The organism is Lentilactobacillus parafarraginis DSM 18390 = JCM 14109, assembly GCF_001435895.1.
In the GTDB taxonomy this organism is placed as follows: Bacteria; Bacillota; Bacilli; order Lactobacillales; family Lactobacillaceae; genus Lentilactobacillus; species Lentilactobacillus parafarraginis.
Genome location: NZ_AZFZ01000014.1, coordinates 1 through 55,424 on the forward strand (window position 1 = coordinate 1; position 55,424 = coordinate 55,424).

Below are 55,424 nucleotides of genomic sequence, written 5' to 3' on the forward strand. Positions count from 1 at the left end.
AAATAAAGTTTTCAGACGGACCCTAATTTATCCGGATATCGGCGAAAAGGCCGCCCGGTTTTAAAATCATCCATTGCCTGGTCGTATCCCATTTGAAAGTCGGTTTTAGAAGTCGTCGATGCCCCTTCTTGGCCGTAGTCATGACTCTGTGACCAATTCTGATAGTCTTTTTTAACGTCGTCATAATGGCCCTGTTCGTAATTCTTTTTAACATAATCATGAAGTTCGCTCAGTTTCTTAAGTGTATCCATCGGTCTGCCTCTCTTAATTTGTCTGCGTGTCAACCAACTGTCAATTCTCACCCACATGGTTCCCAGGAAGGATGCAGGGCCCCGGTCCATAAGTTGGCCCTAACATCATTTTATGAGTTGATTATACACCATACGCCCAACGAACCAAGGACCGGTTATGACGGATTTTTAACCACTTAGGTAGTGGCATGTTGTTGGCCACTTTCAAATCATTCACTAAGCTAAAAAAGGCAAAAATATCAATACATCTTGACATTTTTCGCTGAAGGCGTATTCTAAGAGCGAAAAATATGTCAAGACAATTTGACATTTTATCAAACACCATCACGTCCATTATTGAATCGAGGGATCTCAACATGATCATTTTAACGATACTATTTATCTGTCTTGTGCTCATCATTGAATTTGCGATGCTCATGCGTGGGAAAAAGCAGGATGAAATGGGCAAGTTCTACCTCTCCCACGCCTTAGTCGAAGTTGGTTTTGTCACGATTGTGATTAGTCTCTTCTCAGTCGCCTTTGACGTCGTTGGCCTGCTGATGAGGCCCAAAACGGTTAACCTTGACAACGCGCAAATTGCGAGCCTGATTACCAACGTCAAATACTTAGTCATCAGTGTCGGCACCTACCTGCTCTTCTACATCAGGTACCGCTACTTAGTTCATCAAGCTAATAAGGACGGCGATTAACGATGAAAGTCATCTGGCTCTTCCAAGGCCTCTGTATCGCCGCGGGCTTCGTTGCTTTCTTTTCATTTTGGGAATATGTCTACCAACGCAGTGTCCAGAAGCGAACCGGTAAAACAACAAAAAAAGCGTTGTTGGTCTCGTTTGCAACCTATGTCATTTCATATTTGGTTTGGATGGTGATTGAATGAAAAATAAAATTAGGGTGCTCCGAAAGGAAAAGAAGATGACCCAGGCAGAGCTGGCCAAACAGTGTCACGTCAGTCGCCAAACAATCAATATGATTGAAAACAACCATTATGATCCCACGTTAAAATTAGCTCTGGATTTATCGGAAAGCCTGGGAATTACCGTCAATGATCTGTTTCAAAGGGAGTAAGTGATAGCCATGCTTAAAATTAAAGATTTAAATCTCACCGTCCACCATCAACCAATTCTTCAAAAAATGACCATCGATTTTCAACCAGGTAATGTTTATGGCATTATCGGCCCAAACGGGGTTGGGAAAACCACACTGTTCAAATCAATTCTTGGCATCACTCGATACGCCGGCACGATAACCGTCAACGGCCAGCCAGTCAGTGATGCAAAGGTTGGCAAATTAATCGAATATCCCAATTTTTATCAAAAATTAACCGTTCAGCAGAATCTCAATCTGTACGCCCAGTATATCGGTGTTCAGCAATCGGCAATCACGGAAATCTTGAAGAAGGTTTCACTGAATAACGCGAGAAACATGCCGTTTCAATCGTTATCTCTCGGCATGAAACAACGGTTAGGCATCGCCCGCGCTTTGATGGGCAACAAGCAGGTCCTGCTACTCGATGAACCACAAAATGGTCTTGACCCACTGGGGATCAGAGCAGTGAGAAACTTGCTCAATGATCCTGAAATTCGTCGCAACAAAATAATCTTGCTAGCCAGTCATAATCTAAACGAAATTAGCCGGATTGTCGATAAGATTGTTTTCGTCAATAAGGGTGAAATTATCTGTTGTATCAACAATCTTCCCCATGCCAATTATGATGTTTATCAAAAATTAGCCCGCGGGACCACCCTTTCTGACAGTCAATGGCAGGTAAGTCAAATTCTTGGGACTGACTATTGGCTGTCAACTCAATCAAGTTTACGTTTCCAGGCCCCACTAATTGGAACGGTCACCAGTTTGGAGAACTTATTTGATTTTGTTATCACCGGGGAGGTCGCCCACAATGTCAACTTTAATTAAATGCGAATTGATTAAACTACGCCACAGTTTGAGTATCGGGATGCTCTTTTTATTAGCCCTATTACCAATTGTGATCAACATGGCGCGGCCACTGTTAATCAAGCAACAATATCAATTATTCGACCTTTATTTTCCGTTATACAATCAATACGCCTTATTTTTCCCGTTAGTGGTGATGATGGTTGCCACTGCGGTCTTCTACATGGAATATAGCAACGGGACATACGTTGATTGGATTACCTATGGTTACTCAAAGCAGAAACTGATTATCTCAAAGCTGACCGTAGCGGGACTCGTTCTATTAGCGATGTGCCTTCTCAACTATTTCATTATGGCACTGGGGCTTCTGCTCATGGTTCACGCCACAATTGTTGAAGTCCTTCAAATGACCGCCTCATTTTGGGGTTATTCACTAATCGTCATCCTTTTAAATTTGCCCTTTGGTGCCCTACTTATCAACATCTCTCGAAACGCGATCATTACCACTGTTGTCGGGATCGTCTGCATGGTGATCAACGCTATTTTAATGGCTGCACCCTTTGGCTATTACATCCCCACCATATTTGCGTACCGCTTCGGGCTGTTGCCAATCAGCCAGTCGGATTTCTTCTCGAACGCAAATTTTGCCGCATCCGTGGGGTCGACAGTCACCATTGTGGTAATCTGCTGCCTGGTCACCCTTTCAATTTGGCAGTTCAGCCGAAAAAAGCCAATCGAAAATTAAGCTCGTAACCCAACCCAAAAAGCGATAACTTCCCCAATTTCAAGAAGTTATCGCTTTTGAATTTTAAAAATCAGTGTTAAATTAATAATCTAGCGCCAATCAATTATTTTCTTCTCAAGACACTAACGCCTTCTGGCACGTGGACATCCTTTTGAACCATTGTTAACTTGCCGGTTTGGGCATCGCGCGTGTACAACGTGCCGTTATCGGAATTTTGGTTGACACAAATCACAAATGATTCATCATCACTGAGGTTGAAGTCCCGTGGGAAATCACCTTCCGTTGAGATGCGTTGAACTAATTTGAGATTACCCTTCTCGTCTGAACTAAAGACTGCCAATGAATTGTGACCCCGGTTGGAGACGTAAACGAATTTGCCGTCCTTCGTTACCCGGATGGCAGCGGCACCGTTATGCTCGGTCCAGTCATCGGGAATGGTCGACATAATATTGCGCAGGCTTAACTTACCCTGCTTTTCGTCATAATCCAATACGGCAATGTTACTGCTTAGTTCGCCGACCAGATAGGCGACCCCCTTCTTCTCGTCAAAGGCGATATGCCGCGGCCCATAGCCGTCCTCCATTTGCAGCTCACTGACCGGCGTTAACTTGCCATCAGTGCTCAAATCATATATAAATACCTTATCAACGCCTAAATCAACGGCTACCACCCGGTTATCGGGTGTCAAATTGATATAATGGGGATGCGGGCCGTCCTGCTGTTCCTTACGAAAGCCGAGGGTTCCCTTATCCATAATCCGATCGGCGCGATTGATGGCACCGTCATCGCCAATCTTGTAAGTGCAAATTGTGCCCGCATGGTAGTTGGCAGTGAACACGAGATGTCTGGTTTCATCAACGGCAATGTAGGCCGGGGAAGTTTCCTGGTCGTGGATCGCCGCAATATCAGCGAGTGGGAATTGGTCTGAACTGCCATCCCACTCTTTAAATCCCCCAGTGACGTTACCAGCAGCGTCCTTCACCTTGGTAATGGCGTAGATTCGCTTTTGATTTGATTCCGCAACGTAGGTTGGGTCAATGGCTTCGCCAACCAATTGTAAATTCTGCAATTTTTGCGCGTCGGTGTCTAACTCAATCTGATAGACGCCCTTACTGACACGTCTGGTATAGGTCCCAATCAAGTACTTTTCTATCACAATATTGCCTCCAGAATTTATTTATATCTCCATTATGCCACACATTAACCGTCACCAAAATAGATTATGTAAGCTTTTTCACGAAAGGATTGTTATTCATGGCCTCATTTGAAAAGTTCCACCCCGTTCTCACCGCCCACTATACACTTGACTGGTTGACCCAGACGCCCGTCAAACACGTCGATGAGCTGTTATCCAAGCCATACTTCTCCACCGTTGCTGCCGAAAAGATGCCCGCTGAAATTCTCGAAACGGTTCGCGACATCAATCACATTATGCAAAAGGTCATGAACGGCCATGAGCTGACCTGGGGGGTCACCGATTCAGCAACCGGGGACTTTAAGGGCATTATTACCATTTCCGGCTTCGAGTCCAATCAAACAACTGGCAGCCTAGACTTCACCCTGCCCCAAGAAAACATCGGCTCATTTAGCGAGGTTATCGACCGGGCGGTGAAATTTGCCGCTGATCATTTTAATTTCTCCAAATTGGCCGTGCGCCTGCCACAACCGTCAACGGCAATCGCCAAAATTCTCGAAGATACCCGTTTCCAGCAGGTCAACGCAACCACCTTTGAAGTCCAGTTGATCCCGGACTAAACGCCCCCGAAGAAATCCCCCGATAAATCCCAAACCCCCCCGCAAATTTGGCGGAAAACAATTGATTTATGTCCCGTTTTCGTTTAGAATGATTCTAAGATGATAATTAGATTAATACAGGTTATTTTTTACAAGTAATAACTCGTCAACAAGCGAGCACAGGAGGAATGCATGTTATGGCTACTAATACACGGTTGGATCAGTCTTTAAAGCAACTTAAAAAACGGGGCGTTCGGATCACACCACAACGTGAAATTATTCTGACCTACTTAATTGGCCACCATAACCATCCTTCAGTTGAAACAATTCGCGATGGCATCGATGATAAGCTGCCAAATCTCAGTGTCGCAACCATTTACAATACGTTAAAGCTGTTCGTCGATAACGGATTGGTCATTGAACTGCCGAATAAGGATGGCGGTTTGCGCTACGACTTCTTCGGGGTGCCCCACTACCACGCCATTTGTGAAAATTGCGGGAAAATTTTCGATGTGTTTGACGATGAGTATCCGGACATTGTGAAGCACGTTCAGGAAGTTGCCCACGAAAAAGCCGGGATGACCGTGACCGGCGCCCAATTAGAAGTCACCGGAATTTGTCCTGACTGCGCTAAAAAAATGCATTTGAAAAAGTAACGGTTAAACTTATATTACAGCGGAGACAGCCCAGCATGACAAGGTTGAATCCGCTTTTTTATTTTTTTGTCAACAACTCTTAATATGATTGACAATAAGTCGCTAAAAGCCCCTGATTGCGCGTTAATTCGCCAGTTAGGGGCTTTTTAACGGCTTGAAACAACCGGGTTAAATCGTTTATATTACTAATCGTAATCAAGTTAACATGTAAATTTTTGATACATTGCACCACTAAAAGAAAATTAAGAACCACTAAAACCGATTTATGAAACTGTCAACTTCTGAAGGGAAAAATGATTTTGAAAAAAACAACGATCATCAAGTTTGCTGCGGCAGCGATTGCTGCAATGGGGATTTTTTCGTTCAGCAGCACAACGCACGCAGAGAGCGTTAACTCATACATTGCCAACAATAATATTTCACACGCCAATATCACCTCATCAATTTGGGGCGGGTTTCCGAAAAACGCGTACCGCAAAGGAACCGGTAAGCCAGAAGGGGTCGTGGTTCACGAAACCGCAAACCCGAACTCGACCATTTACAATGAAATTGCCTATATGAAGAAGAACTACCAGGCAGCGTTTGTTCATTCATTTGTAGATGCCAGCCGGATTATTAATATCGCGAACACCAACTATCTGGCTTGGGGTGCCGGATACCCGGCTAACGCGCGGTTTGTCCAGTTCGAGCAGGTTCGCGTTCACAGTAAGTCCGCGTTTGCCCATGAAATCGCCAACGCGGCTTATTACACCGCCTACATTCTGGACAAATACGGCCTGACACCGAACGATGCCGCGTACGATGGCAAGGGAACCGTCTGGTCTCACGGCGGCGTTTCCAAGTTCCTCGGGGGGACCGATCACACCGATCCAACCGCTTACTATGCTTCAATGGGCAAAACCTACTTTGGTGCCAGCTATACATTTGCCCAGTTCTATCAGCTCGTCAAAACAACTTACGAGAATCTTCAGGGCTCTCACGAAAAGAAGGCCTTCGATAAGGTGACCTACAAGTCAGTGGATGATCAAGCGTTATTAGGAGATAAATACAAATCATACAGACTGTATAATCACGTGAAGAATTCCCGGGCCAACGTTAAGACGTACTCATGGTCATCAGTGAGCGCTTCAGTTGGTAAGAAGGTTTACATTGACGATATCGGTAAGAAATCATCAGGCAGTACCTGGTATCGAATTACCTTCTCCGATAGTTCAAACGCTCAGAAATATTGGGTTTACAGTAAAGCTCTGAATTTCGATTAGGAACTTTATTTCCTGAAGACGGCTTAAAACGTGCGGCGTGACGCGTTAGAGCACCGACTAGTCTCTTTGATTGGCAACGGATTTCGCGGCATGCACCTTTCAGTTGACTTTTGGAACCCAACTCTATATGATAAGGGTTACTTAAAGAAGACCAAGTAGTGTGATTAAAGAGAAAGCGACAACCGCTGAAAGCCGCTTAAGAGCACGAATCCTATCTTCATCGACTTTGTCTTAATCAGACACGGTATTTCCCGTTATGAAATAAAAAGTGTGAAGCCTTGCTTTGAATGAGAATGGTACCGCCCTATTGGGGTGTCTCAATCAAAGTAAGGCTTTTTTTGTCTAAAATATGGAGAAATTTAGGTGAGTGAAATGGTAAAACGTGATATTCATGCAAATCGAATCGTGGTCAAGGTCGGCACCAGCAGCCTGATCCATCCAAATGGCGCGGTGAATCTGGAAACTTTCGACCAGTTGGCCTATACGTTAAGTGCGCTGAACAATCAGGGTAAGCAGCTCATTTTGGTTTCTTCGGGTGCCATGGGTGTGGGCTTGAATAAGATGCATTTAAAAAAGCGGCCGGAAGAAATCGGTGCCCAACAAGCTTTGTCAGCCATCGGCCAATCCGAACTCATGACATTATTCACGCAGCGATTTAATCACTACCTCACCGATATCGCTCAGGTGCTGTTAACCCACGACATTTTCGATTATCCCAAAAGCAACCGTTCGGTTATGGACACCTTCAACTGTCTCCTCAAAGATAACGTCATTCCGATTGTCAACGAGAACGACACGGTTGCCACCGATGAGTTGGACCACAAGACGACCTTTGGCGATAACGACCAATTGTCCGCGATTGTGGCCAGTCATATGAACGCCGACCTGTTGATTGTCCTGTCCGATATTGACGGCTTCTATAACCACAATCCCCACAAGTTTGCTGACGCCAAGATGATTCCCACCGTTTCCAACATCACCAATGACACCTTCACGGTTGCCGGCGGCACTGGCAGTCGGTTTGGCACCGGCGGCATGCAGACCAAGTTGTTGGCGGCTAAACGGATGCTGGATGAGAATCGGCAGATGGTTCTAGCTAACGGCAAGGACCCGCGCATTATTTTGGATATTCTTGCCGGCCGCCAAGTGGGAACCTGGTTTTCAAAGGTGTGCGCGACAAGTTAGCTGAAATGTTGAACCCATTCGTTACCCAGTCCCGTCGCAAATCCCCTAAGGAGGGCATTTACCATGAATGAAGAACTTATCAAAATTGGCAAGCAGGCGAAAGCCGCTTCCTACAAAATGGCGCAGCTTGATACCGTCTCTAAAAATCAGATTTTGAATCAATTTGCCGACGAACTCGTAAATCATATTGCCGAAGTTTTAACGGCTAACCAAAAAGATTTGGCAAACGCCGTGGATATGCCGGCCAAGTTCACGGATCGGCTAAAACTCACTGACCAGCGGATTAAGGATATGGCCGAAGGATTACGCCAGGTGGCCGCCCTCGCCGATCCAATTGGTAATATTGACAAGGGCTGGACTAACGAAGCCGGTTTGTTAATTGAACAGAAGCGGGTGCCACTGGGCGTTATTGCGATGATCTTTGAGGCCCGCCCCAACGTCACCGTTGACGCGTCGGCTCTCACCTTTAAGAGCGGCAACGTCGTCATTCTGCGTGGCGGCAAGGAAGCTTTCAACAGTAATCTCGCGCTGGCTGAAGTATTACGCGGTGTCCTTCGTGACAACAACCTCGATGAGAACATGATTCAGATTCTCCACGATACCAGCCACGAAACGGCCGATGAACTGATGCATTTAAACGACTACGTGGATGTCCTGATTCCCCGCGGCGGGGCCGGTTTGATTCAAGCCGTGCTGAAGAATTCAACCGTGCCGGTGATCGAAACCGGCGCTGGGAACTGTCACATATACGTGGACAAAGACGCCGAACTTCAGATGGCCGTTGATATTGTCGTGAACGCCAAGGTTCAGCGCCCGTCAGTCTGCAATGCTGCCGAAAAGCTGTTGATTCACCAAGACGTTGCGGAGAAGATGCTGCCAACGATTGCCGAGGCTTTGCAGGATCACGGCGTTGAGCTGCGGGGAGACGAACGGAGCCGCGAGATTGTGCCATCCATGAAAGCCGCAACTGATGTCGATTGGTCAACTGAATACAATGATTTGATCATGGCCGTGAAGGTCGTAGCGGATGAAGATGCGGCCATCGACCACATTAACCACTACTCAACCGGCCATTCGGAAGTCATCATTTCGGACAATTACCAGAGCGGTCAAAAATTCTTGGACCGCATTGATTCGGCCTGCGTTTATGTCAACGCGTCAACCAGGTTCACGGACGGTTTCCAATTTGGATTCGGGGCCGAAATCGGCATCAGCACCCAAAAGCTCCATGCTCGCGGCCCAATGGGATTGAATGAATTGACCACCACGAAGTACGTGATCCGGGGGAATGGGCAGGTTCGGGATTAGAGTGCGCCAAAGCCCGGGAGGCACGGTGTCTAAGGGCAAAGAAGTGAAAACCCCGGGCTTGGATTTTTAGTTTCTCGCCCTTAGATGTTAGCATCAGGGGCGTCGCCCTAAAGGACTAGCCAGCACGTTCCGTGCGGGCGTCGAAGCACGTTTCCACTATATAAATTCAATAATTTCCACCCCAAAGAGAAGGGATCCAATATGACATTTAAGAAGCACCTCATTCTACTCACCCTAGGATTATCTGCAGTGGCCGCTTTTGGCCTCTCGCAACCGGTCAACGCAGCGGTAACCATAAAGAAAATTACGCCTTCACAAATGGCTAAAATTGCCAACTCAAATGACTACTACCGGGTCAATAAAAGTACCAAGGTTGGCCCCTATAAGAGTCAGAAAGTTACATTGCCTAAGGGCACCATTTTGAGCATGACAGCTGGAACTGACAGTGCCAGCCGCGCCCCAGGTGGTAAGGTTCTGGTCGCCAATTATGATAACAATGTCGACCTCAGTTATGCTTTAAAGAAGCGTCTCGGCGTCAAGCATCCTTCGAAAAGATTTCAAATCTGGGCACCAGCTTACCCAGGACGATTTACCAAGGTCAAGCGACCAGCTTACACATTGCCATATGGTCAAAACGTCCTCTATTCGGGCGGCCTTACAGCGTTTAAGAATTTGGTGACGGCAGGCTATCATCATGGTCATCCCTTTAACAGTAACGCCTTAAAGATTACGTCCGACGGCTACTTGGAATTTTACAAATACGCCGGCACGACATTAGCAGGTTTTGACGGTCGTTGGCGATATACGCAAAAGCCGACCTCTTACGTCAAAATCAGCCATACCTTAAACAAAGGTGCGACCAAATATCTCTACTTCCAGCAACCTTTAAAGGGCGTCAAAACCGTTCACCTACATCACCAAAAGTATCGTTACCGCCTTGCCATCAAGAATCGTCACACGCCCTATATTGACGGTAATAATCAATTTTCTGCCAGCATCTATTCCGCTGGCGGTCATCGTTACTTTACTAGTCCACGGTCATATAACGTTTATGGCGACTAATTGACCATCAAATAATGGAAATTCTTAATATGCGGCGAACAATGTAAATTTGCTCGCCGCATTTTTTATTAATTTTTTCAATAAGCGCTTTGATTGATACCTTGATTAATAACCCTTACAATTTTAATGTACTAAGAACAATATACTTCAATAGCATTTCAATTAGATGGGAGCGAATTCACCATGAAAGCATTTGGATACGATCACAATGGCGCCGCGGACGTCTTCGAAGAATACGACGTGCCAACGCCGGACATTTCTGACCAACAGATTTTAATCGAAACGAAGGCCTTTAATCTCAATAATTTTGAAAAGTCGATGCGGGCCGGCGACTATAAACAAACCACTCACCGGGTCATTCCGGGGCGGGATGTTGCCGGCGTCGTCGCCAAACTCGGCGCCAACGTCACCGGATTTAACGTGGGTGACCGCGTGGTAGCCCACGGGCACGGATCCTACGCAGAATACGCGTATGCGGACGCATCCCGAACGGTTAAAATTCCCGCCAATGTTTCATTCGCTGAAGCTGCCGGGATCGTAACGCCGGGCATCACTGCTTACAAGGCCGTCTACTACTTTGGCGCGGTTAAATCCGGCCAGACGGTAGTCGTTCGGGGCGCCTCTGGTGGCGTTGGCTCGCTGGCAGCCCAATTAGCCGTGAACTTAGGGGCAACCGTCATTGGCATTGGGTCAAGTCGTAACGAATCCTACGTCCGGTCACTGGGCGTCAACGATTACGTTTCCTACAACAAGCAGGATCCCGCGATGGTTCTGACCAACCGGGCTGATGTGGTCATTAATTCCGCCCTTAACGGCGCAGATATCGACGCCGACGCTCAAATTGTGAAGGACAACGGTATCATCACCAGCGTGGGCGGTGACAAGCCGCTTTCCAACAAGCCGTTCGAGTTTAAACCCATCAGTCCAACGAGGGCGGTTTCGGATGCCGAAGCCCTCAACACGCTGCTTAAATTGATGGCGGAAAAGAAACTTACCATCAAGATCGGCTACCAGTTACCATTTACAATCGACGGCATTATTGAAGGCCATCAATTACTCGGCAAACAGCATGACGGGCGGATTGTGGTGACGGTGGATCCATCATAAATAACGGCTTCCCGCTTGCTTCTTAATTTTTTAAATCACCGAAAAATAAGCTGAGACGTATTTCCCCGTTTTGGGTTCTAACTATCTGTTGTTGGTAATAGATTTAATCTATTGCTAATGACAGTTTTTTGTTTCTCGCTAAAAAAAGCCCTAATCACAAAGTAATTAGAACCTTTAACGCTAGATTCACCAACAACAGTTGCCGGCGAACCTTAACTAGTTTTGTATTTTCAAATCGATGTTTATTTGAGTGTCGCCGCAATTAGCAGCATCATCGGCCGCCTCAATTCATCACGCATTTCCTGGCTCTCCGCCAACATTTTAGGGGTGGGAGTCGGTTCAACGATTTGATCTAAGTTGAAGCCTTGGTTCAACAGGGTGTTCAAATAGGTGGTTAACGTCCGGTGATATTTTTCAACTGGATAGCCCAGAAAATCCGTGGTTCGTTTGGATTCATCAAAGTAGCGATCTACCGGCCAATACTTTGGTCGGCCATCATCTCCAAGGACCCATTCTTCGTGACCTTCTGCCGTGAAGATCGGATGTTCAACACTGATGATTAAGTTGCCGCCGGAAGTCATTTTCGCCCTAATCAAGTTAATCAACCCGGCATAATCCTTGATATAGTGAATCGCCAGCGAACTGATGACCACGTCAAAGCTGCCGGCAAGCTGATCAATCGCCATCATATCCAATACTTGATAATGAATTTGCGCTTGATCCGTCATTGATTTGGCCTTTTCAATCATTTTGGTGGATGCATCGATTCCAACGACTTGGCTGGCGCCATGATCAGCCGCGTACCGACAGTGCCAGCCGTAACCACAGCCCAAGTCGAGCACCCGTTTGCCATGAAAATCCGGAAATAGTTTTCTAAGTTCATGCCACTCCCCGGCCGCATTCAGGCCATCCTTGGAGCGGTTCATCTGGCTGTACGCTTGAAAGAATGCTGCATCATCATAAATATCTGACATCGTTAATCCCTACCTATCGCTAAATTGATTACCAAACCGAGCCATAAAATCCTTGCATGAACAGACAGATAACAAGGCTCTGAATTCCAACCCCAATCAATACCCACCTTCGATTTCGTGATTGCCAAAATTGATAGTTGATTCCAATTAATAAGGGCAAGGCGGTTACCACGGCAATATCATTCACAGCGAGGGTCACAAATGACGATGCTTCGGCCGCGAGCCGCAGAACATTTCCGATCGCAAGCAAAACGATCTCCAGAACCCCTAACTTTTTAGTAACAATGCTAACGCGATTATTAAGGATCGGTTGGCTTACAAATTTAAGTCGGGTTAAGATGCCAATCCAAATGTCGCTGGCAATTAAAATCCAGATAAAAGTCACGAGCGTCAGCCAGGGCATGAGTTCCGGCTTAACAAACGGCAACGTTCCCGAATCAAATAACTGAAAAAAGATCATCCCATTCATCATGTAGGCAAAAATGGGGCTAACCAAAAAGTTCAACCAAAATATAATTGTGACCCCCAAAGATTTAGTCATTAGTGATCACTTTCAGTCTTTTGCCCCTGGCGTTGTTTACGCCGCAACTTATAGCTCATAATCAGCGTCGTTCCCGGAATCGTCAGGACCACGCCAATCAGAGAAATCACGATGGCGATCAGTTCCGCGGCAAATATCTTATCATTTAAAATATCACCCAACGAATAGTTGAGACCATAAAACCAAATGAACAGCCCCATTGAACTCCCAAAGAAACCAAAGAACAGCGTATTGACCGCCGTCCCGATAATCTGCTTACCAATAAAAATGCCATCCGCAAACAGTTGATCAGCCGGAATTTTTGGGTGTTGGGTGGTAATTTCATCCAGTCCGGAGGCAATCGCAATCGACGCTTCGGCAATCGCCCCCAGCGAACTGAGAATTGCCGTACAAATGGCTAATTTGGTAAAGTTAATGCCAACGTAAAGCGACAGGCCTTCCAGTTCCTCGCTGTCTTCAAGCCCAAAGCCGCCAACCCGGGCCCAGTATTCGATTGGAATAATAATGGCAATCAGCAAAATCAAAATCAGAACGGAAGCCTGAAAAGCCGTGGTTGACGCGTTATCACTCGCACTGCTCCAGAAAATGGTGATTGACAGCAGAATCACACTTGCCACCACCGTCACGATAATTGGCGGCATATGAAAGGCAATCAAAACGATACTAAAGAAGAGAATTCCGAAGTTAACCACCATACTGAGAAACGACGAAATCCCCTGCTTGCCGCCAACGATGATCATCAAGATCAACAAAACAAGTCCAAGTGCGGTCAATGATCCCATCAGCGTTCATCTCCTTTGATCCAAAGTCCGGCAAACAGGCTCGACAAAATCACCGTGAGGACGATCCCAATCCCACTAATCAGACTGGACGTCATCCCAAGCGACATGTTCATCGAAAACGAATAGTGCCACGTATTGCCATTCTTCAGATACAGCAGGGTCATCGGCAAGGTTTCAGCCATGAAAATGAAGAACAAAACGTTAATCAGCGGCCCCATGATGGACTTACCAATTTGGCGGCCGGACGTAAAGATCTGCATTTTGCTCAGTTCAGGACGCTCCTGCTTCAAGGTTGCCAACGACGCCACAATATCGGTGGCCTCGTCCATGACCGCCCCCAAGACGCCAATCAGCACCTCTGCCAAGAATAACGGTTTCGGCAGCTGAGTGACATACTGCATCGACTCGTAGTACATCCCGCGTTCATGGGTCACGCCGAAGACCAGCAGCGTCAGCAATACAGTGATTGCGGTGGCGGAAAGCACAGCCGACAGCGTAACCAGCATTTTCTTATTCCAGCCCATGACCAAAAACAACGTGATAAAACAAAAGATCACCGCTAGAATGCTAAAAATTGGGATAACTGCCGCGCCATTATTTGCGTGGTCGAGCTTAACGGCCCCCCAGAACAGCAGCGTGTTAATCGCAATGCTGCCGATGACGGTTACCCCGTGAACCTTCAAAACGATCATCAACAAGCTCACCGCCAGTGCCAGCAGCAGGACAATCGGCACGTCACGCTTTAAATCTTTAACGGTGGCGTGCAGCTTCGGCTTTGTATGTAAGATAATAAATAATTTTTGATTTGGCTTGTACTCATGATCCATCGCCCCAGAATTTGAAAAGCTATTTTGAATCGTGAGGGCCTCGCCGGCATGCTTGCCGTTTGTAATGTGCCCATAGAGCGTTTGTTGATGATAGTAGTCGGTGTTGTGAAATTCGTCCGACATCTTGGTCACCTTACCGTTTTGTACCCGGGTAACCTGAAAAATCGGTTTGGTGTACAGACTATCGTCATGGGCGGTCAAGAATACGGCCACCAAACAAAAGAGCAGCACCCCAATAATTTGGACCCAAGTCATTTTACTGGTTAATTTAGCTTTCATTGTGCCCGCCTTTTTCTCAAAATTTAGGGCTATTGTAACATTGAAGCGCCGAGGTTGGGACGTACTGGGGTAAAAATTACCAAAAATAAAGGGTTGAAGCGCATGATTTGATGCTTTCCATGGTTCAAGTAAGTTATTAATCCCAATTAATGATTGATTTGAGCTGTGGAAGGTAAATGCGGTTCTGAATGACGCTTAAAATTGGTCTCAAATATTGACTACAATCCACAGTCACAATTGGCCTTTATTGACACAATATGATTTACTTTATCAGTATCATCTATACATTTTCGGTATCAAAGGATGTACAATGATACCGAAAGGAGTGAGATGATCCTGAAAAAATTTGATTATAAAACTTTAAACCATTTAGAAATAACTGCTTCGATGAATGACAAATTGAACCAAATTTATGAACTTAAAGGGCGTTTATCAGCTACGTCAATCACCTATAAAGAAGCCTTAGATCACTTGGTTAATGTGGCGAAGGTTCAGAGTACTGATGCTTCTAATCGGATTGAAGGAATTTATACCAGTAACACGCGGTTAAACCAATTGGTTCATCAAAAAACGAGTCCGCGCAATCGCAGTGAGGCGGAAATTGCGGGTTATCGGGACGTCTTGGCTTTAATTCACGAACAGTACGCCTACATTCCGATTAACAATAGTTCGATTTTAACGCTCCATAAGCGCTTATTTAGCTATACCAACAGTACCTGGGGTGGTCAGTTCAAAAATTCTGATAACCAAATCATTACTGAATATGCAAATGGTAAGCAAGAAGTCCGTTTTCAACCACCAGCAGCCTATTTAACCCCACAATTGGTTCAGGAACTTTGTACTAATTATAACTTGGCAGTCAATCAACAAACCTTTTCGCCACTCATTTTATTGGGTGCTTTTATCTTTGATTTTGTTTCGATTCACCCATTTCGTGATGGTAACGGCCGTATGTCGAGACTGTTAATGCTGTTAACTATGTATCAAGCACAACTTGATGTCGGAAAGTACATTAGCCTGGAAAAACTAATTGAAAAAACTAAGCAGTCTTATTATGAAGTGCTTAAGCAGAGCTCCTTAAATTGGCAAAACAACCAGAATGACTATGCGCCCTTTTTAGATTATTTTTTGGGTGTTATTTTACAAGCATACCGCAACCTTAATGATCGGCTCAGCCTAGTACAAAACAAATCAGTATCTGCAGCGGACTTAATTCTTAAGACATTGGGACAAGAATTAAAGCCAATGTCCAGAAGCGAGCTGACGGCCTTGATTCCACAATACAGCGATATAACCATCAAGCGAGCGCTTAGTGAATTGAAGAAAAGTCAGCAAATACAACTTATTGGCAAGGGCAGATCTTCAAAATATATTTTGAACAATTAGTGACCGATTGCTTATTTCAATCAGTGTTATTGTGCTACTATTTACTTTTCTGATTTTATCGGGGCTTATATTAAGTTATCGCCCCTCGGGAATACCTGTCAACCACTCCTGAATAAATTCAGGAGCTTGCGAGAATAACACCTCACGGTGTCATGACCGCAATTAGCTTAGATACAGCGATTGCCTGTCAGCAGGTCTTACGTGCTAATTACCAAAGCCCTTAGCGTCCGTAGGTTGCCAGACGGACATGGTGATTATCGGGGTATGATGCCTTTTGCTAAGATATTCTGGGCGGCATTATGGTCACGAACGTGCTGCATCCGGCATGCAGGGCAAGTCCATGCACGATCAGCCAGCGTCAGTTTATGAGTGTCACGGCTCCCCATAATGAAACCACAGTCGTGGCAAGTTTGAGTGGTATTCCGAGGGTTCACGGTTTCGAACTTTTTTCCATATAAGGTCGCCTTATATGTCAGCATACCTAAGAATGTTCGCCAGCCAACATCACTGATGCTCATTGCTAATGCGTGATTCCGCAACAGATTTTTACTACGCAACTCCTCCGCAACAACCAAATCGTGGTTCTTGATAAGTGTCGTTGAGACAAGATGCAGAAAATTGCTGCGGCGATTGGCGACCTTGCGCTGAATATCGGCCACTATCCGACGTTGTTTTTGATAATTTTTGGCATTACGTAATTGTCGGTGTTCTTTCTTAGCCCGTAATGCTCGGCGCGATAACTTGCGTTGGGCTTTGGCTAATTTTCCTTTGACAGAACGATAGTACCTAGGATTGGCAACGACGTTGCCATTGGAATCAGTGAGGAAATTAGCCGTATTCAAATCAATTCCAATGGCCGTCTGCGACTTACTAACCGTTTGAATCACGAAAGAATGTTCCGAAGCCAATTGCAGGGAAACGTAATACCGTTCTGTCGCGTCCATCGAAATTGTAACGGTCCCAATCCGAATCCCCTGTTTCCGAGCCAATAATTTTGCCGGCATTCCACGAAAGCGTAGCCGACCAAGCTTGGGAACCTGAATATATTGGTGATCAAGGAGCCGGACACTCCCATTAATCATGTTAGGAGCCTTCACTTTTCCTGGATACAAACAGGAAGTTTGATATTTTTGCTCAGTTCGTTTTCGATGGAACACTGGGGTGCCCGACTGATGAACCTTGCGAAACATTTTCCAAGCGGCACGATAGTTTTTGATTGCATTGGCTTTCATCAAACTATCTAACACGTTGTCATTCAACCAGCCATGGATATTAGAGATTCCAGTTGCCGGATTTTTAAGGCGCTGTTCGAGGGTTTGAATGCGTTGTTGGACAATCCCAATTGGGATTTTAACCCGCTTTAACTGATATAGTTCGCGATTCATGCCGTTCATTTCGTTATAAATAAAGCGACTCGCGTCGCTGTTGCGTTTGATTAACCGCTTTTGCTCATTCGATGGGAAAATGCGGACTTTAACCCCATAATGGTACGGTAACTGCGCCATTGTCTGACCCATATAGATTTCACCTCCTAAACATGTTACTCTAATGATAACATATGAGAAGATAGTTAGAGATAACATTGGCGATAAGTAGCCAGGAAGAAGGTTGTCATATGAGTAATAAAAAGCCGCATTTAGATGAAGCCATTTCCGAACGTAACTATGTTTACAATTTCCATTTTCATTTAATCTGGGTCACTAAATATCGGCACCCGGTATTCACAGATCCCCAATTGATAAAAGACATGCAAGTGATCCTCCAGCGGATTGCTAATTTGAATGAGGTCATCATAGAACGCATGGAGGTGATGCCGGATCATGTTCACCTCCTCATCAGTTTTAAGCCTAAATACGCGCCAACCAATATTGTCAAAGCGTTTAAGGGTGGCTCTGCGCGTCTATTCTTCGAAAAGCATCCAGAAATAAAAGCCCAAAAATTTTGGGGTGGCCATTTATGGTCACATAGCTACTACATGAGTACGCTTGGCAATATGAGCAAAGAAGTTGTCGAACACTATATTGATGATCAACGTAACCAACGATGACAACGCCTTTCGGCGTTGAATTTGGGCATTCATCTACCTGGTTAAAACCGGGAGATTTCTGCCAACCTTTTAATTAAACTCACCACTTGTCCGCACCCCCAAACCTACATTTTACGAGTGCCGTTTACAAGCGGTTAATAACTTTGCAAACAGTTCTCGGCTATTGGATAATACGGTTATTGAAGGGAGATTTAAAATGAATAAGAAGAGAATCAACGTACCAAAGCAAATAAAATTTTTAATGCTATTAATTCCTAGTCTGATCATTGGATTTATTGCTCAATCTTATCCCTCATACGCGAAGGAAGCATACACTCCTATTAAAACTAAGACTTATAAGAATGTTCCGTATCATTGGAACGGTCAGAGTAGTCATGCGTACCTATGGAATGCGAACCTCACAAAACGACAACATCGTCTGGCTCACTGGCCAGTAACAACTTGGTACGTTTCAAAGTCGTTAAAAATGACTAATGGTCATAAAACCGGAATCTTTTATAAAGCAACTAACTCAAGAAAAACCATGAGCGGCTACATTTGGAAAGGTTACCTCACCAAGGGCGCCTTGACTAAGGGAACCTATCCAGCAGGCTTAATTGATTCAAAATTAAATCAATCATTAATCAGTTTGTTTCCAGGGACCATTCCGGATAAGCAGTTACAACAAGTAGCGGAATACTATATTCATGCTGTCAATACTTACGAGCCGGGTGATACTTACTACGAATATGAAGGAAAAATCTTAGGCGCTGAGAAGCAAAAGAAAGCTAGTGGATTCTCCACGTACTCAGCAGTACCTGGTGCGTATAATCAGCTTCGACAGAATAAGGTCAGTTTTTTACAGTTTGAAAAAAATTGGCTTCAAAAGTATTTGAAGGCTGATCATAAAACATTTTCTGATTTTTCCGGTTGGTCGATTGGCGCATATGCATTTCCAAAGAATAGCATTTTTTATGGGATCATTATGATTGCACTATTGCCACCAACGACTAAATAGCAAAAAGAAGGGTAGGCTCATTTTATGAAAAAGCCACTATTAAAAATAGTTTTAGCGGGATTAGTGTTTTGTGGAGTACTAGCCGCTACATCAACTGTTCAAGCAAAGAAGCCTTACAGCTGGTCGGTAATGGACGGTCCACTAATGTACTATACCAAGCCAAACGTTAAGGGGTATGTCTGGAATTATAGCCATACCAGAAAATTACATAACGTTAAAAACTATCGTTATACGAGTTGGCTGGTTACTAACGCTTCCACCAAAAGGATTAAAGGTAAAAGATCAATTTACTATCGGGTCTATTCTGCTAATAAGAAAGTTAAAGGGCTCGTTTGGAGCGGTTATCTTACAAAAGCAATTGCCACGCCATTAGATAAGATTTCGAGTAATCAGCAGTATTTGAATTACATCAATTCCAACCCTAGCCAACGCTTAACTAAAGCCTTAATTAAACTATTTCCCAATAGCCCCGTTGACATCAGCTTATCGCGTTCAATTGATAATATCACGGCAACCGCGCCCATTAAAAATCAGAATTTTACCGACTTTATTGCAATTAGTGATCTTAAGGATCCTAACAATCCAAATCCGCATCAAGATGGTCGTATTGACAGTTATCTCTACTACAGTTATGGCCAGGCGATTACCCCACGGATTAAACGGATAACTGAAATTCTTAACGCGAATGGCTATAATGCCAGCAAACGTGCATCGATGATGAACTATTCCCTTGGCGTTGACGTTGTGGATGGCGCCTTATATGGGACGCCAACTAATTCGCCATATCCGCAACATGATGATCAGACAACCCGATTAGTTTATGAAATATATCTTGCGAAAAATAAAGGATGAAAAAGTACCGGCAACGGCAGTGAAGAGCCCTACAATTGTTAGACAAGTAAGTCTAATGATTGTAGGGCTCTTCAAACATCAGTTGGTTGCTCAGTGTCCTTACCTATCGTTGGTCAACTGTCGATATCGGAAAGTGATGGTCGATGTGAAAGTGTCGTCTTGGCTTGTGACGTGCAATTGCCCGCCTAATGTGGTGACCAATGAACGGACAATGTCTAACCCCAGACCAGTGCTGCGACGATCTGATTGGGTGTCCTGGGTGTAAAATCGGTCAGTTAATTGGGCCGTTTCGTTGGCTGCTTGTAAGGTGTGGTTACGAAAAATAATTTCAAAGTGTTCAACATCCTTATCCCGCAATGTAATTTCGGCATCTGTGTGCCCATATTTAAGTAAATTACTAATCAGATTTTGAAAGGCCCTCTCAAGTAAGGTCTTGTCCGTTCGAATCTCGACTCCCGGTTGAATATGGATCGCCATGTGCAGTCCCTTGGCGGTTAATTCGTCGTAATAATTGAACAATGTTTTTTCTAAGACTTTCGACACGTCAACCTTTGAGATTGATAACTGAGAATTCTTTTCTTGCAACAGATTAAAGTCCATCAGGTAATGCAGATAGTAGTTTATTTCTAATAGATTATTCTCAATCCGTTGGTACCGCGCCTGATTCTGATCACCATCGTGGTTTTTTGATAACAACTGAATGTAGCCAATTGCCACGGTCAAAGGCGTCTTGATGTCATGCGTCAAATTCGTCAGCATCTGCTTAATTTGACGTTCCTGTTCAATTCTTTTAATGCGGGCCTGGTGCGTTTTAGACAGGCTTTCATTGATTGACTTGGCCAATTTGTTAAAGGGCGGCCAGTTCGTGTTGGTCGTTACTTCAATGTTTGTTTCGTGCGTGTTGATGTATGCCAATTCACGATTAATCCGCCTGATTTCGAGGCCCATCAAGCCGATAATCATCACCAATACGATACATAAAACTGTTAATCCAATTACCATCTCGTCACTCCTCACTAGGCAAACCGCACGCCAATGCCCCAAATTGAAATAATATATTTATTCGTCGTTCCAGCAAGATCATTAATCTTATTTCGGAGGTTACTAATATGAACGTTTAATGTGTTTTCCGCATTCAGATACGGTTCACCCCAGACCGTTTCGTATAGACTTTCCTTGGTAAAGACCTGCTTAGGATGGGCAATCAGGATTTGAAGAATTGCAAATTCTTTTTTGGGTAAACTTAATTGATTTCCGTCAACGATTACTTGGTGAGTCGCCGAATCCAATGAAATATGTTCGTATGTTAATTGAGCGGACCGTTCAACGGTGGGCGTTCGCTGACGGAGTTGAACCGCCACTCTGGCAAGCAGCTCGTCAATGTCGAACGGTTTAGTAAGATAGTCATTGGCGCCATCCTTCAATAACGCCACCACCCGTTGCTTATCTTGGATTGCGGTTAACACCAAGACGGGCACATTCGCTGTTTTGCGAATTGTCTTCAGGACACTCTCACCAGTCACTTTAGGTAACATCAAATCCAGAATAACCAAATCCGGTTGTTCCGAGTGAAATTTGGCAAGCGCACTCACGCCATCAACAGCCTCAACCACCTGATAGTTATCTGATAAAACGTCGTGCAGCAAATCCCGAACATCTTGATGATCTTCAACCACTAAGATTTTTGCGGTTACCATGTCGTCATTCCCTTCGTGTCATGATTAATTTTAACCTTAATCTACTCACAGAACAATTTAGGATTAATTAAGGTTTTGTTATGCTAGGAATTAAGAAGTCCCCTTTATGATTGAGTTATCAACCAAGGAGGCATTTATCATGACCGAAACAATTTTGGATTTTAACAACGTCAGCAAAAAATTCGGCAGGTTCCAAGCCCTTGATTCAGTCTCATTTGAAATTAAGCGCGGTGACGTCTACGGCTTAATCGGTGAAAATGGCGCCGGCAAAACCACCATTATGAAATTAATTACAAAGCTATCACCCCTTCGCCACGGATCCATTTCTCTTTTTGGCGAAACCACTGGCCATTACCAACAAGCTCTAAAACGCACCGGAGCAATGATCGAATCACCAGCGGCATTTGGCAATTTGACGGTCGATCAGAATCTCAAAGTCATCGCCAAACAGAATGGGATTCAATCAAAAAATGCAATTGACGACGCCATTTCCTTTGTGGGCTTGGAGAAAAAGCGAAAGACAAAGGCAAAACATCTATCACTTGGCCAGCGGCAACGGTTAGGATTAGCATTTGCCATCCTTCCCCACCCCGACTTCTTAATTCTTGACGAACCCATTAACGGACTGGACCCATCGGGAATCATTGAAATTCGAAAGCTTCTCTATAAGCTCAATCATGAGCGCCAAACCACGATCCTTATTTCCAGCCATATTTTAAGTGAACTCTACCAAGTTTCAACAAAGTTCGGCTTCATTCACCACGGCAAATTTATTAAGCAGCTGACCAAGGCCGAGCTGGATAAAGAAAAGCAGTCCGGCATTCGCTTGGAAGTTAACGACGTTGCCAAAGCAGCAGAGGTGTTGGATAACGCGAAAATCAAACCATTTTCGGTATCAAATAACCACAGCATCTTTGTCCAAACCAATCAGTTGGATACCGGTAAGCTCAGCCAACTTTTGATTATGAATGGCGTTGAGTTAAACGGCATGACCAAGCAGGAAGGCTCATTAGAGCAATATTACACGACGTTGCTTAAACAAACAGATGAGGGTGAAAAATAATGATTAATCAAATAAGAGCAGACATGTACCGTTTAACACACTCATGGGGCTTCTATATCACATTAGGGTTGGTCGTCGCTTATAGTTTCCTCATTACCAAGTCAAAGTCGGTTGGCGGGATCATGGTCAACGGAAACCAAGACGCGTTGACCCGGTTATCACGAGAAAATTGGACGGCCCTTGATGGAATTCGGGGAACAACAATGTCCTCAAGCGTGCTTATGTACGTGTTAATCGGTTTATTTGTGATCATCATTGGTTACGAATTCAGCCAGCAAACTTACAAAAATACCCTCATCTCCGGAATTTCCAGATTCCAATTTATCACCGCCAAGTACGTGATGCTGCTAATCAGTATTTTAATCACGATTGCCGCTTACTTCGCTACGGTGATCGCCGTTAGCTTGATACTCGGTCGCCATGTCGGGACATCTTGGGCGCACTTAATGAGCACAACAGGCATTACCACTATCGCCGTTGCCTTCTTCATCAGCATTGTTTTTAGCATTGCCATTTTAACGTTGATCGTAACCAATTCGGTCGTCATCAGTTCAATTCTGATTGTCATTTTTCCACTCGCAGTGGCAACAATCCATATCTTCGCCGACTGGAATTGGTTAAAGTACATTGATTTCTTCGGCGTTAGCAACGATGTGAGTTTAGGAAAACTAACAATTTCACAATTTGGCCCCTATTTATTAACTTGCGCCATTATTTTGGTTGTTTGTATTGGCGTGTCGTTGTTAACGATTCGGGAAAAAGAGTTGTAATCGGAAACGAAGGACTTTCATTATGAAGAAAATTAGTATTATGCTAGCAATCATACTGTGGATAATCACTGCTGCGATATTTATTGAACGCTTTACTGAACGTCGGTTACTAACGTTAATTCCAATTATTGCCCATAATCAAATTCACGGCGTCTTTGGTTGGGTCTTAGTGCTTTCAATCATCTTTACAATTATTCCCATTATGATGCCGCAGAAAAAATAATTCCGATCATCGAATCCGATATTACAATCAAGTTTAAAAATGGGATTGGCGTATTAAATGCGTCAATCCCATTTTGTTTTGCGTATGATATTAGGAAGCTAAGATTGCGGTTTCCCGGTGACTTTCCTGCTACATTGTGGAAACGTGCTCCGAAGTCCGCGTTGAAAACGCTGGCGAGTCCCTTTAGGGGCGACGCAACTGACACTAACGTCTAAGAAAAAGCTAGCAAAAATCCATACCCGGGATTTCCGCTAGCTTTCCTGCTACATTGTGGAAACGTGCTCCGACGACCCAGGCACTAACGTCTAAGGGCAAAGAAGCAAAAACCCAAAACCGGGGTTTCCACTTCTTTGCCCTTAGACACCGTGCCTACCGGGTCTCGTCGCACTCTACTTTGGATCATCAATCACCATCACATTCACAGTCGAATGCCGCACAACATACGCGGTCGTCGATCCCAAAATAGCTCTCGACAATCCGTTGACGCCTGACTTGCCCATGACGATCAGAGAAACGCCGTACTTTTCCGGCAGCTCTCTGGCAATTTGAATTTTTGGCACACCCACTACAAAATGAGTTTCCGCCTTCACGCCCAACTTTTCAGCATCGGCCGCCGCATCCTCCAAGATTTCCTCGCCCCGTTGTTGGAACGATGCCATGACATCTTGGCCAAGGGTCACCCCATACTGAACATAGCGTTGATCACTTGCAATCGACACGATAATCAGCGTCGAATCAAACTTTTTAGCCAGCTTGGCCGCTTCGGACACAGCCTTCTTTGAATTTTCACTGCCATCAATTGGAACCAGAATTTTTTCGTACATCCCCAGCACCTCCAGATTAGTTCTTCACAAATCAAGTTTACCATTTTAACGCCATTACAGCATTTCTAATGCTTATTTTCCAAGTATTCTGTGAATAATTGTTCATAGATATCAACGAAGTTCAGATACATCTGCTTATCAACGTATTCATTCACCTGATGAACCGACTGGCTGCCGGGACCAAAGATGATGAACGGGAAATCCTTTGGCTTATCAGCCAGCATATTCGACGCGTCGGTGACCGCTGGGATGGCGCCCGCCTCAATGTCATGGCCGGCGTAGGGTTTCGCAATTGACTGCGCTAATGAAATCAAATCAGGATCCCCCAGCGTCTCAACCGATGGCTGTGACATGTACGTTTCTTTACTGAGCTTGGCACCACGCTTGTTCCACTTCTCAACCAGTTGATCCAGAAGCTGTTCAGCCACATCGTTATCAAATTCGGGAATCGTCCGGGCGTTAATTTCAGCAACCGCCCTCTCCGGAATGGAATTAACCTGATTGCCGCCTTGAAAGATCGTGGTATTAAATGACAAATCGCCCAATAGCTGATTATGTTTATCAGCGCCGCGGAATTGATGATTTGCATCGTGCAGCAGCTCAATGAGCGGATCAATGGCGTTGTACCCTTGCCCAGGCATCGAACTATGGGCCGCCTTGCCGGTTGATGTCAGCCGAATATCCATTGAGCCTTTGTGGGCATACGCAATCCGGTAGCCGGAAGGTTCGCCGATAATCAGCGCGTCAACGTCCGTCATCGCGCCATTTTTGGCAAACGTCCGTGATCCCAACTCGCCAACTTCTTCGCCCATCGTCGCCATCAACCGAATGGTGCCGGTCTTTAACAAGTCCTGGTCATGGATGTCAATCATGGCGATCACCATGGCTGCCAGACCGGATTTCATATCGGCGGCGCCACGCCCATAAAGCTTGCCGTCACGTTCTGTCAAGGTAAACGGATCACTGGTCCACTGCGATTCATCCCCCGCGGAAACCACGTCCATATGCCCAGAAATTCCCAGTACCGGCTTGCCGCTGCCAATTTCGGCCTGAAGATCGGTCCGATGCTCACTCACCGGAATGATCGTCGCCTCAATGCCGTGTTTGGCCAACAGGTCCTTTAAATACTCACTAACCGTTTCTTCGTCGGTATTCACCGATTTAATGGCGACCAGATCTTTAAAAATCTGCAGCCGTTCTGCTTCTGAAATTTTTGCCATTTAGATTCCTCCGCTTCGTTAAAATTTCGGGCGATCAACCGATCTCCTATTTTCTATGATAAATGACTAATCAAGTCCTTATTATCAGCCAGGGCGTGCTTGCGTTCCGCCAAACGATCAGGGTACGTCTGGACGAGGTATTTCTCCTCAGGGGTTTCAGCGACCAACTGCGGGAAGTCGATCTCGTCCAGCGGATTGGTGACCACCAACGTGCAAAAGGCCACAAAAGCGACCTTGCTGGTTTTGGTTTTCTTATCAAACGCGTTGAATTTTGAAAACACCTCAACGGCCTTGTGATCCGCACCGGTCACGTACGAGGTGCAAGTACTGATGTCATCCGGGGTAATCGGCGCTAAAAACTGAACGTGATCGTACCCCGCGGTGACAAATGCCAGATGACTCGGCAGAAATTTCACCGCCGAAAGGCCAGCGTTGGCATCCAATATTTCCAGGGTTTTACCGCCAAACTGAATCCGATTATTGTTCAGATCCTGTGGGAACACGTAACTTTCATGAACGGCGTATGTTTGCGCGCAGGTTATTTTTTCGACGATGGTTATCTCCTCCAGTTCAAATGCAATCAAATCATCGTTTCCATGATACCCTTTTCATCAGCATTGCCGCAATGACGACGGCTTTTTAGTTTGTAACAAGCCGGCCTGATAAATCCTTGCACTTTTTAATAAACCGCTTACAATGAGGGTAATCAAACAATTAGCGGCCACGCGAATTTTCTAATTTAGTGGCAGCCATCCCTTCCGCCTAACCCACTTCCTGGTTCCGTTTAGCGAAAGGGACTGGATACTATCTCCTTGAGATCCATCGGTGAGACTTTCCCACTGGCGGATCTTTTTTGGTTGTCAAAGGGGCTTTTCCAAATTAATATCGGTAATCTCAAAGCCACTTTTTTGATACACGTGAAGGGCGCGCTCGTTATGCCCGAAAACGTGAAGGGCAATGCGCTTAAAGCCCAATTGGCGGGCCTCATCGTCAGCCAACTGTAATGCCTCAGTGCCAATACCCTGATTTTGATAGTCCTTAAAAATATAGAGGTCGTAAATAAAAGCTGCCTCCGGATTATCGTGACTTTTGGCAAGCCACAGAACGCCAACCTTGGTCTTATCCTGATCAATTCGATAAAAGTAGTTATCGGGCGTCTTAATCCCGTTGGGCAGCAGCCGCTGATAGGTTTCGCTGGCCCGTTGAAACGCCAACTGTTCGTTCCAGGTGCCAGCCTTAACCTTTTCGCTGGCAAAAGTTGTCGCCGCCGTGGCCAAATAATCATCATAATCCGCTTGTGTCATTGGTGTTAGTGAAAGCATGTGAATCCCTCCCAAACAAAATTTGCGTTGCTTAACGGTTCTATTATACGCCAGCTAAAAAGCGCCAACTCTTAAATGTCTACATCCTGACATTTGGGAGTTGGCGCTTAGATTTAGGTCATTCATCCGCGGTGCTAGGTTCCGTTGAGAGGGGCTTAGCGGATGACAATCCTCAAATCCTGAATTAAATCCGTTTCTTGATGAAGCCGGCACCACCCAGGGTAACCAGAAGTAACAGGATGCCGAGAAGGACTGGCATGGTGGCTTGCTGATCACCGGTCTGTGGGAGGGTCTGCTGTGGGTCATTCTTGCTTGGTTCATTGCTTGGTTCCGCGATTTTCGCAACTTTTCCGGTTTGACCCGGCCGGACATTTTTACCTGCCGGTTGGTTGGTCTTGCTGAGGGTCACCGGCCCATCAATCTTCTGATCGGTGGTTGGGATCTCAGCGTCTTCATCCCGGGTTGGCGTGGTTGGATTTTCCGTCCGCTTATCCGTTTCAGGAGTTGCCGGATTTTCCGGTTTCACGTCTGGTTCCGGTGTGTTGGGTTGGTCAATCCGTGGGGTCAACGGCGTTACTGGAACTGGGGTGGTTGGCACGTCGACGACGACCACAGGCGTGGTTGGTGTCGGCGTTGGGTCAACCGGGTTAACCGGTGGTGTTGGCTTGTCCGGTATTGGCTGAACTGGATCTGTTGGCGTCACTGGTTTGTCCGGTGTCTTTTCGTCAACCGTCTTATTGGTAAAGGTGATTTCGAAGATGCCATTTCCCAAGTCCTTCAAATCCGTATTGCTTGCGGTAAAGCCAGTCACGGGTGTTTCTGCGACCTTGTAAGCAATGTTGGTTGGTAACCCTTCAAACGCGCCGGTCCAGTTATCAGCCGCGGTTAACTCGATTGAATCAACCACTTGGCCATTTTGAGGACTGGTTGGGTCATCCAACACAAGATTGAGGGTGACCTTATCAGGCTGTTTGACCTTACTGTCAGTCAACTGCCATTCCTTGTTGACCTTGATTGTTTTGTCATAATCCAATTTGGTTCCAAAAATCACTGAGCCGTTGGCACCAATCCCACCACCGCGAGGGGCTTTATTGCCGGTGATGATGACGGTTGCCAATCCCGCCGCAATGGCCTTGGCGGCGTCCGTTGCGTCATTTTTCAAACCAATAAATTCAGTGACGTTTTGAACGGTGACCGGGTCCGTTTCCTGCTGGCCGTCCCGATCGTGATACCATTTCACGCCGCCGCCACCGAGCATCCGGTTGGCAAGGCTCGTGTACTGATCAATCGATTTTGCTTCACTCAGCACTTCGTCACCGTGGGTCAGGGCCTTGTTATCATAAATCGCTGTCCCGTCCGTGACGAAAATTTCGGCTGAGCCGGTCGGACAGAACCAGATACCGCCGCCCGATCCGGCTAACAGGACCGTTCCGTTTGAGTATGAATCCTGACCGGCAATCGCTTCGTTTTTGGTAATCAAGCTATTGCCAAGGTGGAGCGTGAAATCAGCAATGCTGACATAGATACCGCCGCCGTGCTTGTCAGCCAGGTTGTTGGTAATTTTGGCCTTGTTGATGGTCACTCTGTTGGAATTAACGTAGATCCCACCACCTGCGGCAGACGCGTGGTTGCCATCAATGACGGCATCGTTAATCGTTAACTTAGCAGCGTTTAGCTCGCCAAATTCTTCGGCGGTCTTCTTATCAAGCCCGGGATAGCCGACGTGCACGGCAATTCCAGCTCCGGATGCCGTCGGACTTGGGGTGGTGCCGAGAAAACCGGTTTGGTTGCCACTAATCGAGCCACCGTTAATGGTTACATCACCGTTTCCAAAGACGTAAATTCCGCCAGCCTGCTGCTGGGAAATGTTGCCATCAACGGTTCCGCCATTCATCACCATTGTTGCCACGTTGGGAAATTCGTAGCTTGCATACCAGCCGTTCATGTCGCCAACGATGACGCCACCGCCGGCAAGCCCGATATTATCGTCAACGTGGCCGCCATTCATGATGAAATGAGATCCGCCGCGGATGTTGATACCACCCACAGTTTGAGACATTCCTAATCCACCGACGTTTCCGATGACAGAACTGCCATCGTTCATAACGACCGTTGCGCCGTTATCCGTCACAATACCGCCAGCGCCGATTTCGCCACCGCCCTCTTCGGGTTGCAGCTGATTATTCATAATATAGGCATTTTCGTTTAGCGTGAGGTTACCGCCGTCAACGATGACCGTACCGTCGTGGAACGAATATTCAGTGGTCACAATAACGAAATCTTTAATCGTTGTGTTGGTTAAATCAGCCGTACCCGCTACATACATAGCGGAAGCTTGCTCATTGATGGGTTCCCCAGTAAAGATCATCTTGTGGTCGGCAGCCGCCGGAACGATTGAGATGCCGTCCTTTTGGCTTCCCTTAAAGGTCACGGAAGCACCCTTTTCCACGCGAATCTGCTTACCAATGTTGAGTTGGACCGGATCACCCTGATTGATAAAGGTGATATTTTGGCCCTGCTTGATGAAGATCCCTTCAACTGTCGCAAATGATTGCCCCAGACTAATTGTATGGGCCGTCCCGTCATTTGGGGCGTTGTTCAGGGCGTCATTGAGCTCCTGCTCGTTGGTCACCACCGTTTGTTCGTCGGTGACGGCCTTGGCAGCCGCAACTTTAGCCTGCTTTGGCGCCTTGGCAATTGACGGTGCCTTTTCGTCCGCGCTGGCTTGTGGGGTGGCCGTTGTAGCTAGCTGAGATTGGTCCTTGACCGGCCCGCTAGTTTGATCTTTGGCCGCGGTCACGTTTGGTTGATTGACAACCTTCTCAGTTGTTGCCGCCGGGGCCCCTTGATCAGATTGTTTGGAATCTGTCGTGGTGACCGGCGCGGTTTGCGCAACCGGTTCATTGACATCGCGAGGCTGCTCGCCAACGACGGTCGGTTGTTGATTAGTCTGCTGAACCGGTGCCGTTTCGGATGTGGCCTGCGACTTTGTGGTTTGTGAGGTTATCGTTTGTGATGTCGTTGTTTGTGGTGTTGTAGTTTCCGTTAAATTTTCTTGGGCCGCGGTTGAATTCTGGGCTGGCGGACTGGTTTCGTTAACGGTACCAGTTGCCGGAGTTGTGGATTCAACCGCTGCTTCTTGATTGGCAGTGACCTGAGCTGTTTGCGGTGCGTCCGCTACCGGTTCGGCCCGAGCAAGTGTGCCATGGCCGCCCAGTAACATAATCAGCGTTATGAAGGCGATCACTGCCACCAAACAGGCAGCTGCAAGTTTTGACCGCCGCTTTGTCCCTTCCATGATAATTCCTCCTCCAGAATGTTGATAATCCTAAGCATGTTTTAGACATCCCCTGATGTCACCGTAAATATACCAACTTGCTCAGCTAAGTACAACACTTAATCCCCATATTCATTACATATTCTTAATAATTAGTATATTACTAATTATGAAATGATTAAGTTATTGATGCCGTTTGGCATTTTAAAGGAATCCGGCTATGAATTTCAAGCACAGCTAACCGCCTGCCGTGAAGGATATGGCAAATGAGAGGGGTCAAAGAATGATCGTGATTTTACTAAATTATTAATTATTTTTCTCACATAGTTTCGACTTACCATTGATATCCAAAAATTGTGATCACTGAAATAACTACGCATTCATCGTATCATTTCTTCACCATCTGTCATTTTTAAGCTCTTGGCGGTTCATAAGCATTGACAGCGCTTACTTTTAACGCCATTATTAACTTGTTGATAGCCGTTTGGAAATGGGTGACGAAAAGACCGCTGACCGTTACAATATAATTTACTAAAATAAAGAAAAGAGGATTCATTTATGACAGAAAATAATCGTGAGTGGAAAGAAGCCTTGAAATCCAAGGAAGCCTTTAATGATTATATTTCCAACTACTTCAAGGAACACAAAGAATTAACTGGTTCGTATGATATTCCGTCCTATTACGAACACTACACCGTTCGTTTGGATAGCCACGACGGCCTTGTAATTACACTGGTTACCGGCGTTCAATCCACCGGCGGGGAATCAAACGTCCCCCTACCTTTCAAGCAAAAAGAGGTCATGTCAATCGAAGATTTTCGCCAATTAATTCTGCACAAGAAATTTGCCGACACGACCCAATCACTGGCTGACGTATTCCAGACCGTCGCTGGTATCCCCAGCTCGGACGATCAATCAAACGACTAATTCGGTTAATCTGGTCCAATCATCACCAATTTGGATCTTCACACGGCGTAAACAAATAGGCTGAAGCAAAATCATGGATTTTGCCTCAACCTTTTTATCTTTGGTTGCAAATCGCGTTCTGCCTACATTCCCAACACTAACCGCAGGAATCCCAGCGAAATAACGCCAACCACAACGGTCACCAGGAGATTTTTAGAAATCAGGGCGCTTAATACGGTTGGTAGGGATGCCAATAAGTTCGGCATATCAAGTGATGGTAAGTGCCCTAAGTGTTGAATAAACAGGTTCTCAAACCACAGCGCCGACATAATGGCAATGGGCACGAAGCTCAGAAATTCGATGACCCCGGATGAAAGTTGAAATTTTTTCAAGATCACAAACGGCATAATCCGGGACAACCAGGTGGCAATTCCCGATCCTAAAATTGTGAAAAAGACAAAACTAGAAGAAACCATGTTTAATCACCACCCCAAACGCGCAGGCCAGCAGCGTTACCACCAGCGTCAGTAAATTTGCCGGAATAAAGATAATTCCGATATACGTCGCCACCAAAACGAAGGCGACCACGATCAGCTGCAGCTTGAATTTGATTGACTTATCACTAATCAACTGCAGGTACAATAACCCGATGAACATTGCAACCAATGCAAAATCCAAGCCAAACTTTTCCGGATCGCTAATGAAGTTGCCAAGCAGCGCCCCCACCAGTGAAGCCGCCGCCCAAGCCGTGTAGGCGAACCAGTTGACGGTGTTAAACCAGGCAAAATTCAGCTTCCGATCGGTAAAATTCAGCTTATTCATCCCAAGGGCAAAACTTTCATCGGTCACTAAGCCGCCCAGAATAATATTTTTAAGGAGACTTTCCTTTTTGAAGTACGGTGCCAGCGTCGTACTCATCAAAATCATCCGTGAGTTAACCAGAAACGCTGACAGAATAATTGAAATCATGGGGCTGTGCGTGACCAGCATGCTCACAATGATAAACTGGGACGCCCCGCCATATGTAATCAGTGACATTAAGGTAATCATCAGTGGGCTGATTCCCGAAGCCTTGCCAACAATTCCGTATGCCAACCCGATGCCTATGTAACCAAAAACCGTCGGCAAGGTCTCCCGCGCCGCACTTGAAACCGTTAATTCGTTGTTCACGCTGACTCCCCCATTCTCTGGAATGAAATTTATTGAGGCAAAATGAGTCCTTGCATCAAATCCGCGTTCGTTGTTTAATATACGTAACAACCGTATAATATACTGAACATTAATCGAATTTTAATGCATTTATCATCTTATGTCAACACCATTTTGGGGGTTTTTAGCATGGACATTGGGGTTATTGTGAGCACCAATCTAAGAAAAATACGCGCTGAAAAGGGTTATAGCCTCACGAAACTTTCGGAACTTTCCGGTGTCAGCAAGGGGATGCTGTCGCAGATTGAAAATAACGGCACCAGTCCCACGATCAACACCATTTGGAAAATCTGTAGCGGGTTGGGCATCCCCTACACCGCGCTGTTAGAAGGCCAGCCGACTGAATCGGCGGTTATCAGCAAAGCGCAGACATCCCGCCAGGAATCTGAAAACGGCCACTACCGAATCTTTGGCTACTATCCGGATTCACCTCACCATAATTTTGAATTATTTCAGATGGAACTGGATCCGCAGTCTGCCTATACGTCAATTGGCCACTCTAAGGTCAACCGGAATGGTGAATCCGAAGAGTACGTGATGGTCATCCAGGGTGAGCTTACCATCGACGTTAGCGACAAACATTTGGAACTTGGCCCAGACGATGCCACCAAATTCAATTCAACTCGTCGCCACATCTACCGTAACTCCGGGCCGGCGGTTGTGAAAGCGGTCATCATCAACTTTTACCCAGTTTGAAAATCGTGCCAATAATCATGAAATATGCCTTGAAATCAATCGAAATATCGATTACAATGATTATCCCTTGAAGGTTAATTTCACTTCAAGGGAACAGTCGTTTTTCAACTCATTCTTGGAACGGAGGCATTCCTATGACTCAAAACAGCATGGTGAAAGTTCGTCCAGTTATCCTGAAAGCGCATGGAAGCGAGGTGGCGTTTGCGCCGGGTTACTCTGAAAGTGCCCGCAATCGCTTTATCAAACTCAGAGAACAGGTTGATCGCGCGCCCTTCGATACCGACGCCGAATTCGAATTAGCAATCGAAGATAAGCTGCGGGTTGACGCGCTCAATGACTTTTATGCCAATCGCGTTACCGACCCATTCCGGGCTAAGGCGGGTTGATTGACTTAACATCTAAATTTAACTAGAACCAAACTTAAAGCGGCTGGTTTCCGGGTAACGGGAACCAGCCGCTTTTATTGTCGACTTTACATATCGAATTATGCCTTCAAAAATAGCAGAATGCCAAACACCACCAATAAGCCGTAAACGTATTTGACCATCTGGGCATTATTGATGTGGTCAGCCAGCCAATTGCCAAGCGGGATTACAATCAGCAGCAGCGGGATAATCACTGCCAACAGTTCCGCAACTTCAATGTGCCAGAATCCGGCAGCTGCCTGGCTTGCGACGACTAATATCCCGACACACAAAAAATGCGCCTGCAAAATACCACGCAGCTCCATGACCGGCCATTTTTTCAGGGTGCCATACACCACAATTGGCACCCCGTGGCTGTTATAAGCGCTCCCCATGAGGCCGGAAATCAGACCGGCTAAATAGTCGTATCCGTTAGCCTGAAACTTGGGCGGACTCACCCGATGCTGGTGAATTCGAATTAAACAATAAGTCCCGTACCCAATCAAGAATAGGCTGAAGATCCGCATGATAATTGTCTTGTCGACGTATTTAATCAACAAAATTCCCACCGGGACGCCGAGCAGCGAACCGGTGACCAACCGCCGGACGACCGCAAAGTTGATGTGGACCCGGTAACGAATGGCCCCCGGCAGCGCGACAATTAACCCCAGCGCGCCGATCAACGCGACCGACGTTTGCAGGTTCACCGCCAACAAAGCCAGCAATGGCATGGTGACCAGCGCTTCGCCAAATCCAAACACCGTTCGAACAAGGGCGCCGAACAGCGCGATTAATACGATTAAGACCAGTGTCATCACAGTAAAAACCCAACCTTCTTTTGATTATTTCGTCATTGGCGGTACTAAGTCGATCTCACAATCCCAGCAAAGAGTCAGTTTTTCAGGAATCCATAGGTACCAATTGACCACCCCAAGACCCAAAGCGACGCCACAAATAAGGGCCATTTCATCACATAATCCATCCCGTTAAACGCCACCTATTTAAGTTAACTTAAGTATACTAGGTGGCTTCCGAAAGATAAAATGAGCGGGTTAGCCAGTCCATGCTTCAGGCACTCACAAATCAGTCGACACCAAATAAAAAGTCGTTTCCACTTCCCTCAGGGGTTACTGGAACCGACTTGTTCGCGTTTATGCGACTGGATGTTTATCTTTATAATCTTGCCAAGCTGCTAGACCGGCATCGGTCAAACCGTCAACCGATGTGCCATCACTCTTGATGAGACCAGCGTCAATCAGTGGTTGTGGATGACCGCCAATTGCATTATCGCAATAGTCAACGAAGTGGTTAATCAGCGTTCCACCACCAACTCGTCCCGTCTTAATCGCGTTTAGAATATCAAAATCAGTTTGTGACAATTCCATAATTTGAAAGTCCCCCCTTTTTGATGTCATTATAGTTGATTTTCTTAAATTGAGCATCAAAGAAGGCTCGCGGTTAGTCATTGTTCCTGATTAGGAGAATCATGTTCAGCTTCCCATTTTTTGATTTGAGCCAGGCGACGCTTAAATCGCCCTTCATTACCCTGCTCGGTGGGTTCGTAGTAGGTATGGCCAATGAGAGAATCCGGCATCGTTTGCATATTCGTCAGCTTAGCCTTGGATTCGTGAGCATACTGGTAACCAGCCCCATACCCCAGATCACTCATCAATGAGGTTGGGGCGTTGCGTAGTTGTAGCGGAACCGGTTCGTTGACCGAGTGCTTGACGTCTTCGGCAGCTTTCATTTTCGCCTTATAAATCGCATTCGATTTGGGCGCTAACGACAGGTAAATAACCGCTTCGGTTAAGTGAACGTCACACTCTGGCATGCCAATGAACTGACAGGCCTGAAACACATTGACGGCGACATTTAAAGCGTTGGTATCGGCCAACCCAATGTCTTCACTGGCAAACCGGACTAAGCGCCGGGCAATGTATAACGGATCTTCACCGCCGTTCATCATCCGGGACAACCAGTAAACGGCCGCGTTGGCATCACTATTTCGCATTGATTTGTGCAGCGCAGAAATTAAATTATAGTGTTCCTCACCACTCTTATCGTAAAGAAAAGATTTGGTCGCCATTAACTGATGTAAATTATCGGTGGCAACCTTCGTGACCCCATCGGCTGTTGGGCTGTTATTAACGGCCATTTCCAGCGTATTCAGCGCGACCCTGGCATCGCCATTGGCAAATTCAGCAATCTGCTTAATGGCCTCATCGCCAATTTCAATTTTCTGTTTGGGAAACCCGTCGGGATGCACGAGGGCTTGGCGAATTAATTGTTCAATATCGGTCACCTGCAGCGGTTTCAGAACAAAGACTTTGCATCGCGACAACAAAGCCGAATTAATTTCGAAGGAGGGATTTTCAGTTGTCGCCCCAATTAAGGTGATACTGCCCTTCTCAACGAACGGTAAAAAGGCGTCTTGCTGGGCCTTATTAAAACGGTGAATTTCGTCCACGAACACAATGGTTTTGCCGCCCATGTCCCGGTTGGCTTCCGCATCCTTCATGAGGTTACGAATATCGCGAATTCCGCTGGTCACCGCACTAAAAGTCACAAATTTGGCTTTGGTTTTTCGGGCAATAATTTCCGCCAGGGTCGTCTTTCCAGAACCCGGTGGGCCCCAAAAGATGATTGACGGCAGTTGATCGCTCTCAATAATTTCCCGCAGGACTTTACCCTTGCCTAATAATTGCTGCTGGCCGGCAAATTCTGCGAGCGTCCGCGGTCGCACCCGGCTGGCCAACGGCTGGTTAGCAAGGTCATTACCCACAAATAACGATTCCTGTTTCACGATCGCACCTCGGTTCTCGAAACGGATTAATCATTCTCCTTTTATTATACGAACATACGTTCAATTCGTCAATTAATTTCCATAAAAAAACGGATCGACTAAACTAGCCGACCCACTTTTAATTGAAAGTCATTTATCATAAGGAGCGCTGTGTTTTCAAATTAAGCCACTAAGTCAGCTGCCATATGGAATGCATCCGGCAACGATACGTCGGCTTTGGCAAACCGCTTGTTTAATAGTAACTGACGGAAGTCCTCTACTGACACGTGTTCGGTATCCTTGATTGGCATTCCTTGACCAGTATAGGATCCGGTTGTCAAAGTGACGACCAGTCCATCCTTACTGTCCAAATGAATGTCGTAATCCTCAAAGTAAATTGAGTCATCGTAATGACCCTTCATTTCGCGATGGTTGTTAAAATACTTTCTAACAAAGTCTTGGAAGGCTTCCTTAGATTTCAATGACTGACGCCATTGTTCACTCGTTTCGTTAGCCATAAAAAGACTTCCTTTCTCTTTCTCAAAATCAATTCTTAGATCGATTTGTAAATGAGTCTCTCATCTCATCTACTAATTTTCATTCTAAACAGAATGCCGGGAAGTTCAAGCCTTGAATCGGGTGAAAGCGTTGCCATATCAACTTTTATTTAATTTTTACCAATTAACAACATTCGGGACGAAAAAGGACTGGCGCAAAATTTTTAACTTTGCGCCAGTCCTTTCTATATTTCGTTGAAAATGAGCCAAAATCATTTCAGCTAATGTGAAACCGATTCTGTAATCTTAATTTTCATCCTTATGCCAGAAATCAGTGACGGCACCCTTTGCGGAGCTGGAGACGATGTGCGCGTATTTGCCAAGCGCTCCCCGTGAATAAAGGGGTGGAATCGTGGTTTTGGCTTTTCGTCTTGCGATTTCTTCGTCGGAAACCTTCATGGTGATTTCGCGGGTATCGTAGTCAATAACCACAGTATCGCCAGTCTTCAGGTAGGCAATGTTGCCGCCGTCCTGCGCTTCAGGGGCAATATGGCCGACCACGACCCCATGGGAGCCACCGGAGAACCGACCGTCAGTCAGCAGCGCCACGGATTCACCCTGACCCTTACCAACTAAAATACCGGACAGTGAGAGCATTTCCGGCATGCCAGGGCCACCCTTAGGGCCAACGTAGCGAACGACAATCACGTCACCAGGCACAACTTTATCAGCCAAAACGGCGTCAATCGCGTCCTCTTCGTTATTGAAGACCTTCGCAGGCCCTTCATGATGGTTAACTTTAACGCCAGAGACTTTCGCAACCGCACCTTCAGTAGCCAAATTACCGTGAAGGATGATCAATGGGCCATCCTTACGCTTTGGGTGATCCAAAGGCATGATGACGTCCTGACCCTTCTTCAGATCTGGCTGATCAGCGAGGTTTTCAGCCAACGTCTTGCCGGTACATGTCATGCAGTCACCGTGAAGGTAACCGTTGGCCAGCAAATATTTCATCACGGCTGACACGCCCCCAACATTGAACAGATCTTGGAAGACGTACTTGCCGCTTGGCTTCAAATCAGCCAAATGAGGAACCTTCTTCTGGAACGTGTTGAAGTCATCCAGGGTTAAGTCAACGTTAGCGGCATGCGCCATTGCGAGTAAGTGCAGCGTTGAGTTGGTTGAACCACCCAGTGCCATGACAACGGTGATCGCATTTTCAAAGGCGTCACGAGTCATGATGTCCTTAGGATAGATACCCTTCTTCAACAGGTTCAAAACAGCCTCGCCGGCATCCTTGACATCCTGCTTCTTTTCGGGACTTTCCGCCGGATGAGAGGCGGAACCTGGTAAACTCATTCCCAAGGCTTCAATTGCTGAAGCCATGGTGTTGGCCGTGTACATGCCTCCACAGCCGCCGGGTCCGGGACAGGCATTACATTCAATTTGCCGCACTTCTTCGGCGGGAATATCGTGATCGTTCCACTTCCCGACAGCTTCGAACACCGAAACCAAATCGATGTCTTTGCCGTTTAATTTACCTGGGGAAATGGTTCCCCCATACACGAAAATCGACGGTACTTCAGCGTTGGCCATCCCAATTAATGACCCCGGCATGTTCTTATCACAGCCGCCAATTGCGACAAACGCGTCACAGTTGTGGCCCCGAATGGCCGTCTCAACTGAATCGGCAATGATATCTCTGGAAGGAAGCGAGTAACGCATCCCCTGAGTTCCCATTGAAATCCCGTCAGAAACGGTGATTGTTCCAAATTGAACCGGCCAGCCGCCAGCGTCACGAACACTCTTTTCGGCCAGATCGCCGAACCCTCTTAAATGCATGTTACAGGGCGTGTTTTCGGCCCAAGTACTAATAACGCCGACAATCGGCTTCTTGAAGTCCTCGTCCTTCATTCCCGTTGCCCGCATTAAAGCCCGGTTAGGTGACTTAACCATGCCATCGTAGACGTGACTTCTGATTCGCAGATCTTGTGAATCCTGATCATCTGCCATTCAAATCTCTCCTTTCAACGCAAACAATAATATGTATAACACTAATCAAATTAATGCTATTGTAACCGAATTCTAACACAAGTTCAGAATTTTTCTAGTGCTCATTAAAATATAATTAAAATATATACTTGAAAAATCCCGTGATATATGAAAAAATACAGTCACACATTTTTTTGAAAGGGTGGTTAATATGAGAGATGACATTAAGTTAAACGATCGGGCCAAAGCAATTAGCGATCAGTTGGTCGATCAATTAGAAACGGTTTATGACACGGAGATCGGCTTAGACATTTATAATCTTGGTCTCATTTATGAAATCAATTTGGATGCGGATGGCCATTGCAAAATTATCACAACATTTACAGAAATCGCCTGTGGCTGCATGGATACCGTGCCCAACGATATTATCAACGCCCTCACCCAGATCGACGGGATCAACAAAGTTTCCGTTGAAGTTGTTTGGACCCCTAAATGGGAAGTCACTCGAATCAGCCGGATTGGCCGGGCAGAGCTAGGGATTGCCGTTCGTTGACCAGATACATAATTTTAGTTGTCCCAACACCAAAACAAGCCGCCGGCGCAGTGACCGAAGGCTTGTTTGATGAATCTATTTAATTGTTTTCCAACTCGTCGAGGGCGTTTTCCAACTGCGCCTTATTTGCGGCATCCAAATCCGGATATTTCAACGGTAATTCTTTCATCCGCCGGTCGATAATATCCGAGACGCAAAGCCGCGAATACCACTTATCGTCGGATGGAATGATGTACCAGGGATTTTGTTTGGTTGCCGTGTGGGTAATCGCCTTTTCATAAGCCGTTTGATAGTTATCCCAATACCGGCGTTCCCGAATATCGGCGGCAGAGAACTTCCAATTATGGTCCGGCATTTCAATCCGGCGCTTGAACCGGTCCTTCTGCTCGTCCTTTGACATGTGCAGGAAGAATTTCAACACCATAAACCCATTTCTGGTCATGTAATCCTCAAAGAAGTTGATGTCTTTGAAACGGTCATCAAAGAAGCCGTCGTCGACTTGGTCCAGATCCTTGATGCCGCCAATGTGGGCATCCACAATTAATTGAGGGTGCACGCGACTAACCAGCACGTCTTCATAATAGGAACGATTATAAATCCCAATAATCCCCCGTGACGGCACGTGGCGATGAATCCGCCACATGTAATCATGATTTAATTCAATCGAAGTCGGCTGCTTGAAGCTGGTTACTTCACAGCCCTGGGGATTGACACCACTTAAAATATGACGAATCATGCTGTCCTTACCGGAACCATCCATCCCCTGAAAGATGACGAGCAGGCCAAACCGGTTTTGCGCGTATAACTTGCCCTGCAAATCTTGTAAGGTCGTAATGTTGGTTTCAATCCGGGCCTTAATATCGGTCTTGGTTAAATTTTCGTCAGTGGCATAAGTCGGGATCTTTTTGATTTTAAGGTCGTGATCCCCATTGAAACGAAATGATTTTTCACGGCTAAATTGTTTCTTCGATGCTTTTTTGGAATCCATTGCTATTCCCCCATCATTTTTTGATTAACACCTTAAAGATAGCACAGTTGCCAGCTTCCAGCGGAAATTTGCTTGTCATTTTTGCCAGTTGTGCAGGGAATGATTCCGCGTTTTGCCGTTCATTAAGCGTATACTTAAAACAGACGGTGATTTGGTTGGCTGACGCCTTATAATTTCGTTAAGGCCGTTGCTTTTAGCCGCGGAACCACCTATACTTATGAAACTTTATTCAGCAAGGAGGAATTTCGTTTGAGAAACCAATTTTTAAGCGCCAATAACAGCGAAGGCGGCAACGCCGATCAATCGACGAATGATTCGATTGACACGTCATTATTGAAAGATGACCTATACAAGGCCGTCAACGGCAGGTGGGAAAAGACCGCCAAAATTCCTGCCGACCATTCCTCAACCGGCGGCTTCATGGATTTAAATGACAATATTGATAAGCAGCTCATGAGTGATCTCGACGAGCTTGAAAACAAAAATGTCGACAGCTTTGAAGCCCCGTTCTCAGAAATGCTGAAGCTGTATAAATTAGCTCAAAACTTTAAGAAACGGGACGCCGATGGAGCTGAGCCGCTGAAGCCCTACCTTGAAAAAATTGAAGGCATTTCAAACTTTGACGACCTGAACGCCCAAATTGTTGACTGGGTCAAAACCGGTTATCCACTGCCATTTGGCTTTTTCGTCGAACCCGACATGAAGAACACCCGGGTCAACGCCCTGTTTGCCAATAGCGCCAGCCTGTTCTTGCCTGACCGCACCTACTACGAAAATGACAATCCAGCCTACAAACAACTGATGCCAATTCTCACCAAGACCCTCAGTCAGCTTCTGATTTTGGCCGATTACAGCAGCAGCGAAGCCGACGAGATCGTTGAATCCGCGAAGAAATTCGATGCGGCCATCGCACCCCACGTCAAGTCAGCCGAAGAGTCTGCCGATTATAGCAAGATGTACAACCCGCAGAAATTCAGCGACTTTGCGAAATCCAGCAGCCACTTTGATATTAATCAGTTGGCAGCGGGGTTATTCGACAAGGTTCCTGATCAAATCATCGTAACTGAGCCGAAGTACTTTGAAGCCCTGGATGACATTGCTAATGAGACCACTTTCCAAGATATGAAGAATTGGATGCTGGTTAACACGGTTTATGGCGCTGCCGGCACCCTGTCGGAAGAATTCCGCCAAACCGGTTCCACCTTCAGCCGCGCCTTATCTGGCAAGAAAGAAGCCACTCCTCAAAAGAAGTCGGCGTTCTACTTGGCAACCGGCACCTTTGGCCAAACCATTGGCGACTATTACGGCAAGAAATACTTTGGTCCCAAAGCAAAAGCCGACGTTGAGCACATGGTCCGCAACATGATCAACGTCTATAAGAACCGCCTGCAAAACAACACTTGGCTGGGTGAAAACACCAAGAAAAAGGCGATTGTCAAGCTCGACAAACTAGAACTGCACGTCGGTTATCCGGATCATATCGATCAGATTGAATATAAGTACCACATCACCCCAGAAAATCAGGGCGGCACCCTCTTTGAAAACATGTCGAAGATTGGTGAAATCGGTATTGCCGACAACTTTGCCAAACTGGGAAAGCCGGTTGACCGAACCCGTTGGGAAATGAGTGCCAGCACCGTGAACGCCTACTACGATCCCTTCAAGAACCTGATCGTCTTTCCAGCTGCGATTCTCCAAGCACCGTTCTATAGCTTGAAGCAGTCGTCCAGTCAAAACTACGGCGGCATTGGCGCGGTCATTGCGCATGAAATCTCCCACGCCTTTGATAACAACGGTTCCCTGTTCGACGAACTTGGGAATCTGAACAACTGGTGGACCAAGGAAGATCATGAGTACTTCACCAAGTTAGCTGACAAGATGATCAAAGAATTCGATGGCATTCCGTTTGCCGGCAGTAAGGTCAACGGCAAGCTGACGGTTTCGGAAAATATCGCAGATGGCGGCGGCCTCAGCTGCGCCAACGAAGCAGCAAAGAACGAGCAGGATTTCAACCTCTACGACTTCTTCATCAACTGGGCCAAAATTTGGCGGATGAAGGCCACCGATCAATACAAGCAATTGCTGCTGAACATCGATGTCCATGCACCGGCTGAATTACGGGCCAACGTACAGGTTAAGAACCTGGACGATTTCTATTCAACCTTTGAAGTAAAGCCCGGCGACGGGATGTATTTGAAGCCTGAAGATCGGGTGAAGATTTGGTAGATTTAACATAATGATATAAAAATAGGACTGAATCCAATCGGCTGTCATTGACAGTGGGTTGAATTCAGCCCTATTTTATTTGAACGTTACCACTAATTTCTTATGAACCGCATGGGCAATCTTTTCCATATTTTTCATGGTAATATTGCTGTCGCCGGACTCCCAGCGCGCGATCGTCGACTGCGGCACCCCGATTCTTTCGGCAAGCTGTTTCTGGGTAAGCCCAACTTGCTTTCTAAGATTAGAGATTTCAACTGCGTAGGCGTTTTGCTGGTTATAAAAATCATCAGCCTCTTTATAGGCCGCGCTACGCTGTCTTTGGGCCTCAATCATTTTCTCGGTTGGTGTCATATCTTTTCCTCCGTTGATTGCCGCTTCTTCGCATACACCGCCGCCCCATACATCCCGGCAGCCGGTCCCAACTCAGCCAACTTTAAATGAACGGCTTTCTTGGCAACCGCAATTGCCCGGTCATGGATCACCTGCTTGGTGTACTTAAACAACGGCTCGCCGGCTTGGGCAACCCCACCGCCAAGAATGATCAACTCCGGATTTAACAGATTAACCACGTTGACCAGCCCAAAGCCAAACAGTTCACCGGTTTCTTTAAAGACTTCCTGAGCAGTCGCATCTCCCTTGGCAACGGCATCCGAGATGAGCGCTGCCGTCAATTCCTGACCATCGTTCAACCAGTCGGAAATAATGCTTGGTTGACCAGCCGCCAGCTTTTCCTGCATGGTCTTCACCAATCCACGACCGGACACGTAGCGGCCCAGACAGCCGGAGCTCCCGCAGGCACACAGCCGACCACCATGGCGATACATATTCATGTGACCAAGTTCGCCAACGCTATCAGAGGCGCCGTATGCGACCTTGCCATTCAGCATTACCGCTGCTCCTAGCCCGGTTCCTAGAGTGACCAAAACAACGTCTTTTGCCTGCTTAGCCGCCCCGAAGGCCGCCTCACCATACAGGGCAACCCGAACGTCGTTGTCGATAAAGACCGGTTTGCCAAGCTGCTTGCTTAAAATATCAGCAACCGGCACATTCTCCCAATCCGTAAAGTTAGGTGAAAAGATTGACAATCCCGCTTTAACGTCCATCTGACCAGGAACCCCAAGCCCCAGTGCCACGACGGAAGCCCAGTCCACGTTGGCCGCCGTTACCAAATCATGACACGCTTGATAAATTCTGGTCAGAACCGCTTGGGGACCGTTTTCTTCATGCGTCGGCGTTCGCTGCTTGGTCACTAATTTTAACTGGTCATCAAATAGCCCAGCCTTAATATTCGTCCCGCCAAGATCAATCCCTAAATAATATGCTTTTGTCACGCCATCACCTTCTCAGTCATTACCTCATCGTTCTATTTGTCTCTATTATACTCGGTGAAGAGCTAATTCTGGTGACTGGCACTTTAAAAGCCGAACATTAGAACCGTGGTCGGTGCTGATTTCGATAGGAGTCAATGAGACTGATCAACGCTTCCAAAAACATCCCGATGACCATCATGTACATGACCACCATACTGTCACCTAACCACAGCAAAATGCCCATAATCAAGTAGAAGCATACAAAGCCCCACTTCAACCAAATATTTTGAACCATTTATGTCATCCCCTTACTATTTAGAATAGTTCTAAACTAATAGTATTTCAAATGTCATATCAACAAATTTTATGATAGAATGGGTTTGTTCACTATTTAACTTATATTGACCAATCCCAATAACCAAGCGAAATAGCTGATAGACGTATGAGAACATATTAATGTCCATTTGTCATAAATGATATATAATATAGTAAAGAGAACCTGTGAGGTGACCATCATGAAACTAACCGAATATCTTCATGATCAATTGAAGTTTTTAAACGATCAAATGAATTCCGCAAAGAAAGATAAGGATGAAACCATGCAGTACCTGGTTGATTCTAAAATCACTGAAGTTAAATTAATTCTCGAGGCTCTGCAAAAGGGCATTATCGATGAAGCATAACCCGAGGTTGAAGCGAAACGAGCGTTTTGTTGCCAACCTCATTTTGTTTGGTCTCATTCCCCTCACAATCGCCAATTGACTCACTTCGGTTGCAGAAAGCCAACCAAGTGTGTTTTAATTTATTTAGCATGTTTTTTATTTGAACATTAATCTAAGGAGCAAAACAAACTTGATTACATTAAAATCACCACGAGAAATTGAAAAGATGGCCGAATCTGGTAAGGTGCTGGCCGGCGTCCACTTGGGCTTACGGAACATGATTAAGCCCGGATTGGACACTTGGGATATTGAAATGTTTGCTCGTAAATATATTAAAGAACACGGTGGCTACCCTTCAGAAATGGGTTTTGAAGGCTATAAATTTGCAACGTGTGTCTCCGTCAACGACGAAGTTGCCCACGGAATTCCCCGTAAAGGGTTGATTCTAAAGGACGGCGATATCGTCAAAGTTGATTTAACCGTTAACAAAGACGGCTTTGAAAGTGACTCTTGCTGGTCATATGCGGTTGGCAAGGTGTCACCAGAAGTTCAGAAGTTGATGGATGTGACCAAGCGCGCCCTCTATCTTGGAATTGATCAGGCCGTCATCGGCAACCGGCTGGGTGACATTGGTGCCGCAATTCAGACCTATGTAGAGGACGAAAACCACATGGGCGATGTCCGTGAGCTGATTGGTCACGGCATCCAACCTTCCATGCACGAAGAGCCAAACGTCCCTGCTTACGGGGTCCCTCATCGTGGCTTGCGGTTAAAGGAAGGTATGACCATCACCATCGAACCAATGGTCAATACGGGCACTTGGGAGATCAGTGACCGTTATGACAAGAAGGATGACTGGACCTACTACGTATCAGCTGATGGCACGCCATCGGCCCAGTACGAGCACACCTTGGCAATCACCAAGGATGGCCCAAAGATCTTGACAATTCAAGATCCCGATATTGATAAGAAGTATTTACCTGAATTCTAAAAAAACAAAAAGCCGGGCGCAAAATGTTAATTTTGTCCCGGCTTTTCTGTACAAGGAGGTTTTCGTATGAATAATAAAGACTTTAAATTCCCTGATACAAAAGCGTATGAATTTGTGATTGAAACGTTAAGAAAACGTGGGGTCGTCCCGGATGACATTTCCAAAATGGCCATGGAACTCCAAAAAAATTACATTCCCAACTTATCGTTGGATGAGGTGCGAAAAGATACCAACGACGTCCTGCACAAACGAGAAGTGTTGAATAACGCGATGGTTGGTTTGGAACTGGATCGCCTGGCAACCCAGGGGCTCCTGAAAGAACCATTGGAAAGTATCATCATGAATGACTCGGGCGTTTTCGGGGTGGATGAAGGAATCGCGCTGAACATCGCCAACATTTACGGCACGATTGGCATCACCAATTATGGCTACGTGGATAAGGATAAGTCAGGAATTGTCCGCAAATTGGATGAGGCAAAGGACGGCCAGTCGAATACGTTCATTGACGATATAGTGGGAGCCATAGCCAGTGCGGTGTCGGCGAAGATAGCGCATAGAAATAATTAGAGTGCGACGAAGCCCGGGAAGTGCGGTGTCTAAGGGCAAAGAAGTGGAAATCCCGGGTTTGGATTTTTGCTTCTTTGCCCTTAGACGTTAGCACTTGGGCTGTCGCCCTCAAAAGGGCTAGGCAATGCTTTCAGCATGGCCGTCGGAGCACGTTTCAGCTAGGTAGCAGGACACCAACCACTATCTACCAGGCAACCAACCTGCAACCAACCAGCCAACCTACTCCCGCCACCCCCGCGTTTCACTATCCACATCCCGCTTACGAATGCCGGACACAAAGGGATTCCCCTTAACAAAATACCGCAGTGGCTTAGTGGCCCAGTCCCCCTGATTTGAAACGCCAATGCGATTGGACGATTCAATGGCAGCGGGGACTTTTTTCTCGTCCTGGTGAATATCTAAAGCGACGTCGCCAAAGATATGCATGTTCATTTTCTTATCCGAAATTCCAAAGGCTTCCATCAATTTACCGGGGCCGTTGGTCAGGTCAACCCCATCCTTGGCCCGATTTGTCAGCATAATATCCTTACCAATTGTCGGCTCAATCGCGCGGATCAGCACTCCTTGGGGAACGTCCTTTTCCTGGGCGGCAACATCAAGTAAGTAACGCCCGTGGATCGAATAGATGTAAACTGTACCCGGGGGACCATACAGCGGCTCGTTGGATGCGGTTCGTCGGCCCTTAAATGCGTGGGCGGCAGAATCCTTTTGACCCATGTAGGCTTCGGTTTCGACAATCCAGCCACCGACCTTGCCCTTGGGGGACTCATATGTCAGCAGCATCCCCAGCATTTGTTTGGCAATCTCGTCAGTTGAAGCACTGGCGTAAAATGGATCACTGGTTCTCAAACTATCATCGCTTTCACTATCAAAATTTATAGGAGGAATTGTCAATGGCACTTAAATTGGAACGAATTTACGATAAGCCCGCTGACACCGACGGGTACCGAATTTTAGTCGATCGTCTCTGGCCTCGGGGCATCTCAAAGGTGAACGCCAAACTCGACGAGTGGGAAAAAGAAATTGCCCCGACTAAAGAATTACGGTCGTGGTTCTCCCACGACCCGGAAAAGTTTCCGGACTTTAAGACCAAATACATCGCTGAACTGGACCAAAACGAAAAAACAGCCGCCTTTATTACCCAGATTGCCGATAAATTGAAGACCGGCAACGTCATCCTTCTTTATGGCGCCAAGGACCGGGAACATAATCAAGCCGTTGTTTTAAAAACATATATTGAGGATCACTTAGGCCAAGCCTGAGCGATATTTGCAAGCGTCAACTCACGGGTCGTCATGAAATTAATGGCGGCCTCTTTTAGTACCTTGGGATCGCCAACGCCAATCGACACGATTCCGGCGGCGTTAATCGATTCGACGCCCACCATGCCATCATCGATGCCGACACATTCATCCGGCGCCAAATGCAGCATTTCAGCAGCCTTGGCAAATACGTCCGGGGCCGGCTTGTTGTGCCTTATTTCCTTTAAGTCAACGATTAGTGGAAAATAGGATTCCACTTGCAGCTTCCGAATTTCCTTGGGAGCATTGGCGGAGGCTGACGCAATGATGATTTTATAATGGTTGGCCACCAATTCGTCAAGAAACGGCATGATTCCAGGGAGAATATCACCCGGATTCATCTTGTCCAGCATCGTTTGATAGATCGCATTCTTCTTATCAGCCAAAGCTTCCTTTTGGTCGGCGGAAAATTGATCAGCCATACCGCCAGCTGCCAAAATGGCGTTCAGAGAATCAATCCGGTCCCGCCCCTTAATCCCTTCTTCCAGTTGCGATGACCACGCAATTCCCAACTGGGCCGCGATTTCTTGCCAGGACTTGCTGTGATAAGCCCACGAATCGGTAATGATCCCGTTAAGGTCGAATAAGACCCCTTTAACCTTCGAAAAGTCACTCATATCGTCGTCCCTCCTGATGATTCGTATAAGTCATTTATATCACAGAGTGCGGTCCGAAAGCCAATGTCAGCCCTTAATTGCCATGAATTCACGATCGGTTTCGATGACTCCGTTCAGGAATGCAAATGTTGGTTATTATTCGCAAAATGTTTTACCATTTGAAACAAGTTATTGACTATGAATGCAAAGGGGAATCATTATGAACATCACATTTATTGGCATCGGTGACATGGGATCACATATGGTGCCGCATCTGTTAAAAGCGGGTCACCAGGTCACTATTTGGGACCGGGACGCTGAAAAGATGGCTGCCGAGCACGATAAATATCCGGCCGCTAAAGTTGCAACCTCGCTGAAAGATGCCGTTCAGGGCGCAGCGTTAGTGATAACGTCAGTCATGTCCTCGGATGTGTTGGCGCTTCACATTGGTGAGAAGGACCAGCCGGGAATCGTGACCTATCTCGACCCTAAGGCCGCCCTGGTTGTCACGTCAACGCTGGATCCAGACAAGATCAGCGCCATTCAGGCCAAAATGCCCGCGGATACTTATCTGCTGGACGCGCCGATGATCGGCGGCGTTAAGTACGCCAGAGAAGCTGGATTAGTCTTTATTGTCGGCGGCGACAAAACGGCATTTGACCGCATCGAACCCGTTCTGAGTTTAATGGGCACGGTTGAATACGCCGGTAAATTAGGCAATGGCGCCAAGCTCAAATTAATCACCAACGACGGCATCATGGCGGCCGAAGCCGGGATCCGGGAAACCCTTGATCTCGCTGACGCCTACGGAATCGATTACGACATTACGTTGAAATTGCTCCAGATGGGCCCCCTCAAGGCGGTTGTCGTGCGGGCGCTCGACCAAACCAATCCGCGGCCGCTCAAGGATTCCGTGGCCGACGTTGATGAGCTGGTTAAAGCCACCGACAAGGTCCTGGAACTCTCAATCGTTAAGAACGCCCAGGAGCGGCTACAAAAGGCCGTCGACGCGACTAATGGCAAGGCGCGGTTTATTGATATTACCACGAAGAATACGGCGTTGCCGGATTACCGGGATGATAATCATCAATAAGATGCCGCCACACTCTCAAAATTTGTACAAAGAGCGCAGAAAAAACGGCGTTCACCAAGGCCCCATGAGCTAAGGTTGAACGCCGTTTTGATTGATTTAATTAACTTACTTGACCGCATTAAATATCCAGGTAATCCCGTACTTATCAACCACTTGACCGTACTTATTACCGGAAGACTTCTTTTCAAACGTCATGATGACCTTCACTTCTTCGGATTCGGCCACCTGCTTGAAGAGGGCTTCCAAATCGGATTCGGCGTCGGAATCACGCTGATCCACTTCCAACATCAGTGAAATCAACGATGACACGACGGGTTTGCCCATAAAACTGTCAGTACAAAAGACCTGCTGGCCAAGAACTTTAAAGCTGGCCTTGAACGTGAGGTTATCCAGGTCAACGTCAGGATTCAGCGCCATCTCGTCAGCCTGCTTCTCTGTCGGCGGCTGCCGGTTAACGTCGGTGGCCCCGAAGACGCGCTTGTAATATTCAAGCGCGTTTTTTGTATTTTCAAATGTTAAATATGGAATTAGTTTCGTATTTGCCATTAGGTCAGCAACCCTTACCTTGCTTTTTATATTTTAGTCATTAATACCTAAATTTTAGAATACCGTTAATTGCAATCGTTGTCAACGTTAACAATTACGCCGGCCCGTTAAATCAAGCTTCATCCGTTCTGTAAACTGTTATTCTAAATGAAAAAGTGTAAAATTAGAAGTAAAGGTACCTGAAAGGATGGGACATATGGGATTAGCCATTACAATTTTTGTATTAAACGCGCTGTACATTTCAATCAACACATTTCGAACGATGCTGGTTGTTAAGGGCCATCAATTTTTGGCGCCGATTGTCGCGGTCGGCGAGGAAGTCGTTTACGTGCTGGCCTTGGCAATCGCCCTGGACCACATTGACAGTCCGCTAAACGTTGCCGCCTATGCGATTGGGTTCGGTGTCGGGATCTATATTGGCATCATCATTGAAGACAAGATTGCTTTGGGCTACGTGAATTTCCAAGTAACCGTCCAAATCGACCCACAAAATCCAGTCCACGCCCACAACGAAGAATTAGCTGAAAAGCTGCGGGATCTGGGTTATGGGGTGACCGTAAGCCGGGCTGAAGGTCGTGCCGGCGCTCGGCTTGTGCTAAGTATCCTGGCGCCCCGAAAGGCTGACCGCCGCTTAATGGAGCAAATTAAAGAAATTTCACCAGACGCCTTCATCATGGTTCAGGAACCGGTTCAATTATCCGGGGGCTTCTGGAGTAAGGAAGTTGACCGGCGGTATCACGGCGTCACCCATCATTAATGCTGATCATCATCAAATAGCCCCAGTTGCTTGAGGCTTTCTTCAATATCATGCACCGATTTTTCCGTTGTTGGTGACAGGTGCGTTGGGGCCTCATGAACTGGTTTAATATCATCTGTGTCAAGCTTAATTGGCCGCTTCTTTCGCTCAGGTCGCTGAGTTGATTCAGAAGCGGCTTTTTGCGGCTCGGAGTCAGTTGGCAGCGACTTCACCGTGACATTTTCATCGGGGGCATCCCCTTCCTGATGCTTCATGGCATCCATTGTTTGGTTCAATAGCTCATCCACCAAAACGTTGCCCGAATTGTCAGCGTGACCCTTCGTCCATTTAAAATTAATCTTTGGAAATTGCCGTAACAGGCCGTCTAACTGCTGCCAAAGTTCAGCGTTCACCAGCGGCCCGGCGCTTCGCTTCCAGCCGCGACGTTTCCAGCTGGCCAGCCACTTCTTGGTAATCGCGTTTAACACGTATCGGGAATCCGACACCACCAGGATCGGTTCTTGTTGGTGATCGTGTGCCACCAAAAAGCTCAGTGCCCGTACCAGTGCCATAATCTCCATGCGGTTGTTGGTGGCCCCATACTCGCCGCCGGTGCCGGTTATCTGTTTCTCGTCATCGGCAAGCTGAATGGCAAATGCCCAGGCTGCCTTATCGTCGGCCTTAACGTGTTCCCCCGGCCGATTTCCGTGCGACCGGGAACCGCCATCCGTATACACTAAAATTTGGCCCGGAACAATCGGTAAATCGAGTTGCTGGGAATCTTCTTTAGAGTGGGAAACGCCCAAATAGTCCTCGGCGTCCTGGCGAAGACCAAAACTTTTATACTGGGCGCCTGAAAACCCACTCACCTGTTTCTGAGTATCCGGCCAATTCGTATATATCCCGGTCTTACGGCCTTTTTTGACGGCATAATATTTCAAAAGATCACCTCTAAATGTCTAAATTTTCAGAAAGTTTGTGTATAATATTTCTATCTACTTTTCAATTAGTTTAATCTATGCGAAAATGGTAGTAAAGGGGGCTAAGACCACATGACCCGAACTAAAGCCACATTAATCACAATTGAAGAGGCAAAAGCGCTATTGAAGGATCGCTCTGATCAGATCAATGAACGTTTCCCACGCCTTAAGAAGCAGGGAAAGTACATTTTGTCGGACTATCGTTTGACCAGAAAGCGGGAAGCCTTCAAGATTCGGAAACATACTTTTCTCCAGCGCCACCCACGTTCCTACGTTGCTTTTGACTCAGAGAATGGGCAAACGCTTTGGATGCATAATTTTCCAAGCTTAACGGAAGCAATCTTCTGGTTGGATACCGGACTTAAACCAACCGATACCGATACCAGCACATCTTATAAGCAATGGAAGGATCAGCATGAAGACGACATCAACGCATTAAAAGATATCCTTCGTGAACGATCCAAGGCAAGAAAAGCTGCCATTGCAAAGAAAAAAGCGACGAAAAAGGTTAAAAAAGCCAACTAAACTGATTGAGTTGTCAAACGCACGAATCTTAGCATCGAAATCCTCGTGATTTTAACGTTAAGATTGGCGCGTTTTTTTGTGCCCAACCGCACACCCCCAATTGCGGCCAACCCCTATAGCTTCAGGTGGTTCGTGACCCGTTTTGGCGCGGTCTCCACCAGGATTTTGCCCCGATGAATCGAATAGAGAACCTCGGATCGTTCGTTCAATGCATTATAGAAATTATCGTTGTTCATAATGATGCAGTTGGCGGGCTTACCCACCTCGATGCCGTAATGGTCGGTGATGTGCATTGCCTTGGCGGCATTGGTGGTGACAAATTGATAGGAATTCAAGATGTCGTTGTAGCCCATCAAATGGCCAACGTGAATCCCCATTTCAACCGGGTCGAGCATGTTACCGTTGCCCATGGGATACCAGGGATCCTTGAGGTCGTCTTCACCAAAGGCAACGTTAATGCCCGCGTCACGCAGTTCTTTGACCCGGGTCATCCCCCGGCGTTTCGGATAACTATCGAAGCGCCCACCCAAGTTGGTGTTGACCAAGGGATTGGCAATAAAATTAATGTGGGAAAGCTTTAACAAGCGGAACAGCTTGTAAGCATAGGCATCGTTGTATGAGCCCATTGCCGTGGTGTGGCTGGCCGTGACCTTATCGCCCATCCCTGATTCCAACGCCAGGGTTGCCAGAGTTTCCAAGCTTCGGGATTGGGGGTCGTCAATTTCATCACAGTGAACGTCCACTAATTTATCGTGGGTTTCGGCGAGCTTCATCAGAAATTTAAGTGACTCAACGGCGTATTCCCGGGTAAATTCAAAGTGGGGAATGCCGCCAATCACGTCAGCGCCCATTTCCGCAGCCTGGGTCATCAACTCGCGTCCATGAGGAAATGACAGGATCCCGTCTTGTGGAAAGGCCACCAATTGGATTTCGACCTGATCGGCCAGCTCGTCGCGCACTTCCAGCAACGCTTTAAGCGCCGTCAAATTGGGATCGGTCACGTCAACGTGACTGCGGACAAACTGAATGCCGTTTTCAACTTGGCGCTTAATCGCCTGTTTGGCCCGGGCCTTCACATCCGCTTCGGTGAGGGTCTTCTTGCGCTCACCCCAGATGCGAATCCCGTCAAACAGCGTCCCAGTCTGATTCCATTCCGGATCACCAGCTGTTTGAGTCGCGTCCAGATGCACGTGGGGATCGACGAATGGCGGCAATAATAATTTATTAGTGGCGTCAATTACCTGCTCATCGTCACGAGCCGCGATTTTGGGCGCAATTTCGACAAACTGACCATTTTCAATTTTCACGTCGCTGATCGCGCTGGCATTTTGAATATGAACATTTTTAATTAGCATATTTCAGGCCCCTCATAATTGTGGATTTCCTTTATTATAGCGTATTTAGCCGGTGTATATCCGCAAAAGTATGAGATAATAGGAGTGCTCACACGGGCGATTATACATAGCACCATTTATCGTTTGAGGGGGAATCATTACTTGCGCGTTCAAGGAAAATTGTCATTACCACAAATTTTAACATTGGGCTTTCTCACGATTATTCTGGTCGGCACCATCTTGTTATCGCTGCCAATTGCCAGTCGGGATGGCACGGCCACGAGCACCATCAATTCATTCTTCACGGCCACTTCAGCAACCTGTGTCACCGGCATGACGGTCGTTAATACGGCGCTGCACTGGAGTTTGTTTGGTAAAATTGTCATCCTGATCCTCGTTGAAATTGGTGGGCTGGGCTTCATGACCTTTGCCGTCCTGATGTTCGTCTTTATGCGGCGAAAGGTTGACCTGACAACCCAATTGCTGACCCAGCAATCACTGAACCTGGAGACATTTGCCAATACCCGCAGCGTTGTGTTTTTGGTTGTCCGCCTGTCGCTGGCCATCCAGTTATTGGGCGCTCTATTATTACTGGTTGACTTTTATCCGCGGTATGGCCTCAAAAAGGGCATCGGCTTCAGTATTTTTCATTCGATCAGTGCCTTTTGTAACGCCGGGTTTGATCTGTTTGACAACAGTCTGGTGCGGTTTCAGAACGATCCGTATTTCCTGTTTGTCCTGACCATCTTGATTATTTCGGGATCCCTGGGCTTTTTGGTTTGGAAAGATATTCTCCTGTATCATGAAGATCACTACCTGAGTCTGCATACCAAACTAGCGTTGACGACCTATCTTGGTCTCATCGTTCTGAGCTTCGGCGTCTACCTGTTAACCGAGGGCAACTTTAGTGAAAATCAGCACCTGGATTTCTTCCAACGGCTGATGAACACGTACTTCATGTCAGTCACCCCGCGAACTGCCGGTTTTTACACGGTCGCCCCAACCCATATCTCAATGGGCGGGATGTTCTTCACCATGATCTTGATGCTGATTGGCGGAACCCCGGGGTCAACTGCCGGTGGAATTAAGACCACTACCGTTGGCATTCTGTTGATCCGGGTTTGGGCAACCTTGCGCGGCAAACGCGACGCGACGTTTATGGGCCGGCGGTTCACCAACAGCAACGTTTCCCGGTCATTAACCCTGGTCTTTTTGGTGGCGGTGGTGCTCTCAGTAGCCACGCTGGTGCTAACGCTGACCGAAAAAATTCCGCAACACTCTGGGATTGAGTACATCATGTTTGATGTCGTGTCAGCCTTTGGAACGACCGGCTACACGCTGGGCCTCACCCCTCACCTGACCGTGATTGGCAAATTAATTTTTGCCGTGTTAATGTTTATGGGACGAGTTGGCGTCTTTACCGTCATGTATTCACTGCTCAATTCAAAGCGCCCGGAAGACGCCTTCAGATATCCAAAGGAAAACGTCATGATTGGCTAAAAGTAAGGAGATTGTACCGTGAAAAGCAATTACGCCGTCATCGGCCTCGGCCTGTTCGGCAGCAGTATCGTCAACACACTGCTGGAGAACGATCAAGAGGTTTTGGTGATTGATAAAAAAGAAGAAAATGTCGACCGATTTCGCGACGTCGCAACCGAAGCCATCGTTGCCGACACCCAAAATGAATTAGCGCTGCAGCAGCTCGGAATTGGTAACTTTGACAACGTCTTTGTCGCAATTGGGACCGACCTTGAGGCCAGCATTATGACCACCCTGATCTGTAAAGATTTGGGCGTTAAACATCTCGTTTGCAAAGCTGAAAATGCCCGCCACGCCCAGGTGTTGGAAAAATTAGGGGCTGACGAAATCATTCAGCCTGAACGGGATATGGGCCAAAGAGTCGCCCTGCATGTGATGGAACCCAAGATTTTAAACGACATGAAGCTCAAGGGTGAACTGGTTGTCGTTGAATTTGAGTTAACGAATCCGAAACTCTTTAACCAAACCCTTAAAGAACTCGACCTAACCAACCGCTATCGCGTCTCCGTGATCGCCCTCTCGCATATGGATGACCAGGACGCCGCCATTCCCAATCAGTCAACGGTCATTAAGGCCGGCGATGTGGTCACTATTTTGGGAACGCGCAAGGACGTTAAGAAGTTTGAGGATCTTGCGACAAAGTAAATTAAACTACTAACCTAAAAAGGCGGCCACATCATGGTACTGTACCCTGTCAAGTTGACACA

At 46.5% G+C, this 55,424-nt stretch carries 63 protein-coding genes; 33 read left to right on the plus strand and 30 right to left on the minus strand.

Going from position 1 to position 55,424, the window contains the following annotated elements; translation table 11 throughout:
• Positions 1–11: 11 nt before the first annotated feature.
• On the minus strand, positions 12–251 hold the full coding sequence (locus FD47_RS04895) for a hypothetical protein (RefSeq protein ID WP_056980128.1): 240 nt from the start codon (positions 249–251) through the stop codon (positions 12–14).
• Between the two features lie 290 nt (positions 252–541).
• On the opposite strand from FD47_RS04895, the gene FD47_RS04900 reads away from it, so the two are divergent.
• The 5 genes from FD47_RS04900 to FD47_RS04920 are packed head-to-tail and all read left to right on the plus strand — an operon-like array spanning position 542 to position 2,889.
• Positions 542–940 carry a hypothetical protein gene (locus FD47_RS04900; RefSeq protein ID WP_225352778.1) on the plus strand — a complete coding sequence of 133 codons (399 nt, stop codon included), beginning with the start codon at positions 542–544 and terminating at the stop codon, positions 938–940.
• A gap of 2 nt (positions 941–942) precedes the next feature.
• Entirely contained in the window at positions 943–1,128 is a 186-nt protein-coding gene (locus FD47_RS04905) for a hypothetical protein (protein WP_054733624.1), read from the plus strand.
• Complete coding sequence (locus FD47_RS04910) at positions 1,125–1,316, plus strand: helix-turn-helix transcriptional regulator (protein ID WP_054733621.1); 192 nt, start codon at positions 1,125–1,127, stop codon at positions 1,314–1,316. The genes FD47_RS04905 and FD47_RS04910 overlap by 4 nt, the downstream gene beginning before the upstream one ends.
• Before the next feature lie 9 nt (positions 1,317–1,325).
• A complete protein-coding gene (locus tag FD47_RS04915) occupies positions 1,326–2,165 on the plus strand; it encodes an ABC transporter ATP-binding protein (RefSeq protein WP_054733619.1) in 840 nt (279 codons plus the stop codon).
• Positions 2,149–2,889, plus strand: a complete 741-nt coding sequence (locus tag FD47_RS04920; RefSeq protein WP_082402595.1) for an ABC transporter permease — start codon at positions 2,149–2,151, stop codon at positions 2,887–2,889. Before FD47_RS04915 ends, FD47_RS04920 begins: the two co-directional genes overlap by 17 nt.
• A 103-nt stretch (positions 2,890–2,992) precedes the next feature.
• Here FD47_RS04920 and FD47_RS04925 read toward each other — a convergent pair whose 3' ends face one another.
• Complete coding sequence (locus FD47_RS04925) at positions 2,993–4,045, minus strand: lactonase family protein (RefSeq protein WP_056980130.1); 1,053 nt, start codon at positions 4,043–4,045, stop codon at positions 2,993–2,995.
• Between the two features lie 98 nt (positions 4,046–4,143).
• Between FD47_RS04925 and FD47_RS04930 the strand changes: the two genes are divergently transcribed.
• From FD47_RS04930 to FD47_RS04960, 7 genes are all read left to right on the plus strand, one after another.
• Entirely contained in the window at positions 4,144–4,644 is a 501-nt protein-coding gene (locus tag FD47_RS04930) for a hypothetical protein (protein ID WP_054733616.1), read from the plus strand.
• A 176-nt stretch (positions 4,645–4,820) separates the two neighbouring features.
• Complete coding sequence (locus FD47_RS04935) at positions 4,821–5,279, plus strand: Fur family transcriptional regulator (RefSeq protein WP_054733613.1); 459 nt, start codon at positions 4,821–4,823, stop codon at positions 5,277–5,279.
• Between the two features lie 293 nt (positions 5,280–5,572).
• Positions 5,573–6,541 (plus strand): peptidoglycan recognition protein family protein, encoded by a 969-nt coding sequence (locus tag FD47_RS04940; protein WP_173585505.1) that lies wholly within the window; start codon positions 5,573–5,575, stop codon positions 6,539–6,541.
• 372 nt (positions 6,542–6,913) lie between these two features.
• Positions 6,914–7,726 (plus strand): glutamate 5-kinase, encoded by an 813-nt coding sequence (proB, locus tag FD47_RS04945; RefSeq protein WP_056980153.1) that lies wholly within the window; start codon positions 6,914–6,916, stop codon positions 7,724–7,726.
• 63 nt (positions 7,727–7,789) lie between these two features.
• On the plus strand, positions 7,790–9,034 hold the full coding sequence (locus tag FD47_RS04950; protein ID WP_054733610.1) for a glutamate-5-semialdehyde dehydrogenase: 1,245 nt from the start codon (positions 7,790–7,792) through the stop codon (positions 9,032–9,034).
• Between the two features lie 201 nt (positions 9,035–9,235).
• Positions 9,236–10,096 carry a hypothetical protein gene (locus tag FD47_RS04955; protein WP_054733607.1) on the plus strand — a complete coding sequence of 287 codons (861 nt, stop codon included), beginning with the start codon at positions 9,236–9,238 and terminating at the stop codon, positions 10,094–10,096.
• Between the two features lie 183 nt (positions 10,097–10,279).
• Positions 10,280–11,203, plus strand: a complete 924-nt coding sequence (locus FD47_RS04960) for an NADP-dependent oxidoreductase (RefSeq protein ID WP_056980131.1) — start codon at positions 10,280–10,282, stop codon at positions 11,201–11,203.
• 242 nt (positions 11,204–11,445) lie between these two features.
• Here FD47_RS04960 and FD47_RS04965 read toward each other — a convergent pair whose 3' ends face one another.
• From FD47_RS04965 to FD47_RS04980, 4 genes are read right to left on the minus strand one after another with little or no spacing between them, the layout of a single operon-like run.
• The gene (locus FD47_RS04965; protein ID WP_054733604.1) at positions 11,446–12,177 is read right to left on the minus strand and encodes a class I SAM-dependent methyltransferase; all 732 of its coding nucleotides are present in this window, start codon (positions 12,175–12,177) and stop codon (positions 11,446–11,448) included.
• 28 nt (positions 12,178–12,205) lie between these two features.
• Entirely contained in the window at positions 12,206–12,718 is a 513-nt protein-coding gene (locus FD47_RS04970) for a hypothetical protein (RefSeq protein ID WP_054733601.1), read from the minus strand.
• Positions 12,718–13,500: a YibE/F family protein gene (locus FD47_RS04975; protein ID WP_054733598.1), complete on the minus strand. Its 783-nt coding sequence runs from the start codon at positions 13,498–13,500 to the stop codon at positions 12,718–12,720. The genes FD47_RS04970 and FD47_RS04975 overlap by 1 nt, the downstream gene beginning before the upstream one ends.
• On the minus strand, positions 13,500–14,606 hold the full coding sequence (locus FD47_RS04980; protein ID WP_054733595.1) for a YibE/F family protein: 1,107 nt from the start codon (positions 14,604–14,606) through the stop codon (positions 13,500–13,502). The genes FD47_RS04975 and FD47_RS04980 overlap by 1 nt, the downstream gene beginning before the upstream one ends.
• A 330-nt stretch (positions 14,607–14,936) precedes the next feature.
• Here FD47_RS04980 and FD47_RS04985 point away from each other — a divergent pair, with 330 nt between their 5' ends.
• Positions 14,937–15,992: a Fic family protein gene (locus FD47_RS04985; protein ID WP_054733590.1), complete on the plus strand. Its 1,056-nt coding sequence runs from the start codon at positions 14,937–14,939 to the stop codon at positions 15,990–15,992.
• A 254-nt stretch (positions 15,993–16,246) separates the two neighbouring features.
• On the opposite strand, the gene FD47_RS04990 is transcribed toward FD47_RS04985, so the two are convergent.
• Positions 16,247–17,509 (minus strand): RNA-guided endonuclease InsQ/TnpB family protein, encoded by a 1,263-nt coding sequence (locus tag FD47_RS04990; protein ID WP_054733587.1) that lies wholly within the window; start codon positions 17,507–17,509, stop codon positions 16,247–16,249.
• A 98-nt stretch (positions 17,510–17,607) separates the two neighbouring features.
• Here FD47_RS04990 and tnpA point away from each other — a divergent pair, with 98 nt between their 5' ends.
• From tnpA to FD47_RS05005, 3 genes are all read left to right on the plus strand, one after another.
• The gene (tnpA, locus tag FD47_RS04995) at positions 17,608–18,039 is read left to right on the plus strand and encodes an IS200/IS605 family transposase (RefSeq protein WP_054733584.1); all 432 of its coding nucleotides are present in this window, start codon (positions 17,608–17,610) and stop codon (positions 18,037–18,039) included.
• Between the two features lie 196 nt (positions 18,040–18,235).
• Entirely contained in the window at positions 18,236–19,036 is an 801-nt protein-coding gene (locus FD47_RS05000; protein WP_054733582.1) for a hypothetical protein, read from the plus strand.
• 24 nt (positions 19,037–19,060) lie between these two features.
• The gene (locus FD47_RS05005) at positions 19,061–19,888 is read left to right on the plus strand and encodes a hypothetical protein (RefSeq protein ID WP_156404142.1); all 828 of its coding nucleotides are present in this window, start codon (positions 19,061–19,063) and stop codon (positions 19,886–19,888) included.
• Positions 19,889–19,987: 99 nt separating this feature from the next.
• Here the strand turns inward: FD47_RS05005 and FD47_RS05010 are convergent, their stop codons facing one another.
• Together FD47_RS05010 and FD47_RS05015 are read right to left on the minus strand one after the other, a co-directional pair.
• Positions 19,988–20,890, minus strand: a complete 903-nt coding sequence (locus tag FD47_RS05010) for a sensor histidine kinase (RefSeq protein WP_054733573.1) — start codon at positions 20,888–20,890, stop codon at positions 19,988–19,990.
• A gap of 14 nt (positions 20,891–20,904) precedes the next feature.
• Entirely contained in the window at positions 20,905–21,585 is a 681-nt protein-coding gene (locus tag FD47_RS05015; protein WP_054733570.1) for a response regulator transcription factor, read from the minus strand.
• A 139-nt stretch (positions 21,586–21,724) separates the two neighbouring features.
• Here FD47_RS05015 and FD47_RS05020 point away from each other — a divergent pair, with 139 nt between their 5' ends.
• Genes FD47_RS05020 through FD47_RS05035 form a run of 3 tightly spaced genes read left to right on the plus strand, consistent with a single transcriptional unit; the run spans position 21,725 to position 23,641 of the window.
• On the plus strand, positions 21,725–22,648 hold the full coding sequence (locus FD47_RS05020) for an ABC transporter ATP-binding protein (protein WP_056980136.1): 924 nt from the start codon (positions 21,725–21,727) through the stop codon (positions 22,646–22,648).
• Positions 22,648–23,418 carry an ABC transporter permease gene (locus FD47_RS15010; protein WP_082402594.1) on the plus strand — a complete coding sequence of 257 codons (771 nt, stop codon included), beginning with the start codon at positions 22,648–22,650 and terminating at the stop codon, positions 23,416–23,418. Before FD47_RS05020 ends, FD47_RS15010 begins: the two co-directional genes overlap by 1 nt.
• A gap of 22 nt (positions 23,419–23,440) precedes the next feature.
• Positions 23,441–23,641, plus strand: coding sequence for a hypothetical protein (locus tag FD47_RS05035; protein ID WP_054733566.1), 201 nt, complete (start codon positions 23,441–23,443; stop codon positions 23,639–23,641).
• Between the two features lie 389 nt (positions 23,642–24,030).
• Here the strand turns inward: FD47_RS05035 and FD47_RS05040 are convergent, their stop codons facing one another.
• The 5 genes from FD47_RS05040 to FD47_RS05060 all read right to left on the minus strand — a co-directional run bounded on the left by FD47_RS05040 (position 24,031) and on the right by FD47_RS05060 (position 30,305).
• Positions 24,031–24,465 (minus strand): universal stress protein, encoded by a 435-nt coding sequence (locus FD47_RS05040; RefSeq protein WP_054733563.1) that lies wholly within the window; start codon positions 24,463–24,465, stop codon positions 24,031–24,033.
• 65 nt (positions 24,466–24,530) lie between these two features.
• A complete protein-coding gene (locus FD47_RS05045; RefSeq protein WP_056980138.1) occupies positions 24,531–25,685 on the minus strand; it encodes an ArgE/DapE family deacylase in 1,155 nt (384 codons plus the stop codon).
• A 53-nt stretch (positions 25,686–25,738) separates the two neighbouring features.
• Positions 25,739–26,269, minus strand: coding sequence for an acyl-CoA thioester hydrolase (locus FD47_RS05050; RefSeq protein ID WP_225352776.1), 531 nt, complete (start codon positions 26,267–26,269; stop codon positions 25,739–25,741).
• 276 nt (positions 26,270–26,545) lie between these two features.
• Positions 26,546–27,007, minus strand: a complete 462-nt coding sequence (locus FD47_RS05055; protein WP_054733561.1) for a GNAT family N-acetyltransferase — start codon at positions 27,005–27,007, stop codon at positions 26,546–26,548.
• Positions 27,008–27,191: 184 nt separating this feature from the next.
• Positions 27,192–30,305, minus strand: a complete 3,114-nt coding sequence (locus tag FD47_RS05060; protein ID WP_056980140.1) for a Cna B-type domain-containing protein — start codon at positions 30,303–30,305, stop codon at positions 27,192–27,194.
• Between the two features lie 537 nt (positions 30,306–30,842).
• On the opposite strand from FD47_RS05060, the gene FD47_RS05065 reads away from it, so the two are divergent.
• A complete protein-coding gene (locus FD47_RS05065) occupies positions 30,843–31,211 on the plus strand; it encodes a hypothetical protein (RefSeq protein WP_054733551.1) in 369 nt (122 codons plus the stop codon).
• Positions 31,212–31,333: 122 nt separating this feature from the next.
• Here the strand turns inward: FD47_RS05065 and FD47_RS05070 are convergent, their stop codons facing one another.
• Both FD47_RS05070 and FD47_RS05075 read right to left on the minus strand, forming a co-directional pair.
• Positions 31,334–31,666, minus strand: a complete 333-nt coding sequence (locus FD47_RS05070) for an AzlD domain-containing protein (RefSeq protein ID WP_054733549.1) — start codon at positions 31,664–31,666, stop codon at positions 31,334–31,336.
• The gene (locus FD47_RS05075) at positions 31,653–32,360 is read right to left on the minus strand and encodes an AzlC family ABC transporter permease (protein WP_056980142.1); all 708 of its coding nucleotides are present in this window, start codon (positions 32,358–32,360) and stop codon (positions 31,653–31,655) included. Before FD47_RS05075 ends, FD47_RS05070 begins: the two co-directional genes overlap by 14 nt.
• 168 nt (positions 32,361–32,528) lie before the next feature.
• Between FD47_RS05075 and FD47_RS05080 the strand changes: the two genes are divergently transcribed.
• Both FD47_RS05080 and FD47_RS05085 read left to right on the plus strand, forming a co-directional pair.
• Positions 32,529–33,095, plus strand: a complete 567-nt coding sequence (locus FD47_RS05080) for a helix-turn-helix domain-containing protein (protein WP_054733545.1) — start codon at positions 32,529–32,531, stop codon at positions 33,093–33,095.
• A gap of 134 nt (positions 33,096–33,229) precedes the next feature.
• Complete coding sequence (locus tag FD47_RS05085) at positions 33,230–33,481, plus strand: hypothetical protein (protein WP_054733541.1); 252 nt, start codon at positions 33,230–33,232, stop codon at positions 33,479–33,481.
• Positions 33,482–33,579: 98 nt separating this feature from the next.
• Here the strand turns inward: FD47_RS05085 and FD47_RS05090 are convergent, their stop codons facing one another.
• The 5 genes from FD47_RS05090 to ilvD form a co-directional block, all read right to left on the minus strand.
• Complete coding sequence (locus FD47_RS05090; protein ID WP_054733627.1) at positions 33,580–34,314, minus strand: sulfite exporter TauE/SafE family protein; 735 nt, start codon at positions 34,312–34,314, stop codon at positions 33,580–33,582.
• Positions 34,315–34,650: 336 nt separating this feature from the next.
• Positions 34,651–34,884 (minus strand): hypothetical protein, encoded by a 234-nt coding sequence (locus FD47_RS05095; RefSeq protein WP_054733539.1) that lies wholly within the window; start codon positions 34,882–34,884, stop codon positions 34,651–34,653.
• Positions 34,885–34,961: 77 nt separating this feature from the next.
• Entirely contained in the window at positions 34,962–36,302 is a 1,341-nt protein-coding gene (locus FD47_RS05100; RefSeq protein WP_054733535.1) for a replication-associated recombination protein A, read from the minus strand.
• Positions 36,303–36,463: 161 nt separating this feature from the next.
• Positions 36,464–36,799, minus strand: a complete 336-nt coding sequence (locus FD47_RS05105) for a hypothetical protein (RefSeq protein WP_008212869.1) — start codon at positions 36,797–36,799, stop codon at positions 36,464–36,466.
• 285 nt (positions 36,800–37,084) lie between these two features.
• Positions 37,085–38,791, minus strand: a complete 1,707-nt coding sequence (gene ilvD, locus FD47_RS05110) for a dihydroxy-acid dehydratase (protein WP_056980144.1) — start codon at positions 38,789–38,791, stop codon at positions 37,085–37,087.
• A gap of 190 nt (positions 38,792–38,981) precedes the next feature.
• Here ilvD and FD47_RS05115 point away from each other — a divergent pair, with 190 nt between their 5' ends.
• Positions 38,982–39,323, plus strand: coding sequence for a metal-sulfur cluster assembly factor (locus tag FD47_RS05115; protein WP_054733533.1), 342 nt, complete (start codon positions 38,982–38,984; stop codon positions 39,321–39,323).
• A 79-nt stretch (positions 39,324–39,402) separates the two neighbouring features.
• Here FD47_RS05115 and FD47_RS05120 read toward each other — a convergent pair whose 3' ends face one another.
• Positions 39,403–40,311 carry a polyphosphate kinase 2 family protein gene (locus FD47_RS05120; RefSeq protein ID WP_054733529.1) on the minus strand — a complete coding sequence of 303 codons (909 nt, stop codon included), beginning with the start codon at positions 40,309–40,311 and terminating at the stop codon, positions 39,403–39,405.
• A 249-nt stretch (positions 40,312–40,560) separates the two neighbouring features.
• On the opposite strand from FD47_RS05120, the gene FD47_RS05125 reads away from it, so the two are divergent.
• The gene (locus tag FD47_RS05125; protein ID WP_082620189.1) at positions 40,561–42,537 is read left to right on the plus strand and encodes a M13 family metallopeptidase; all 1,977 of its coding nucleotides are present in this window, start codon (positions 40,561–40,563) and stop codon (positions 42,535–42,537) included.
• 75 nt (positions 42,538–42,612) lie between these two features.
• Here FD47_RS05125 and FD47_RS05130 read toward each other — a convergent pair whose 3' ends face one another.
• The 3 genes from FD47_RS05130 to FD47_RS15640 form a co-directional block, all read right to left on the minus strand.
• Entirely contained in the window at positions 42,613–42,888 is a 276-nt protein-coding gene (locus FD47_RS05130; protein WP_054733526.1) for a helix-turn-helix domain-containing protein, read from the minus strand.
• Positions 42,885–43,868, minus strand: a complete 984-nt coding sequence (locus FD47_RS05135) for an ROK family protein (RefSeq protein WP_054733523.1) — start codon at positions 43,866–43,868, stop codon at positions 42,885–42,887. Before FD47_RS05135 ends, FD47_RS05130 begins: the two co-directional genes overlap by 4 nt.
• A 97-nt stretch (positions 43,869–43,965) precedes the next feature.
• A complete protein-coding gene (locus FD47_RS15640; RefSeq protein WP_169790560.1) occupies positions 43,966–44,142 on the minus strand; it encodes a hypothetical protein in 177 nt (58 codons plus the stop codon).
• Positions 44,143–44,362: 220 nt separating this feature from the next.
• On the opposite strand from FD47_RS15640, the gene FD47_RS15645 reads away from it, so the two are divergent.
• The 3 genes from FD47_RS15645 (at position 44,363) to FD47_RS05145 (ending at position 46,067) form a co-directional block, all read left to right on the plus strand.
• The gene (locus FD47_RS15645) at positions 44,363–44,530 is read left to right on the plus strand and encodes a hypothetical protein (protein ID WP_169790561.1); all 168 of its coding nucleotides are present in this window, start codon (positions 44,363–44,365) and stop codon (positions 44,528–44,530) included.
• 169 nt (positions 44,531–44,699) lie between these two features.
• Complete coding sequence (gene map / locus FD47_RS05140) at positions 44,700–45,500, plus strand: type I methionyl aminopeptidase (protein ID WP_056980145.1); 801 nt, start codon at positions 44,700–44,702, stop codon at positions 45,498–45,500.
• A 66-nt stretch (positions 45,501–45,566) separates the two neighbouring features.
• Positions 45,567–46,067, plus strand: a complete 501-nt coding sequence (locus FD47_RS05145) for a phosphatidylglycerophosphatase A family protein (protein WP_054733520.1) — start codon at positions 45,567–45,569, stop codon at positions 46,065–46,067.
• Between the two features lie 219 nt (positions 46,068–46,286).
• On the opposite strand, the gene FD47_RS05150 is transcribed toward FD47_RS05145, so the two are convergent.
• Entirely contained in the window at positions 46,287–46,916 is a 630-nt protein-coding gene (locus tag FD47_RS05150; protein WP_054733518.1) for a DNA-3-methyladenine glycosylase, read from the minus strand.
• A 44-nt stretch (positions 46,917–46,960) separates the two neighbouring features.
• On the opposite strand from FD47_RS05150, the gene FD47_RS05155 reads away from it, so the two are divergent.
• Positions 46,961–47,329 carry a DUF488 domain-containing protein gene (locus tag FD47_RS05155; protein WP_054733515.1) on the plus strand — a complete coding sequence of 123 codons (369 nt, stop codon included), beginning with the start codon at positions 46,961–46,963 and terminating at the stop codon, positions 47,327–47,329.
• Here the strand turns inward: FD47_RS05155 and pgmB are convergent.
• Positions 47,311–47,985 carry a beta-phosphoglucomutase gene (gene pgmB, locus FD47_RS05160; RefSeq protein WP_056980147.1) on the minus strand — a complete coding sequence of 225 codons (675 nt, stop codon included), beginning with the start codon at positions 47,983–47,985 and terminating at the stop codon, positions 47,311–47,313. The genes FD47_RS05155 and pgmB overlap by 19 nt on opposite strands.
• A gap of 199 nt (positions 47,986–48,184) precedes the next feature.
• Here pgmB and FD47_RS05165 point away from each other — a divergent pair, with 199 nt between their 5' ends.
• Positions 48,185–49,057 carry an NAD(P)-dependent oxidoreductase gene (locus FD47_RS05165; protein ID WP_056980149.1) on the plus strand — a complete coding sequence of 291 codons (873 nt, stop codon included), beginning with the start codon at positions 48,185–48,187 and terminating at the stop codon, positions 49,055–49,057.
• Positions 49,058–49,162: 105 nt separating this feature from the next.
• On the opposite strand, the gene FD47_RS05170 is transcribed toward FD47_RS05165, so the two are convergent.
• The gene (locus tag FD47_RS05170; protein ID WP_008212828.1) at positions 49,163–49,603 is read right to left on the minus strand and encodes a VOC family protein; all 441 of its coding nucleotides are present in this window, start codon (positions 49,601–49,603) and stop codon (positions 49,163–49,165) included.
• Positions 49,604–49,799: 196 nt separating this feature from the next.
• On the opposite strand from FD47_RS05170, the gene FD47_RS05175 reads away from it, so the two are divergent.
• Positions 49,800–50,360, plus strand: coding sequence for a DUF2179 domain-containing protein (locus tag FD47_RS05175; RefSeq protein ID WP_054733512.1), 561 nt, complete (start codon positions 49,800–49,802; stop codon positions 50,358–50,360).
• Here FD47_RS05175 and FD47_RS05180 read toward each other — a convergent pair.
• Positions 50,357–51,280: a ribonuclease H family protein gene (locus tag FD47_RS05180; RefSeq protein ID WP_054733509.1), complete on the minus strand. Its 924-nt coding sequence runs from the start codon at positions 51,278–51,280 to the stop codon at positions 50,357–50,359. The two genes, FD47_RS05175 and FD47_RS05180, sit on opposite strands and share 4 nt — an antisense overlap.
• A gap of 111 nt (positions 51,281–51,391) precedes the next feature.
• On the opposite strand from FD47_RS05180, the gene FD47_RS05185 reads away from it, so the two are divergent.
• Entirely contained in the window at positions 51,392–51,844 is a 453-nt protein-coding gene (locus tag FD47_RS05185) for a hypothetical protein (protein ID WP_008212823.1), read from the plus strand.
• 113 nt (positions 51,845–51,957) lie between these two features.
• On the opposite strand, the gene codA is transcribed toward FD47_RS05185, so the two are convergent.
• Positions 51,958–53,199, minus strand: a complete 1,242-nt coding sequence (gene codA, locus FD47_RS05190) for a cytosine deaminase (RefSeq protein ID WP_056980151.1) — start codon at positions 53,197–53,199, stop codon at positions 51,958–51,960.
• A 141-nt stretch (positions 53,200–53,340) separates the two neighbouring features.
• Between codA and FD47_RS05195 the strand changes: the two genes are divergently transcribed.
• The gene (locus FD47_RS05195) at positions 53,341–54,678 is read left to right on the plus strand and encodes a TrkH family potassium uptake protein (RefSeq protein ID WP_040537785.1); all 1,338 of its coding nucleotides are present in this window, start codon (positions 53,341–53,343) and stop codon (positions 54,676–54,678) included.
• An 18-nt stretch (positions 54,679–54,696) separates the two neighbouring features.
• The gene (locus FD47_RS05200; protein ID WP_054733506.1) at positions 54,697–55,362 is read left to right on the plus strand and encodes a potassium channel family protein; all 666 of its coding nucleotides are present in this window, start codon (positions 54,697–54,699) and stop codon (positions 55,360–55,362) included.
• Positions 55,363–55,424: the final 62 nt, after the last annotated feature.

What these genes read in the sequence shown, in the direction of transcription:
- FD47_RS04985 (WP_054733590.1), top strand. Translation starts at nt 14,937, where the DNA reads ATGATCCTGAAAAAATTTGATTATAAAACTTTAAACCATTTAGAAATA.
- FD47_RS05090 (WP_054733627.1), bottom strand. Translation starts at nt 34,314, where the DNA reads ATGACACTGGTCTTAATCGTATTAATCGCGCTGTTCGGCGCCCTTGTT.
- FD47_RS04905 (WP_054733624.1), top strand. Translation starts at nt 943, where the DNA reads ATGAAAGTCATCTGGCTCTTCCAAGGCCTCTGTATCGCCGCGGGCTTC.
- FD47_RS04910 (WP_054733621.1), top strand. Translation starts at nt 1,125, where the DNA reads ATGAAAAATAAAATTAGGGTGCTCCGAAAGGAAAAGAAGATGACCCAG.
- FD47_RS05145 (WP_054733520.1), top strand. Translation starts at nt 45,567, where the DNA reads ATGAATAATAAAGACTTTAAATTCCCTGATACAAAAGCGTATGAATTT.
- FD47_RS04940 (WP_173585505.1), top strand. Translation starts at nt 5,573, where the DNA reads ATGATTTTGAAAAAAACAACGATCATCAAGTTTGCTGCGGCAGCGATT.
- FD47_RS04955 (WP_054733607.1), top strand. Translation starts at nt 9,236, where the DNA reads ATGACATTTAAGAAGCACCTCATTCTACTCACCCTAGGATTATCTGCA.
- FD47_RS05080 (WP_054733545.1), top strand. Translation starts at nt 32,529, where the DNA reads ATGGACATTGGGGTTATTGTGAGCACCAATCTAAGAAAAATACGCGCT.
- FD47_RS05085 (WP_054733541.1), top strand. Translation starts at nt 33,230, where the DNA reads ATGACTCAAAACAGCATGGTGAAAGTTCGTCCAGTTATCCTGAAAGCG.
- codA (WP_056980151.1), bottom strand. Translation starts at nt 53,199, where the DNA reads ATGCTAATTAAAAATGTTCATATTCAAAATGCCAGCGCGATCAGCGAC.
- FD47_RS05000 (WP_054733582.1), top strand. Translation starts at nt 18,236, where the DNA reads ATGAATAAGAAGAGAATCAACGTACCAAAGCAAATAAAATTTTTAATG.
- FD47_RS05045 (WP_056980138.1), bottom strand. Translation starts at nt 25,685, where the DNA reads ATGGCAAAAATTTCAGAAGCAGAACGGCTGCAGATTTTTAAAGATCTG.
- FD47_RS05095 (WP_054733539.1), bottom strand. Translation starts at nt 34,884, where the DNA reads ATGGAATTGTCACAAACTGATTTTGATATTCTAAACGCGATTAAGACG.
- FD47_RS05020 (WP_056980136.1), top strand. Translation starts at nt 21,725, where the DNA reads ATGACCGAAACAATTTTGGATTTTAACAACGTCAGCAAAAAATTCGGC.
- FD47_RS05015 (WP_054733570.1), bottom strand. Translation starts at nt 21,585, where the DNA reads ATGGTAACCGCAAAAATCTTAGTGGTTGAAGATCATCAAGATGTTCGG.
- FD47_RS05170 (WP_008212828.1), bottom strand. Translation starts at nt 49,603, where the DNA reads ATGGCAAATACGAAACTAATTCCATATTTAACATTTGAAAATACAAAA.
- FD47_RS04935 (WP_054733613.1), top strand. Translation starts at nt 4,821, where the DNA reads ATGGCTACTAATACACGGTTGGATCAGTCTTTAAAGCAACTTAAAAAA.
- FD47_RS04930 (WP_054733616.1), top strand. Translation starts at nt 4,144, where the DNA reads ATGGCCTCATTTGAAAAGTTCCACCCCGTTCTCACCGCCCACTATACA.
- pgmB (WP_056980147.1), bottom strand. Translation starts at nt 47,985, where the DNA reads ATGAGTGACTTTTCGAAGGTTAAAGGGGTCTTATTCGACCTTAACGGG.
- tnpA (WP_054733584.1), top strand. Translation starts at nt 17,608, where the DNA reads ATGAGTAATAAAAAGCCGCATTTAGATGAAGCCATTTCCGAACGTAAC.
- FD47_RS04895 (WP_056980128.1), bottom strand. Translation starts at nt 251, where the DNA reads ATGGATACACTTAAGAAACTGAGCGAACTTCATGATTATGTTAAAAAG.
- FD47_RS04920 (WP_082402595.1), top strand. Translation starts at nt 2,149, where the DNA reads ATGTCAACTTTAATTAAATGCGAATTGATTAAACTACGCCACAGTTTG.
- FD47_RS05120 (WP_054733529.1), bottom strand. Translation starts at nt 40,311, where the DNA reads ATGGATTCCAAAAAAGCATCGAAGAAACAATTTAGCCGTGAAAAATCA.
- FD47_RS04990 (WP_054733587.1), bottom strand. Translation starts at nt 17,509, where the DNA reads ATGGGTCAGACAATGGCGCAGTTACCGTACCATTATGGGGTTAAAGTC.
- FD47_RS04960 (WP_056980131.1), top strand. Translation starts at nt 10,280, where the DNA reads ATGAAAGCATTTGGATACGATCACAATGGCGCCGCGGACGTCTTCGAA.
- FD47_RS05155 (WP_054733515.1), top strand. Translation starts at nt 46,961, where the DNA reads ATGGCACTTAAATTGGAACGAATTTACGATAAGCCCGCTGACACCGAC.
- FD47_RS04900 (WP_225352778.1), top strand. Translation starts at nt 542, where the DNA reads ATGTCAAGACAATTTGACATTTTATCAAACACCATCACGTCCATTATT.
- FD47_RS04980 (WP_054733595.1), bottom strand. Translation starts at nt 14,606, where the DNA reads ATGAAAGCTAAATTAACCAGTAAAATGACTTGGGTCCAAATTATTGGG.
- FD47_RS05060 (WP_056980140.1), bottom strand. Translation starts at nt 30,305, where the DNA reads ATGGAAGGGACAAAGCGGCGGTCAAAACTTGCAGCTGCCTGTTTGGTG.
- FD47_RS15645 (WP_169790561.1), top strand. Translation starts at nt 44,363, where the DNA reads ATGAAACTAACCGAATATCTTCATGATCAATTGAAGTTTTTAAACGAT.
- FD47_RS05165 (WP_056980149.1), top strand. Translation starts at nt 48,185, where the DNA reads ATGAACATCACATTTATTGGCATCGGTGACATGGGATCACATATGGTG.
- FD47_RS05175 (WP_054733512.1), top strand. Translation starts at nt 49,800, where the DNA reads ATGGGATTAGCCATTACAATTTTTGTATTAAACGCGCTGTACATTTCA.
- FD47_RS04975 (WP_054733598.1), bottom strand. Translation starts at nt 13,500, where the DNA reads ATGGGATCATTGACCGCACTTGGACTTGTTTTGTTGATCTTGATGATC.
- FD47_RS05105 (WP_008212869.1), bottom strand. Translation starts at nt 36,799, where the DNA reads ATGGCTAACGAAACGAGTGAACAATGGCGTCAGTCATTGAAATCTAAG.
- FD47_RS05130 (WP_054733526.1), bottom strand. Translation starts at nt 42,888, where the DNA reads ATGACACCAACCGAGAAAATGATTGAGGCCCAAAGACAGCGTAGCGCG.
- FD47_RS05005 (WP_156404142.1), top strand. Translation starts at nt 19,061, where the DNA reads ATGAAAAAGCCACTATTAAAAATAGTTTTAGCGGGATTAGTGTTTTGT.
- FD47_RS05185 (WP_008212823.1), top strand. Translation starts at nt 51,392, where the DNA reads ATGACCCGAACTAAAGCCACATTAATCACAATTGAAGAGGCAAAAGCG.
- FD47_RS05070 (WP_054733549.1), bottom strand. Translation starts at nt 31,666, where the DNA reads ATGGTTTCTTCTAGTTTTGTCTTTTTCACAATTTTAGGATCGGGAATT.
- FD47_RS05055 (WP_054733561.1), bottom strand. Translation starts at nt 27,007, where the DNA reads ATGCTTTCACTAACACCAATGACACAAGCGGATTATGATGATTATTTG.
- FD47_RS15640 (WP_169790560.1), bottom strand. Translation starts at nt 44,142, where the DNA reads ATGGTTCAAAATATTTGGTTGAAGTGGGGCTTTGTATGCTTCTACTTG.
- proB (WP_056980153.1), top strand. Translation starts at nt 6,914, where the DNA reads ATGGTAAAACGTGATATTCATGCAAATCGAATCGTGGTCAAGGTCGGC.
- FD47_RS04970 (WP_054733601.1), bottom strand. Translation starts at nt 12,718, where the DNA reads ATGACTAAATCTTTGGGGGTCACAATTATATTTTGGTTGAACTTTTTG.
- FD47_RS15010 (WP_082402594.1), top strand. Translation starts at nt 22,648, where the DNA reads ATGATTAATCAAATAAGAGCAGACATGTACCGTTTAACACACTCATGG.
- FD47_RS05115 (WP_054733533.1), top strand. Translation starts at nt 38,982, where the DNA reads ATGAGAGATGACATTAAGTTAAACGATCGGGCCAAAGCAATTAGCGAT.
- FD47_RS04915 (WP_054733619.1), top strand. Translation starts at nt 1,326, where the DNA reads ATGCTTAAAATTAAAGATTTAAATCTCACCGTCCACCATCAACCAATT.
- FD47_RS05035 (WP_054733566.1), top strand. Translation starts at nt 23,441, where the DNA reads ATGAAGAAAATTAGTATTATGCTAGCAATCATACTGTGGATAATCACT.
- FD47_RS04950 (WP_054733610.1), top strand. Translation starts at nt 7,790, where the DNA reads ATGAATGAAGAACTTATCAAAATTGGCAAGCAGGCGAAAGCCGCTTCC.
- FD47_RS04965 (WP_054733604.1), bottom strand. Translation starts at nt 12,177, where the DNA reads ATGTCAGATATTTATGATGATGCAGCATTCTTTCAAGCGTACAGCCAG.
- FD47_RS05040 (WP_054733563.1), bottom strand. Translation starts at nt 24,465, where the DNA reads ATGTACGAAAAAATTCTGGTTCCAATTGATGGCAGTGAAAATTCAAAG.
- FD47_RS05065 (WP_054733551.1), top strand. Translation starts at nt 30,843, where the DNA reads ATGACAGAAAATAATCGTGAGTGGAAAGAAGCCTTGAAATCCAAGGAA.
- FD47_RS05010 (WP_054733573.1), bottom strand. Translation starts at nt 20,890, where the DNA reads ATGGTAATTGGATTAACAGTTTTATGTATCGTATTGGTGATGATTATC.
- ilvD (WP_056980144.1), bottom strand. Translation starts at nt 38,791, where the DNA reads ATGGCAGATGATCAGGATTCACAAGATCTGCGAATCAGAAGTCACGTC.